The sequence below is a fragment of the Mesorhizobium sp. P2_C5_2 genome (assembly GCF_056404535.1).
This window is the reverse complement of sequence record NZ_JBFUDV010000005.1, coordinates 959701-1014121: the sequence shown is the minus strand read 5'-3', so window position 1 is coordinate 1014121 and position 54421 is coordinate 959701. Positions and strand designations below refer to the sequence as shown.

57 protein-coding genes and 1 tRNA gene (1 of these 58 cut by a window edge) are annotated in these 54421 nt (G+C 62.1%); 29 read left to right on the top strand and 29 right to left on the bottom strand.

The genetic code is table 11. From position 1 onward, the window contains the following. The 4 genes from AC1D1B_RS23405 to AC1D1B_RS23390 all read right to left on the bottom strand — a co-directional run. On the bottom strand, nt 1–129 hold the 5' portion of the coding sequence (locus AC1D1B_RS23405; RefSeq protein ID WP_477334736.1) for a GNAT family N-acetyltransferase. It extends 369 nt beyond the left edge of the window; the window shows 129 of its 498 coding nt (coding positions 1–129); it begins with the start codon at nt 127–129; its stop codon lies beyond the left edge, outside the window. A gap of 51 nt (nt 130–180) precedes the next feature. Then, complete coding sequence (locus AC1D1B_RS23400; protein WP_477334735.1) at nt 181–948, bottom strand: alpha/beta fold hydrolase; 768 nt, start codon at nt 946–948, stop codon at nt 181–183. A gap of 9 nt (nt 949–957) precedes the next feature. After that, nucleotides 958–1533 (bottom strand): DUF192 domain-containing protein, encoded by a 576-nt coding sequence (locus tag AC1D1B_RS23395; protein ID WP_477334734.1) that lies wholly within the window; start codon nt 1531–1533, stop codon nt 958–960. 123 nt (nt 1534–1656) lie between these two features. Beyond that, nucleotides 1657–2253: a cold-shock protein gene (locus AC1D1B_RS23390; RefSeq protein ID WP_477265118.1), complete on the bottom strand. Its 597-nt coding sequence runs from the start codon at nt 2251–2253 to the stop codon at nt 1657–1659. Nucleotides 2254–2610: 357 nt separating this feature from the next. Here AC1D1B_RS23390 and AC1D1B_RS23385 point away from each other — a divergent pair, with 357 nt between their 5' ends. Together AC1D1B_RS23385 and AC1D1B_RS23380 are read left to right on the top strand one after the other, a co-directional pair. After that, on the top strand, nt 2611–3051 hold the full coding sequence (locus AC1D1B_RS23385; protein WP_477334733.1) for a VOC family protein: 441 nt from the start codon (nt 2611–2613) through the stop codon (nt 3049–3051). 131 nt (nt 3052–3182) lie between these two features. Further along, complete coding sequence (locus AC1D1B_RS23380; protein ID WP_477334732.1) at nt 3183–3476, top strand: DUF2218 domain-containing protein; 294 nt, start codon at nt 3183–3185, stop codon at nt 3474–3476. 2 nt (nt 3477–3478) lie between these two features. On the opposite strand, the gene AC1D1B_RS23375 is transcribed toward AC1D1B_RS23380, so the two are convergent. The 3 genes from AC1D1B_RS23375 to AC1D1B_RS23365 are packed head-to-tail and all read right to left on the bottom strand — an operon-like array spanning nt 3479 to nt 6139. Further along, entirely contained in the window at nt 3479–4033 is a 555-nt protein-coding gene (locus tag AC1D1B_RS23375) for a DUF1697 domain-containing protein (protein ID WP_477334731.1), read from the bottom strand. After that, entirely contained in the window at nt 4030–5286 is a 1257-nt protein-coding gene (ilvA, locus tag AC1D1B_RS23370) for a threonine ammonia-lyase IlvA (RefSeq protein ID WP_477334730.1), read from the bottom strand. The genes AC1D1B_RS23375 and ilvA overlap by 4 nt, the downstream gene beginning before the upstream one ends. A gap of 4 nt (nt 5287–5290) precedes the next feature. Then, a complete protein-coding gene (locus AC1D1B_RS23365; protein ID WP_477334729.1) occupies nt 5291–6139 on the bottom strand; it encodes an O-fucosyltransferase family protein in 849 nt (282 codons plus the stop codon). A gap of 98 nt (nt 6140–6237) precedes the next feature. Here AC1D1B_RS23365 and AC1D1B_RS23360 point away from each other — a divergent pair, with 98 nt between their 5' ends. The 3 genes from AC1D1B_RS23360 to AC1D1B_RS23350 all read left to right on the top strand — a co-directional run bounded on the left by AC1D1B_RS23360 (nt 6238) and on the right by AC1D1B_RS23350 (nt 10115). Continuing rightward, nucleotides 6238–7641: an aminopeptidase P family N-terminal domain-containing protein gene (locus tag AC1D1B_RS23360; protein WP_477334728.1), complete on the top strand. Its 1404-nt coding sequence runs from the start codon at nt 6238–6240 to the stop codon at nt 7639–7641. Nucleotides 7642–7741: 100 nt separating this feature from the next. Continuing rightward, nucleotides 7742–8815: an alpha/beta hydrolase gene (locus tag AC1D1B_RS23355; protein WP_477334727.1), complete on the top strand. Its 1074-nt coding sequence runs from the start codon at nt 7742–7744 to the stop codon at nt 8813–8815. Nucleotides 8816–8951: 136 nt separating this feature from the next. After that, entirely contained in the window at nt 8952–10115 is a 1164-nt protein-coding gene (locus AC1D1B_RS23350) for an alpha/beta hydrolase (RefSeq protein WP_477334726.1), read from the top strand. A gap of 12 nt (nt 10116–10127) precedes the next feature. Here the strand turns inward: AC1D1B_RS23350 and ade are convergent, their stop codons facing one another. Further along, nucleotides 10128–11945, bottom strand: a complete 1818-nt coding sequence (ade, locus tag AC1D1B_RS23345; protein ID WP_477334725.1) for an adenine deaminase — start codon at nt 11943–11945, stop codon at nt 10128–10130. A gap of 160 nt (nt 11946–12105) precedes the next feature. Here ade and AC1D1B_RS23340 point away from each other — a divergent pair, with 160 nt between their 5' ends. From AC1D1B_RS23340 to AC1D1B_RS23330, 3 genes are all read left to right on the top strand, one after another. Further along, nucleotides 12106–12957 (top strand): alpha/beta fold hydrolase, encoded by an 852-nt coding sequence (locus tag AC1D1B_RS23340; RefSeq protein WP_477334724.1) that lies wholly within the window; start codon nt 12106–12108, stop codon nt 12955–12957. A 115-nt stretch (nt 12958–13072) separates the two neighbouring features. Next, nucleotides 13073–13732 (top strand): outer membrane protein, encoded by a 660-nt coding sequence (locus AC1D1B_RS23335; protein WP_477334723.1) that lies wholly within the window; start codon nt 13073–13075, stop codon nt 13730–13732. Nucleotides 13733–13987: 255 nt separating this feature from the next. Further along, nucleotides 13988–14278, top strand: coding sequence for a hypothetical protein (locus tag AC1D1B_RS23330; protein ID WP_477334722.1), 291 nt, complete (start codon nt 13988–13990; stop codon nt 14276–14278). Here AC1D1B_RS23330 and AC1D1B_RS23325 read toward each other — a convergent pair. Continuing rightward, nucleotides 14275–14934 (bottom strand): outer membrane protein, encoded by a 660-nt coding sequence (locus tag AC1D1B_RS23325; protein ID WP_477334721.1) that lies wholly within the window; start codon nt 14932–14934, stop codon nt 14275–14277. The two genes, AC1D1B_RS23330 and AC1D1B_RS23325, sit on opposite strands and share 4 nt — an antisense overlap. A 420-nt stretch (nt 14935–15354) precedes the next feature. Between AC1D1B_RS23325 and AC1D1B_RS23320 the strand changes: the two genes are divergently transcribed. Next, a tRNA-Leu gene (locus tag AC1D1B_RS23320) sits at nt 15355–15440 on the top strand. Nucleotides 15441–15577: 137 nt separating this feature from the next. Here the strand turns inward: AC1D1B_RS23320 and AC1D1B_RS23315 are convergent. Then, nucleotides 15578–15856, bottom strand: coding sequence for a hypothetical protein (locus AC1D1B_RS23315; protein ID WP_477334720.1), 279 nt, complete (start codon nt 15854–15856; stop codon nt 15578–15580). A gap of 461 nt (nt 15857–16317) precedes the next feature. On the opposite strand from AC1D1B_RS23315, the gene AC1D1B_RS23310 reads away from it, so the two are divergent. Both AC1D1B_RS23310 and AC1D1B_RS23305 read left to right on the top strand, forming a co-directional pair. Then, nucleotides 16318–16536: a hypothetical protein gene (locus AC1D1B_RS23310; protein WP_477334719.1), complete on the top strand. Its 219-nt coding sequence runs from the start codon at nt 16318–16320 to the stop codon at nt 16534–16536. Nucleotides 16537–18262: 1726 nt separating this feature from the next. Next, on the top strand, nt 18263–18469 hold the full coding sequence (locus tag AC1D1B_RS23305) for a hypothetical protein (protein WP_477334718.1): 207 nt from the start codon (nt 18263–18265) through the stop codon (nt 18467–18469). Between the two features lie 58 nt (nt 18470–18527). On the opposite strand, the gene AC1D1B_RS23300 is transcribed toward AC1D1B_RS23305, so the two are convergent. Next, a complete protein-coding gene (locus AC1D1B_RS23300; protein WP_477334717.1) occupies nt 18528–19442 on the bottom strand; it encodes an ATP-grasp fold amidoligase family protein in 915 nt (304 codons plus the stop codon). Between the two features lie 318 nt (nt 19443–19760). On the opposite strand from AC1D1B_RS23300, the gene AC1D1B_RS23295 reads away from it, so the two are divergent. Beyond that, complete coding sequence (locus AC1D1B_RS23295) at nt 19761–21266, top strand: HAL/PAL/TAL family ammonia-lyase (protein ID WP_477334716.1); 1506 nt, start codon at nt 19761–19763, stop codon at nt 21264–21266. A 27-nt stretch (nt 21267–21293) separates the two neighbouring features. Here AC1D1B_RS23295 and AC1D1B_RS23290 read toward each other — a convergent pair whose 3' ends face one another. Further along, nucleotides 21294–21872 carry an NUDIX domain-containing protein gene (locus AC1D1B_RS23290; RefSeq protein ID WP_477334715.1) on the bottom strand — a complete coding sequence of 193 codons (579 nt, stop codon included), beginning with the start codon at nt 21870–21872 and terminating at the stop codon, nt 21294–21296. Nucleotides 21873–22027: 155 nt separating this feature from the next. On the opposite strand from AC1D1B_RS23290, the gene AC1D1B_RS23285 reads away from it, so the two are divergent. From AC1D1B_RS23285 to AC1D1B_RS23270, 4 genes are all read left to right on the top strand, one after another. Beyond that, entirely contained in the window at nt 22028–23125 is a 1098-nt protein-coding gene (locus AC1D1B_RS23285; RefSeq protein WP_477334714.1) for an NADH:flavin oxidoreductase/NADH oxidase, read from the top strand. Nucleotides 23126–23247: 122 nt separating this feature from the next. Then, a complete protein-coding gene (locus tag AC1D1B_RS23280; protein WP_477334713.1) occupies nt 23248–23562 on the top strand; it encodes an SH3 domain-containing protein in 315 nt (104 codons plus the stop codon). 155 nt (nt 23563–23717) lie between these two features. Continuing rightward, nucleotides 23718–23996: a DUF982 domain-containing protein gene (locus AC1D1B_RS23275; RefSeq protein ID WP_352560999.1), complete on the top strand. Its 279-nt coding sequence runs from the start codon at nt 23718–23720 to the stop codon at nt 23994–23996. A gap of 39 nt (nt 23997–24035) precedes the next feature. Next, complete coding sequence (locus AC1D1B_RS23270; RefSeq protein WP_181061546.1) at nt 24036–24275, top strand: DUF2188 domain-containing protein; 240 nt, start codon at nt 24036–24038, stop codon at nt 24273–24275. An 81-nt stretch (nt 24276–24356) separates the two neighbouring features. Here the strand turns inward: AC1D1B_RS23270 and AC1D1B_RS23265 are convergent, their stop codons facing one another. Next, nucleotides 24357–24626 carry a hypothetical protein gene (locus tag AC1D1B_RS23265; protein ID WP_477334712.1) on the bottom strand — a complete coding sequence of 90 codons (270 nt, stop codon included), beginning with the start codon at nt 24624–24626 and terminating at the stop codon, nt 24357–24359. A gap of 157 nt (nt 24627–24783) precedes the next feature. After that, on the bottom strand, nt 24784–25770 hold the full coding sequence (locus tag AC1D1B_RS23260) for an alpha/beta fold hydrolase (RefSeq protein ID WP_477334711.1): 987 nt from the start codon (nt 25768–25770) through the stop codon (nt 24784–24786). Nucleotides 25771–25943: 173 nt separating this feature from the next. On the opposite strand from AC1D1B_RS23260, the gene AC1D1B_RS23255 reads away from it, so the two are divergent. From AC1D1B_RS23255 to AC1D1B_RS23225, 7 genes are all read left to right on the top strand, one after another. Further along, nucleotides 25944–26687 carry a competence/damage-inducible protein A gene (locus tag AC1D1B_RS23255; protein WP_477334710.1) on the top strand — a complete coding sequence of 248 codons (744 nt, stop codon included), beginning with the start codon at nt 25944–25946 and terminating at the stop codon, nt 26685–26687. 94 nt (nt 26688–26781) lie between these two features. Continuing rightward, nucleotides 26782–27615: a universal stress protein gene (locus tag AC1D1B_RS23250; protein WP_477265166.1), complete on the top strand. Its 834-nt coding sequence runs from the start codon at nt 26782–26784 to the stop codon at nt 27613–27615. Nucleotides 27616–27697: 82 nt separating this feature from the next. Next, nucleotides 27698–28198 carry a xanthine phosphoribosyltransferase gene (gene gpt / locus AC1D1B_RS23245; RefSeq protein WP_181061551.1) on the top strand — a complete coding sequence of 167 codons (501 nt, stop codon included), beginning with the start codon at nt 27698–27700 and terminating at the stop codon, nt 28196–28198. A 207-nt stretch (nt 28199–28405) separates the two neighbouring features. After that, complete coding sequence (locus AC1D1B_RS23240; RefSeq protein WP_477334709.1) at nt 28406–28903, top strand: NUDIX hydrolase; 498 nt, start codon at nt 28406–28408, stop codon at nt 28901–28903. A gap of 197 nt (nt 28904–29100) precedes the next feature. Continuing rightward, the gene (locus tag AC1D1B_RS23235; protein ID WP_477334708.1) at nt 29101–29421 is read left to right on the top strand and encodes an ArsR/SmtB family transcription factor; all 321 of its coding nucleotides are present in this window, start codon (nt 29101–29103) and stop codon (nt 29419–29421) included. After that, nucleotides 29418–29882 (top strand): SRPBCC family protein, encoded by a 465-nt coding sequence (locus AC1D1B_RS23230; RefSeq protein ID WP_477334707.1) that lies wholly within the window; start codon nt 29418–29420, stop codon nt 29880–29882. Before AC1D1B_RS23235 ends, AC1D1B_RS23230 begins: the two co-directional genes overlap by 4 nt. A 22-nt stretch (nt 29883–29904) precedes the next feature. Then, nucleotides 29905–30318: a GFA family protein gene (locus AC1D1B_RS23225; RefSeq protein WP_477334706.1), complete on the top strand. Its 414-nt coding sequence runs from the start codon at nt 29905–29907 to the stop codon at nt 30316–30318. A gap of 45 nt (nt 30319–30363) precedes the next feature. On the opposite strand, the gene AC1D1B_RS23220 is transcribed toward AC1D1B_RS23225, so the two are convergent. The 4 genes from AC1D1B_RS23220 to AC1D1B_RS23205 form a co-directional block, all read right to left on the bottom strand. Beyond that, entirely contained in the window at nt 30364–32169 is a 1806-nt protein-coding gene (locus AC1D1B_RS23220) for an ABC transporter ATP-binding protein (protein ID WP_477334705.1), read from the bottom strand. A 390-nt stretch (nt 32170–32559) separates the two neighbouring features. Continuing rightward, the gene (locus AC1D1B_RS23215; protein ID WP_477334898.1) at nt 32560–32970 is read right to left on the bottom strand and encodes a GNAT family N-acetyltransferase; all 411 of its coding nucleotides are present in this window, start codon (nt 32968–32970) and stop codon (nt 32560–32562) included. A 145-nt stretch (nt 32971–33115) separates the two neighbouring features. Next, nucleotides 33116–34798 carry an NAD+ synthase gene (locus tag AC1D1B_RS23210; RefSeq protein WP_477334704.1) on the bottom strand — a complete coding sequence of 561 codons (1683 nt, stop codon included), beginning with the start codon at nt 34796–34798 and terminating at the stop codon, nt 33116–33118. Between the two features lie 125 nt (nt 34799–34923). Beyond that, nucleotides 34924–35640, bottom strand: a complete 717-nt coding sequence (locus AC1D1B_RS23205) for a DNA-3-methyladenine glycosylase I (protein ID WP_477334703.1) — start codon at nt 35638–35640, stop codon at nt 34924–34926. 100 nt (nt 35641–35740) lie between these two features. Here AC1D1B_RS23205 and AC1D1B_RS23200 point away from each other — a divergent pair, with 100 nt between their 5' ends. Then, nucleotides 35741–36304, top strand: a complete 564-nt coding sequence (locus AC1D1B_RS23200; protein ID WP_477334702.1) for a DUF1003 domain-containing protein — start codon at nt 35741–35743, stop codon at nt 36302–36304. After that, the gene (locus AC1D1B_RS23195) at nt 36301–36906 is read left to right on the top strand and encodes a DedA family protein (RefSeq protein WP_477334701.1); all 606 of its coding nucleotides are present in this window, start codon (nt 36301–36303) and stop codon (nt 36904–36906) included. The genes AC1D1B_RS23200 and AC1D1B_RS23195 overlap by 4 nt, the downstream gene beginning before the upstream one ends. Before the next feature lie 68 nt (nt 36907–36974). Here AC1D1B_RS23195 and AC1D1B_RS23190 read toward each other — a convergent pair whose 3' ends face one another. The 3 genes from AC1D1B_RS23190 to AC1D1B_RS23180 form a co-directional block, all read right to left on the bottom strand. Continuing rightward, the gene (locus AC1D1B_RS23190) at nt 36975–37568 is read right to left on the bottom strand and encodes a hemerythrin domain-containing protein (RefSeq protein WP_477334700.1); all 594 of its coding nucleotides are present in this window, start codon (nt 37566–37568) and stop codon (nt 36975–36977) included. A 102-nt stretch (nt 37569–37670) separates the two neighbouring features. Then, entirely contained in the window at nt 37671–38030 is a 360-nt protein-coding gene (locus AC1D1B_RS23185; RefSeq protein WP_477334699.1) for a diacylglycerol kinase, read from the bottom strand. Nucleotides 38031–38108: 78 nt separating this feature from the next. Then, nucleotides 38109–38528 carry a GFA family protein gene (locus AC1D1B_RS23180; RefSeq protein ID WP_477334698.1) on the bottom strand — a complete coding sequence of 140 codons (420 nt, stop codon included), beginning with the start codon at nt 38526–38528 and terminating at the stop codon, nt 38109–38111. A gap of 343 nt (nt 38529–38871) precedes the next feature. Here AC1D1B_RS23180 and AC1D1B_RS23175 point away from each other — a divergent pair, with 343 nt between their 5' ends. The 3 genes from AC1D1B_RS23175 to AC1D1B_RS23165 all read left to right on the top strand — a co-directional run bounded on the left by AC1D1B_RS23175 (nt 38872) and on the right by AC1D1B_RS23165 (nt 41161). Beyond that, nucleotides 38872–39942: a GGDEF domain-containing protein gene (locus tag AC1D1B_RS23175; RefSeq protein WP_477334697.1), complete on the top strand. Its 1071-nt coding sequence runs from the start codon at nt 38872–38874 to the stop codon at nt 39940–39942. Nucleotides 39943–40047: 105 nt separating this feature from the next. Next, the gene (locus AC1D1B_RS23170) at nt 40048–40431 is read left to right on the top strand and encodes an antitoxin Xre/MbcA/ParS toxin-binding domain-containing protein (protein ID WP_477334696.1); all 384 of its coding nucleotides are present in this window, start codon (nt 40048–40050) and stop codon (nt 40429–40431) included. After that, nucleotides 40391–41161: an RES family NAD+ phosphorylase gene (locus tag AC1D1B_RS23165; RefSeq protein ID WP_477334695.1), complete on the top strand. Its 771-nt coding sequence runs from the start codon at nt 40391–40393 to the stop codon at nt 41159–41161. Before AC1D1B_RS23170 ends, AC1D1B_RS23165 begins: the two co-directional genes overlap by 41 nt. Before the next feature lie 60 nt (nt 41162–41221). On the opposite strand, the gene AC1D1B_RS23160 is transcribed toward AC1D1B_RS23165, so the two are convergent. From AC1D1B_RS23160 to AC1D1B_RS23140, 5 genes are all read right to left on the bottom strand, one after another. Then, nucleotides 41222–42595: a class II 3-deoxy-7-phosphoheptulonate synthase gene (locus AC1D1B_RS23160; RefSeq protein ID WP_477334694.1), complete on the bottom strand. Its 1374-nt coding sequence runs from the start codon at nt 42593–42595 to the stop codon at nt 41222–41224. Between the two features lie 136 nt (nt 42596–42731). Next, nucleotides 42732–43166 carry a DUF3995 domain-containing protein gene (locus AC1D1B_RS23155; RefSeq protein WP_477334693.1) on the bottom strand — a complete coding sequence of 145 codons (435 nt, stop codon included), beginning with the start codon at nt 43164–43166 and terminating at the stop codon, nt 42732–42734. Between the two features lie 2 nt (nt 43167–43168). Further along, complete coding sequence (locus AC1D1B_RS23150; RefSeq protein WP_477334692.1) at nt 43169–43501, bottom strand: Mpo1-like protein; 333 nt, start codon at nt 43499–43501, stop codon at nt 43169–43171. 113 nt (nt 43502–43614) lie between these two features. After that, nucleotides 43615–47112: a transcription-repair coupling factor gene (mfd, locus tag AC1D1B_RS23145; RefSeq protein WP_477334691.1), complete on the bottom strand. Its 3498-nt coding sequence runs from the start codon at nt 47110–47112 to the stop codon at nt 43615–43617. A 71-nt stretch (nt 47113–47183) separates the two neighbouring features. Further along, nucleotides 47184–47471: an FAD assembly factor SdhE gene (locus tag AC1D1B_RS23140; RefSeq protein WP_142864970.1), complete on the bottom strand. Its 288-nt coding sequence runs from the start codon at nt 47469–47471 to the stop codon at nt 47184–47186. A gap of 92 nt (nt 47472–47563) precedes the next feature. On the opposite strand from AC1D1B_RS23140, the gene recG reads away from it, so the two are divergent. Then, entirely contained in the window at nt 47564–49672 is a 2109-nt protein-coding gene (gene recG / locus AC1D1B_RS23135) for an ATP-dependent DNA helicase RecG (RefSeq protein WP_477334690.1), read from the top strand. Here the strand turns inward: recG and AC1D1B_RS23130 are convergent. The 3 genes from AC1D1B_RS23130 to glmU all read right to left on the bottom strand — a co-directional run bounded on the left by AC1D1B_RS23130 (nt 49624) and on the right by glmU (nt 53870). Beyond that, entirely contained in the window at nt 49624–50382 is a 759-nt protein-coding gene (locus AC1D1B_RS23130) for a DUF502 domain-containing protein (protein ID WP_477311026.1), read from the bottom strand. The genes recG and AC1D1B_RS23130 overlap by 49 nt on opposite strands. Before the next feature lie 93 nt (nt 50383–50475). After that, nucleotides 50476–52299, bottom strand: coding sequence for a glutamine--fructose-6-phosphate transaminase (isomerizing) (gene glmS / locus AC1D1B_RS23125; RefSeq protein ID WP_477334689.1), 1824 nt, complete (start codon nt 52297–52299; stop codon nt 50476–50478). Nucleotides 52300–52496: 197 nt separating this feature from the next. Next, complete coding sequence (gene glmU / locus AC1D1B_RS23120) at nt 52497–53870, bottom strand: bifunctional UDP-N-acetylglucosamine diphosphorylase/glucosamine-1-phosphate N-acetyltransferase GlmU (protein ID WP_477334688.1); 1374 nt, start codon at nt 53868–53870, stop codon at nt 52497–52499. Nucleotides 53871–54421 lie beyond the last annotated feature (551 nt).

Genomic DNA, 54421 nt, shown 5'->3' with positions numbered 1-54421 from the left:
GCGGTAGAGACTGATGTAACTGGCGCGGTCCAGCCTTTCCGGCGCAACCGTAACCGGCTCTGTCAGCACAAAAGCCCTACCTGACGGCGGCGCGGCCATCTCCATATAGGTGACGAGGAGCTCGACCATGGCGGTTCCGGTTTGAGGCAAGAGCGCCACCGATTCAGATCGCCATCCGCCTCAGAGCGGATTTTCGGCATAAAACTCCAGCACGCGCTGCTTGAAGGTCTTGTCGCCGACGGCCAGCATATGGTCGCGACCGTCGATGTGAAACGCCCTGGCATTCGGCATCAGCGCGGCAAGCTCGTCGGGCGAACCGCCGATATCGTCTGTCGTCCCAACCGCAATCAGCGTCGGTTGGGCGATGCGCGTCATGTCGTCCTCGCTGAGCAATTCGCGCGACTTTGCGATGCAGGCGGCCAGCGCCCGGCGGTCGCTGCGTGTCTGATCGGCAAAGGCGCGGAACGAGCGCCCGCGTGGATGGCTGGTGGCGGCCGGATCATCGGCCAGCAGCGCTTCGGCGATCGGGTCCCAATCGCCGACGCCGTCAACCATGCCGATGCCGAGGCCGCCGAAGACCAGCGTCGCCACCTTGTCCGGATCGGACAGCGCCAGGAACGCCGAGATTCGCGCGCCCATCGAATAGCCCATGACATGCGCGCGGCCAATGCCGAGATGGTCGAGTAGCGCTGCCGCATCCGAGGCCATTTTGGCCGGCGTGTAGTCGGCCTCGTCATAGCTCTTCGACGAAGAGCCGTGGCCGCGATTGTCGAAGGCGATGGCGCGATAACCGGCATCGTTCAGCGTCTTGAACCAGCCCGGCGATACCCAGTTGACATAGTGGCTGGAGGCAAAGCCGTGGATCATCAGCACCGGATCGCCATTACCCGACGCCGGCTGGCGGTCGAGGAAGGCTAGATCGAACCCGTCATGCGAAAAGAACTGCATCGACGCCGCTCAGCCGGCGCCGGGCGTCGGCGAATCGCCCTTGTCCGCCGGCGGCATGCCAGGCCCGGACACGGTGCCAACGGCCGGATGGCGCAGCAGATCGCCATATCCGATGCCGTTCTTGGCGGCGATGCCGGCCTTGAGCTCGAGCACGAAGCGCACCGGCACACCTGGCGAGATGACCGCCTCGGACAGCGGCTCGCCATGCTTGACTGCCCGGATCTTGCCGTCCTGGCCGACAAAGATCAGGTCGAGCGGCATCGGCGTGTTGCGCATCCAGAAGCCGACCTGCTTCTGCATCTCGAACACGAACAGCATGCCATGATCGTCCGCCATGTCCTGACGGAACATCAGACCGGCCTCGCGCTCTGCTTCGGTGTTCGCGATTTCGATGGTGAAGGATTTGTCTCCGCCTTTCGTCGCCACTACCAGCGGCCTCGGATCGACGGGAAGGATCATCGCCTGGCTGTCGCCGGCAGGAGCCTGCTGGGACGCGGTCGGCTGCCCCGAATAGAAGTAGGCGCCGGCGGCTACGGCAACGATGACGCAGAGTGCGCCTGCTGTCAGCCAGTTCCTATGCGCCATCTGAAATCCTCGACCGAAGACCATGATCCCGAAACGTGGTCTCAGGTATTCGGATAAGATCGTGGTGAAACCAAGAAAACAAGGAAAGAGAGCCGTCCCGAATCCTTTGGGATGGCTCGTATCCTAATGCGCTACCGGCAAGGTGCCCATATCGGGGTGAATCTCGGCAGCCATAAGGCCTTTGTCGCCGCGCCCGAAGCGCACCAGCACGACCTGTCCGGGCCTGAGCTCGGTGATGCCATAGCGGCGCAGCGTCTCCATATGGACGAAGATATCCTCGGTGCCCTCGCCCCTGGTCAGGAAGCCGAAGCCCTTGGTGCGGTTGAACCACTTCACCAGCGCCCGTTCGAGGCCGCTTTCCGGCGTCACGGACACATGGGTGCGCTGTTCCTGCATCTCGGCCGGATGGATCGCCGTGGTGGTGTCCATGGACAGCACCCGGAACGCCTGCAAGCCGCGGTCGCCATGCTTGACGAGGCACACGACGCGCGCGCCCTCCAATGCAGTCTGGAAACCGTCTTTTCGGAGACAGGTCACATGGAGGAGGATGTCACCCGAAAAACCGTCATCGGGAAGTATGAAGCCGTAGCCCTTGGCCACGTCGAACCATTTGATGGCGCCGGCGATTTCGACCAGGTCGGCGGTGTCGCCGCCACTGTCGCGCTGCAGGGCGTCGTCAAGGTTCTCATCCCGCCTCGTGAAAGAGGCCCTATCCCCCATAAGAACGCCCCCTTTTTTTCAAGAAAACTGCAAGTGATTCTTGACATCAGATTAACACCGCCGCTTCCGGGGTGTGCAAGACCTGACGTGCCTTTTTTCGCGGTTGGATACAGGAATAGCTGATTTGTTGTTTGCCGGCGTTGCTGCCGGCCGCAATGACCATCTGTCCAGGCCGTCAACCGGTCGGCAATTTGCCCCGGATTCTGCCGAAATCGGCAACCAGTTGCGCCCAACGCTTTTGTCAGAGCAATCTGACTTTTCCAAAACCGGCGACCACTTTTTCAATCCGATGCTCGTTGCCCTTCAGCGGGGTGGACCCTATGTTGCCTCGCAACCCAAACATCCCCGAGGAATCCTATGCGCTACCTCCACACCATGGTCCGTGTCGCCGACGTCGATGTCTCGCTCGATTTCTATGTCAACAAGCTCGGCCTGAAGGAAGTGCGCCGCTACGAAAACGAGCAGGGCCGCTTCACGCTGATCTTCCTCGCCGCCTCCGAGGACGTAGAGAGCGGCATCGCCGACAAGGCGCCGCTGATCGAGCTGACCTACAATTGGGATCCGGAAGACTATAAGGGCGGCCGCAATTTCGGCCACCTCGCCTATGAGGTCGACGACATCTACGCCACCTGCCAGCATCTGATGGACAGTGGCGTCGTCATCAACCGGCCGCCGCGCGACGGCAACATGGCCTTCGTCAAGTCGCCGGACGGCATTTCGTTCGAGCTGTTGCAGAAGGGACCGGCCAAGCCGAAGGCCGAGCCCTGGGCCTCGATGCCGAATACCGGCACCTGGTAGCGATCACGCCATCTTGAAGCGAGGCGGCCGAGGTAAAAGCCGGCCGCCTTTGCGATTTTGGGCCACGCCACCTATGTAGGCGGTCATCGCGCCCAGCCGACAGCCAGCGCCCGGAACAAGAGAGTTCGTTCATGCCGTCCAGTCATGCCGATGTCACCACCGCCTGTGCCAGCCGTTATCTGCAGCAGCTGTGCAAGCACTGGGCACACAAGTTTCCCGTCGAGTTCGATCCGAACCATGGCACCATCGATCTCTCGCTGGGCCGCACGGTTCTCGATGCCGACGCGGCAGCGCTGCATATCACGGTGTCGACAGATGAAGGCGGATCGCTGGAGCGCCTGGAGAGCGTCGTTGCCGATCACATCAAGCGTTTTGCCTTCCGCGAAGAGCTGATCTTCGATTGGAAGCCCGCCCCGGCGGCGTAACGCTATTTTGCGCCGGCCTGAACGGCCATCTCCAGCAGCGCCAGCACCGAGCGCCAGTTGCGCGCGGTGCCCGGCACTTTCAGCGTGCGCGGAAGAATGTTGGCAAACGCCGATTTGCCGAGCCCGTCCGGCGCCTTGAGGTAGAGCACGTCGCCTTTGACCTCGAAGCTTTCGGGGCCGGTGCACTTTTCGGCAAGCCTGGAAATTTCGTCCGCTGTCGGCTGGCGCTCCAGCGTATAGGCGTGAAGCTTGGTCGGATCGCCGGCCACTTCCGGATAGGGATTTTCACTCACCAACCGCTCGAACCAGCCGAGATCGCGCACCATGATGCGCGAATGAAAGCCCCATTTTTTCTCGAAGGCGGTTTCGATCTGTTTCGTCAGCGTGGCCGCATCGCCCTTCTTCGCCCGGAACACGACATTGCCGCTCTGCACATAGCTCGCGACGTCGATGAAGCCGAGCGTTTCGAAAAACGCCCGCAACTCCGCCATTTTGACGATGCGGTTGCCGCCGACATTGATGCCGGAAAACAACGCAACAAAGACCGCGCCGCTCATATGATGAAGCCCGCCAGGGTCTCGTTATCGGTGATGTCCTGATAGTGCACGCCCTCGGCTTCGAAATTCGCCTTCAGCAGGTCGAAATTGCGCCGGTCCTTTGTTTCGATGCCGATCAGCACCGAACCAAAATTGCGCGCCGATTTCTTCAGATATTCGAAGCGGGCGATATCGTCGTCGGGACCGAGCATTTCGAGGAAGTCACGCAGCGCGCCCGGCCGCTGCGGGAAACGGATGATGAAGTATTTCTTCAGTCCCTCGAAGCGCAGCGCCCGCTCCTTCACGTCTGGCAGCCGCTCGAAATCGAAATTGCCGCCCGACACCACAGCAACAATGGTCTTGCCGCGGATTTCCTTCCGCGAAAAATCCTTCAGCGCATCGATCGCCAGCGCCCCGGCCGGCTCCAGCACCACGCCCTCGATGTTGAGCATCTCGATCATGGTGGCGCAGAGCCGGTTCTCGGGGATCAGACGGACCGCATCGGCGGCGAACTCCTTGAGGTGGCGCAACGGCTCGCGGCCGATCTCGGCCACCGCCGCGCCGTCGACGAAATTGTCGACATTGGCGAGCTTGATGCGCTTACCGCTGGCCAGGCTTTCATGCAGGCTCGGCGCGCCGGCCGGCTCGCAGAAGACGTAGCGGGCCTCGCGCTGCTGGTCGGCGAAATAGTGCGTCACGCCGGCGGCGAGACCGCCGCCGCCGACCGGCAGCATGATGATGTCGGGCATGCGCGCGCCGGGCATCTGGTCCGCAATCTCATAGGCGACCGTCGCCTGCCCCTCGATAATATCCTTGTGGTCGAAGGGCGGCACCATATGCGCGCCGGAACTTTCGGTGAATTCGAAGGCGGCGCGGTAGCAGTCGTCGAAGAAATCGCCGACCAGCCTGATCTCGACGAAGTCGCCACCGAACAGCCGCGTCTTGTCGATCTTCTGCTGCGGTGTCGTCACCGGCATGAAGACCACACCCTTCTTGCCAAAATGGCGGCACACGAAGGCAAAGCCCTGCGCATGGTTGCCGGCCGAAGCACAGACGAACAGCTCGGCCTCATTGCCGGCAGCAAGCGCCTTGCGGAAGAAGTTGAAGGCGCCCCGGATCTTGTAGGAGCGCACCGGCGAAAGATCCTCGCGCTTCAACAGCACCCGCGCCCCGGTCTTCTTCGACAGATAGTCGTTTTCCTGCAGCGGCGTTTCGGGAAAGATTTCGCGGATCGCGGCAGCGGCGATGCCAACACGGGCAGAAAAGCTGTTCATCAAATCATCCCCAGATCGCTTGGCGCAGCGCGCCCGGCGGCTTCGGCAAAACCCGCCAAGACGACAGCGGCCCATGCCAGAACGGTTCGTAGTACACGCTACCCTTGGACAGCAAGCCGGCGACATAACTCAGCGAGCTTTTCGCCATGATCAGGCAGTCGGCCGCGATCAATGCCGAGATCGTGGAAAACACATCCGAATTCAGCTCGAACGCGCAGATGTCGGCCAACGGTCCGAAGTCGGATTCGACGCCTTGCGAAAAGATGACGACGCGGTGCCGCGGGTGGTCGCGCTGCACGTGGCTGATGTTTCGCAGGATGGTGGCGTTGTCGGTCAGGCGCGATGCGTGAGCCGCATTGCTGGCGACATCGCCGCGCCTGACGTGAACGGCGATGGTGGGAACCTCAAACCTTCGCGGCGGCAAAGTGAGCCGCGCGCGAAATTCATCGACCAGTTGGCAGTAAAGGTCAGGGTTGCGCTCGGCAAAGCCATGGAAATGCCGTTGCGCGACAACGGCCGGAGCACCGCGATAGCCCTGGCTGAACGTCTCGCCGGAAATGATCGGGACGCCATCGGGAATGCCGGGAGCGCCCTGCCCCAGATTGAAGGCGGTTTCCCATCTGGTGGCAAAGGCCTCCGGCTGGTCACCATGATCAACCCATTGGAATGGTAAATGGAAATAGGGCACCCCGGCCACCCGTGAAAACAGGATCGCCGACATCACAGCATGGACCTGGGCGCCACCGCCGTCCTGCTTGCCAACACAGGTGATGCCGAGCAGCGAGCCCGCTCCGATCCTCGAATGGCCGAGAAAATCAGTCTTCACGAAGCGGCGGCGTTTGAACCCGAACATGGCCAACGCCTATTGCATAATTCGCGGTTTGCAGCCACCGATGCGATCGCTCGATCCTTCATCGATGCGCCATCAGATAAGACTGGAGCGCCTTTCCCATGCCTGTTTCGGCTGTCGCCCTGAAGACCGTCGCGCCTCCTGAATTCGGCGAGCCGACCACCATGCCGCTGCTTGCGCGCCAAACCTACGAGGCGCGCATCGAAGCCTTGCTGGCGCGCGGCGCAAGCGCCGGGCTCGATGCCTTCGCCGTCTATGGCGACCGCGAGCACACGGCCAATGTCGCCTATCTCAGTGGTTATGATCCGCGTTTCGAGGAGACGCTGCTGGTCATCGTCCCCGGCCAAACACCAAAACTTCTCGTCGGCAATGAGGGCTGGGGCTATGCCGAGATCTGCGATGGGCCGTATGAGCGCGTCCTCTACCAGACCTTCTCGCTGCCGGCGCAGCCGCGCGACCGCTCCGCCTCCCTGTCCGACACGCTTGCCGCCTGCGGCCTGAAGACCGGCCAGAAGATCGGCGCCATCGGCTGGAAGCCGTTCGGCCCCGGCGATGGCGGCTTTGGCGAGGCAACGCTCGACATGCCGTCCTTCATTGCCGATACGCTGCGCACACTGGCCGGCGACAAGGGTGCGGTGGTGAACGCCGCCAACCTTCTGATGAACCCTACGGACGGCCTGCGCGCCATCAACGAGGCCGACCAGCTGGCGGCCTTCGAATTCGCCGCGACCTTTTCCTCGCAAGGCCTGCGCAACGTGCTAGCAGCCATCGAGCCCGGCATGACCGAATTGCAGGCCGCGAAACTGATGGGGATGAACGGCCTGCCCCTCTGCTGCCACCCGATGCTATCCGCCGGCAAGCGCGCGCCATACGGCTTGCCCAGCCCGAGCCTGGACATCATCAGGCGCGGTGACCCCATCACCATGGCCTATGGTATCCAGGGCTCGCTCAACGCCCGTGCCGGCTTCCTGGTCGAGAGCGCCGCGGAACTGCCGCGCGAGATAAGCGATTATGTCGACAAACTGGTCGCGCCCTATTTCGCCGCCGTCGTCGATTGGTATGAGACCATCGGCATTGGCGTTGCCGGCGGCGCGCTTTGGAAGGCCGTGCACGACCGCATAGGCGACCCGTTCTTCGGCGTCTCGCTCAATCCCGGCCATCTCGTCCATATCGACGAATGGATGCATTCGCCGGTGTTTTCGGGCTCGGAGATCAAGTTAAGGTCGGGCATGGCACTGCAGGTCGACATCATCCCGGCGACTGGAACCAGCTATTTCACCACCAACATCGAGGACGGAATCGCCCTCGCCGATGAGGCCTTGCGCGACGAGATCGCAGCCCGCTATCCCGAAACCTGGCGCCGGATCGAGGCGCGCCGCGCCTTCATGGCGGACGTGCTCGGCATAAGGTTGAAGCCCGAAGTGCTGCCCTTCTCCAACATCCCGGCGTTCCTGCCGCCATTTTGGCTTTCGCGCAACAGTGCGATGGCCGTGGCTCGGCGCTGAACGCGTTTAGGCTGGACACGACTTACTTCTGCCGCACTCTCACTGTCCGGGAGGTGTCGCGGGGGTAGATGGGCCTTTTGGCCGGAGTGGAATTTTTGACGTGCGTTTGAAGACGATTTGCATTCTTGCACTTGCCCTGTTGATCGCCGGCTGCGGCAGCCGCAAAACCGAGGAACTGCTCGGCAGCGCCGTCATGTCCACGCCGGTGACCGAAATCTCGGGCAATCACTCGATCTTCATCGCCACGACACGCAAGAAATCCGATGATCCCAACAAGGTTTTCGACGGTGAGCGTTCGGCGACGCTGAACTATGCCCGAGTCAACGTCACCGTTCCCGGCATCCACCAGACCGGCCAGATCGAACGCCGCTCGCGCGGCAACTCCAACGACCCGGCCAAGTATTTCATGGCTTCCGAGGTTGTCGGCTATGACGCGCAGCCGAAATTTTCGAGCGCGCTGAACGCCGACATCGCAGCGCGCGGTGGCCGCGTCATGGTCTTCGTGCATGGCTACAACACCGGCTTCGACGACGCCGTCTACCGCTTGACCCAGATCGTCCACGATTCCGGCTACCCCGGCACCCCGGTGCTGTTTTCCTGGGCTTCAGGCGCCAAGACCACCGACTATGTCTATGACAAGGAAAGTGCCAGCGCCGCCCGCGACCAGTTGGAAGTGACACTCAGAATGCTGCAGCAGTCCGGCGCGCGGCGCATCGACATCGTCGCCCATTCGCTGGGAACCTGGGTCACCATGGAAACGCTGCGCCAAATGGCCATCACCGGCGACCGCGATCTCGGCGGCAAGCTCGGCGATGTGGTGCTGGCCTCGCCCGACATCGATGTCGACGTGTTCAAGAGCCAGATGCGCCGCTACGGCAAGCCGGACAAGCCGTTCATCCTGCTGCTGTCCGACGACGACCGTGCGCTCAGGCTCTCCGGCCTGATCGCCGGCTCGCGGCCGCGCGTCGGCGACTACAAGGACGCCGCAGACCTCGCCGCCTATGGCGTCACCGTGGTGGATCTCTCCAAGGTCAAGGGATCCGACAGCTTCAACCATACCAAATTCGCCGATAACCCCGAATTGGTGAAGATGATTGGCCAGCGGCTGCGTGAGGATGACGGCTTTGCCAGCGATCAGTCTGTGACCGACCGCATCACCCAGTTCGCGCAATAGGGTGGTTGTTGCCCTGCGGCTACTGTCGCTGCGTGAGTTCGCGAATGCCGTGCGGCCAGATCACTTTCAACTGGACCGGGCCTGTCTCTGCCTCTATCGACATTGAAATCGGCGCCATGCGCCAGCGGGAGCCCGCGTGAACGTGCGTTGGAAGACTGTCCTAGTCCTTGCGTTCGCGCTCGCTGTCGCCGGCTGCGCCAACCAGAACACGCATGACCTGTTGAACAAGACGACGGTGTCGGTGCCCGCCTCCGACATCGCGGCCACCCACGAAATCTTCGTTGCCACCACCCGTCAACCGGCGACCAAGGATCCGCGCCAAGTGTTCGACGGCGATCGCTCGCTGACCACCAATTACGCCCGCGTCGACGTCACCGTGCCGAAGGTTCACCAGGTCGGCGCCATCGAGCGTGCCAAGGGCTCGGCCAATTCCAACCCGGCCAAGCAGTTCACCGCCACCGACGTCGTCCACTATGGCGACGCCTCGCAATTCGCCAAGGCTGTCGGCGCCAACATCGCCGTGAATGGCGACCGCGCACTGGTCTTCGTGCACGGCTTCAACAACGGTTTCGACGACGGCGTCTACCGGCTGACGCAGATCGCTCACGACACCAAATATCCGGGCACGCCGGTGCTGTTTTCCTGGGCTTCGAGCGGCAAGACCACCGGCTACATCTACGACAAGGAAAGCGCCAACGCCGCGCGCGACGACCTCGAGGCGACGCTCAGGATGCTCGCCAAAACAAAGGTCAAGAGCATCGACATCATCGCGCATTCGATGGGAACCTGGGTGACGATGGAGGCGCTGCGCCAGCTCGCCATCACCGGTGACCGCGATCTCGGCGGCAAGCTCGGCTATGTCGTCCTCGCCTCGCCGGACATCGATGTCGACGTCTTCAAGAAGCAGATGATCCGCTACGGCAAACCCGACAAGCCGTTCGCCATCCTGCTTTCGGCCGACGACCGGGCGCTGAAACTGTCTTCGATCATCTCGGGCGACAAGCCGCGCGTCGGCGACTATGGCAATGCCGCCGATCTCGCCAGCTATGGTGTATCGGTCGTCGATCTCAGCCAGACCAAGGGCGGCGACCGCCTGAACCACGCCAAATTCGCCGACAATCCGATCCTGGTGCAGTTGCTCGGCGACCGGCTGCGCACGCCGGCAGGCCTGGCATCCGACGAACCCGATCCGGCGCAGCTCAACAATCTCGGTCAGGGTCTCGGCAAGGCGGTCGGCTCCATGGCCGAAGTCGTCATCACCACCCCGTTCAAGGTGCTGACCATCGCCACCGGCGGATGACAGCCGGGTCTCTCAGATAAACAGATCGACCTTCTGGAACGTCGTCACGTCGATCAGGCCGACATCGGAAATCCTGAGCTCCGGAATGACGACCAGCGCCAAGAGCGAGTGCTGCATGTAGGCGTTGTTGAGCGAACAGCCCATCTTGCGCATCGCCTCGGTCAGCTTCTCCGCCTTGGCCGCAACGATCTCGGCGCGTTCGTCCGACATCAGGCCCGCGATCGGCATTTCGACCAGCGCCAGTTCCTTGCCCTTTGAAAACAGCACCACGCCGCCGCCAACCTCACCCAGCCTGTTGACGGCCAGCGCCATGTCTTCCTTGTTGGTGCCGACGCAAATGATGTGGTGTGAGTCATGCGCCACGCTCGACGCCATGGCGCAGTCGCCCATATAGCCGAAGCCGGAAACAAAGGCGTTGGTGACGCCGCCTGTGCCCCTATGGCGCTCGACCAGCGCGATCTGGCAGATGTCGTTGCGGCGGTCCATGGCGACCAGCCCGTCTTCGACCGGCAGGTCGGCCTCCAGCGCCCGCGTCGGCGCCTGGTTCTCGATGACGCCGATGACACGCACCCGCACCTCATTGGCACCCTTGGGCGCCGCGATGTCGAAATCGCCTGCCCTCAGCTTCTTGCCAAGCTTGACGGTGTTCTTCGCCGTCTTCGGGTAATCATAGGCCGGAATGTCGATTTCGAGCTTACCGCCCTTGGCCAGCCTGACGCCGCGACCATAGACCTCGTCGATGGTCATGGCGGTAAGATCGGAGACGATCAGCAGGTCGGCCAGCCGTCCCGGCGCGATCGAGCCGATCTCGCGCTCCAGCTTGAAATGCTGGGCGGTGTTGAGCGTCGCCATCTGGATCGCCGTCACCGGCTTCAATCCCTGTTGGATGGCGTGGCGCACCACCCGGTCCATATGGCCTTCATGCACCAGCGTGCCGGAATGGCTGTCGTCGGTGCACAGTATGAAATTGCGCGGATCGAGCCCGCTCTCGGTCACCGCCTTGATCTGCGAGGCGACGTCGTACCATGCCGAACCCAGCCGCAACATCGCCTTCATGCCCTGGCGCACGCGGGCGATCGCGTCCTCGGCGCGTGTGCCCTCATGGTCATCCTCCGGGCCGCCGGCGACGTAGCCATGGAACGGCAGGCCGAGATCACGCGAGGCATAGTGGCCGCCGACCGTCTTGCCTGCTCTCACCGTCGCGGCGATCTCGCCCGACATCACCGGATCATTGGCGGCGACGCCGGGGAAATTCATCACTTCGCCGAGGCCGATGATGTTTTCCCAGGTCATCGCTTCAGTAACATCGGCAACCGTCAGTTCGGCGCCGGCATGTTCCAGCCCGGGCGCCGACGGCACGCAGGATGGCATCTGCACATGCACGTTGATCGGCATGGCGACAGCTTCGTCATGCATCAGCCGCACGCCGGGCAGCCCCAGCACATTGGCGATCTCATGCGGGTCGATGAACATCGAGGTGGTGCCGTGCGGGATGACAGCCCGGCAGAACTCGGTCACCGTCACCATGCCGCTCTCGACATGCATATGCGCGTCACAAAGACCGGGCACGAGATAGCGGCCGCCGGCATCGACCACCTTGGTGCCCTGGCCGATGGCATGGCTGGCGTTGGGTCCGCAATAGGCAAAGCGGCCGCCGGCAATGGCAATGTCGGTGCCGGCGATGATCTCGCCCGAATGCACGTTCACCCAGCGCCCGTTGCGAATGACGAGATCGGCGGGCTTGCGTCCGGTCGCCACATCGACCAGATGCGTCGCCATCTCGGTCCACGGTCTCGGTTTGGCGGCGCTTGCGGCTTTGGTTTTCGTCATTGGCGATTCCTCGGGGTTACAGCCACTCTCGCAAAAGTCGCCTTGCACCGCCAGAGCCGTCGGTCCGACATTCCTGCCGGCCAGCGGCTTTCAATCAAGCCAGGCTTGTTGACTAGTCCCGCCAAAAGGCGATGCTGGACACAACCCTAAGGAGATAAGCATGATCCGTCTCTGGAAAGCCTTCGCCATTGTCATCCTGCTCATGGCGTCGACCGCCTTTGCCGCTGCCGAGGAGCGTTGGCAGACCTTGCCGGAGCCGGCGGCCATGCCCAAACCGGATCAGAGTGGCTATGCGCCGGTCAACGGTATCCAGATGTACTACGCCGTCTTCGGCGCCGGTGATCCGATCCTCTTGATCCATGGCGGCCTTGGCCACGCCGACATCTGGGCGAGCCAGGTGGCGACGATGTCCAAGACCCACAAGGTGATCGTCGCCGACAGCCGCGGCCACGGCCGATCCACGCGCACCGAGCAGCCTTACGGCTACGACCTCATGGCGTCCGACTATCTGGCACTTCTCGACTACCTCAAGATCGACAAGACCGCTCTTGTCGGCTGGAGCGACGGCGGCATTATCGGCATCGACATCGCGCTGCATCATCCGGAGCGGCTGACCAGGCTCTTTGCGCAAGCCGCCAATGTCACCACCGATGGCGTCGATCCCGGCGTGATGACCAACAAGACCTTTGCCGCTTACATCGACCGCTCGGGCCGCGACTACAAGAAGATGTCGAAGACGCCGGACCAGTACGATGCCTTCGTTTCGCAAATCAGCCACATGTGGGAGTCGGAGCCGGCCTGGACCAAGGAACAGCTCGGCAAGATCACCACGCCGACGGCGATCGTTGCCGGCGACCATGACGAGGCGATCAAGCGCGAACACACCGAGTACATGGCCTCCGTCATTCCGGGCGCCAAGCTTATCATCCTGCCCAATGCTAGTCATTTCGCCATGCTTCAGGCGCCGGATGAATATAGCCAGGCGGCGCTGGATTTCATTGACGGCAAATAGAGCATAGCGCGCAGCAACAGGCACATTTCGATTGTTGAACAATGGGTTCCGTTTTGCGGCGAATAGAGCTACCTTGCTGCTAGGAGTCTTCTGAACCGCCATTTCGGAGTGCTCGATGCGTCGTCTGACGCTCGCAAGTGCCGGATTTTTGACCGCTCTGGCCGCCCCGGCATTCGCCGCCGACCCGATGGCGGTGCCGATGACCGAACCGGGCTTCGACTGGACCGGCTATTATGCCGGTCTGCAGGCCGGCTACGGCTGGGGCCAGTCTGACATCACGGGAACAGAGGGCGAGCCGTTTTCCACCTCGCCCGACCTCGATGGTGGTTTCGTCGGCGGCCACGTCGCCGGCCTGTGGCAGTTCGACCAAGCGGTGATCGGCGCCGAGGCCGAGCTCAACTATTCCCGTATCAACGGCACGACGGAACTAGGCCCCCCGGGAAACATTTTCGGCACCGACATCAAATGGTTCGGGTCGGTCAACGCCAAGGCCGGCTACGCCATGGACCGGCTGCTGGTCTATGGCATTGGCGGCGTCGCTTTCGCCGGCATCGAGACCTCGCAAGCCCCGGACTTCGCCAGCACACGCACGCATGTCGGCTGGACGCTCGGCGCCGGCGTCGACTACGCGCTGACTGACAAGTTCGTCGTCGGCGCCCAATATCGCTACTACGATTTCGGCTCCGAACACCATGACGGGTCCGCCGAATTCGTCGCCCGCGATCAGGACGTGAAGCAGAACACCGTCGGCATCAATCTCAGCTACAAGTTCTGAGCGTCCTCGGCGACTGAGATTTTCGCCACAACCAATTGTTTTGAAATCACGAACCACCTTTCATGAGTTCGAGTGGCGACACTCGGCAAAAGATGCCTTGACGGGTTTTCGCTAGCGTCTGAAAAGGGCTGGCCTGCGGACGTGGCGGAATCGGTAGACGCAAGGGACTTAAAATCCGCGATAATCCATCCCGACGCGTCCTTCTAACAGCTTTCACAAGCCCAAATCGAACGCTTCCTGGTCGCAGCAGAAGCGATGCACAAGAGCATCGTCGGTCCGCTCCTGGATTACCACAGCGAGCACTACCGCGCGCTTCGCGAGGTCCATGAGCCGCTTTTGAAATCGATCGAGAAGATCACCGGCAAGAGGGCCGAGTTCATCCAGTGGAATTTGACAGGGCCGGCAAAGCCGCGCGGGAGACGCGGTCAGATTAAGTCCGGGCTGCTGTCCTGCGACGACGCATCGCCGGGATATTTTTCTGATTCCTGCGCAAAGAAAGCCCGTCGCGGTTTGCGACAGGCTCTCTATAGGACTTCAGAAGACTAGAATTTGTAGGCGATGCCGAGGCGAACCTCGTTGGTCTTCAGATCAACATCGGCATCGATCAGACCTCCAAAGGACTCTGAGCCGAAGTCAGTATAGCGATACTCGCCTCGCAGCAGCAGATTGTCGGTCATGGCATAATCCAAGCCGACGCCTATCGTCCATCCTGTGAATGTATCTCCGAACGAAGGTCCGCCGGCACTACTGCTATTGTCGACATCGCCAAACGCAACGCCACCCGCAATATAAGGAAGGAAGCGATCAACGGCATATCCTAGACGAAGTCTTGCCGCCCCACTCCAGTTGAGTTCTTCGGTTGCGTCGAAGCCCGATGGGACACCAGGAGCGAGGAATATTGGGCCGCTGCCATCAACATTCGCATACACGACGTCCAGTTCCGCACCAATCACGATGTTGTTCGACATCTGATAGTTGTAACCGGCGTAGACGCCACCAAGGAACCCGTTAGGATCTGTGTCGACAAAGCCCGGCCCGCTGATCTGGTCTATGTTGCCATTACCCCACGCATAGCCTGCCTGAAGCCCGATATACCCGCCCGTCCAGCTAAAAACCGGCGCGGCTTCTGGGATGATGGCATCGGCAGCAAAGGCCGATGACGCCAGCAGAGACAACGACAAAGCAAGAAGCAGCTTCTTCATAGGTGATCTCCCGCAACCTACCCTTTGGTAGCAGAGAGCGCTGACAGGTGTAGTTGTATATCTGCCACAGTAAACCAAGATTCAAACTGCGGTAACGCAGCGCATCGCCTTGGGGTGGGGAAGCCAGGGAAAGATGCTCTCGTGTTCTGCGGGCCCGGGGGCACACAGGCGTCCCTCGGAGGAAACTATGAACAGCAAACACAACAATGCAGGGTGAAGTGTGTCCAGACGACAGGCAAGCCATACCCAATGTGTGTGAATGAGTGCAATCACGACTCGGAAGCCTACGACTGATCAACTGAGATTGTCGCCACAACCAATTGTTTTAAAATCACGAACCACCTTTCATGAGGTCGTGTGGCGACACTCGGCAAAAGATGGCTTGACGGGTTTTCGCTGGCGTCTGAAAAGGGCTGGCCTGCGGACGTGGCGGAATTGGTAGACGCAAGGGACTTAAAATCCCTCGATCTCTGATCGTACGGGTTCGATTCCCGTCGTCCGCACCATTTTTGGCTGCCGCGCCTCCAGGCAAAGGAGGCTTCCTCGGAAAAACCAAAGACGTAAGCGAACGGCGACCAGCGCGCTGTGTCACGCCGGCGGCTTGGCGAAAAGGCCGTTTCACGGCACCCGTGAGACCATCACCTTACTTGATGTAAACCAGCACGTAGCGGTTCTTGTAAGGCTGGTAATACTTGGTCCCGCATTTCCAGACCACGGCGCCACCGCTGTAGGTGGTCTTCACGCACCCCTTGGGCAGGGTCGTGATGTAGATGGTCGTCCTCTGGATCACGACCGTCTTTGCTTCCACCGGACTGACGAGGCGAAACCCCAAAATACCGTCAAAGCCGTTGACGGCCACCAAAGAGATCGCGAGCACCCCACAAGTGGCGAGCGCACGACAGAACAAGCTGCGACTGATCATAGACTTTCCCCTCCGCTCCAGGCCGCTCTGGCAGCCTACCAGCAACGGGCAAAGCCTCAAAGGACTTAAAATTCCTGACCGAAAGGTGTGTGGGTTCGAGTCCCACCGTCCGCACCAACCCTCCGCAAATCCTTCTAATCGTTGAGCAATTCAGAGCGCCAAGGCTACGGCTTGGCTTCCCGTTTCCTACGACCAATTAAATCGAGGGTACGCCGCTGATCCGGGTACGCTTCGCAAGGGTACGCCTGCGCCGCTTCGCTGATTGCCGTTCCTGCGGCCAGCAGCCTGCCGCTGGTGCCACGTTGGCCTTCCGGCGCTGGTTCGCATAACGCATCATTCTTGACGGGATTTAGAGATCAGGAGCACATTAAGCGCGCCGACCGAGAGCTGGCAGGCCCGGCCGAGACCGCGTGTGCGATGAAAACCTCGAGCAGCATCACGGAGACTGACGGGAGGAAGAAATGAGCAGTGTTAAGGACGTTTGCGATCGAGCACGATCGCTATGGCTGCGGGTGGTGCGATCGACCCACCCTGTCGACGATGTCGAGAACGACGGGCTGTATCGGCTGATCGACGGCAAAAACAAGGCCATCACCGGCACCAACTTCGAGGCGTCCCGCTTCGACATCGAGACCGATCTATCGCGGTGGGAGAGCTACAAGCCACCGAACCGTAACTGAAAACCATTCCGGTTCGGAGAGAGCTACAAGCCACCGCGCGTCGAGCCTGCGTTTCACGGCAAGCCGGGCGGCTCCGCACCGATTCCGCATCGCAAGAATGCTGGGCGCGTCGAGTACCCAGATTAGACGGTATGCTACGGACTTAAAATCCCTGGATCTCTGATCGTACGGGTTCGATTCCCGTCGTCCGCACCACGTTGAATCAATTAACGATCTGTCCTTGGGGATTTGGCAGGCCGGCCGTCAGGACTTTTTATCGCCGTTTGGATTTGGTGCCGGCGCCTCGCGCACATCTCGCGGTGGCGGGTCGACATGTCGAGGCTCTGGCGATGCGTCCTGGTCTGGACGCAGAGGCGTCTTCCTTGGACTGGGTTTCGGCGGCGGATCTTTGATTTTGCCTCGCATACCCAAGAACCGACATAGCCACTCTCTTGTTCCCACACATGCTCTGATATTTTAGCAACGGCGAAACAAAGTCCCGATTCCAGCGTTGAGATTTCGTCCACAATGGGGAGAAACTCGCAAATGGATCCGGCAATTGCAGCAATGATGGTTCTGTTGTCGTGCAGCCCAGGACAGGCTGTCTGCAAACCGCTCGATACGTCACCGGCCATGATGTTCGTATCCCTTGACCAATGCCAGGTTGCGTTGGCCAACAGGCTGGCTGGCGTCCCGAACGGGGAGATCGTGGGACGATGCAGTTCTGTCGACCCAACCGCTACAGGTTCCCTTCCCGCGGGATACAGGACGGTCGTCGTCACGCGGGGCATGGGAGCGAATGCGGTGAGCAGTCGCTACATCGTGCTGCACAAAGACTGAAGCCCGCCACCGAGAGGCAGCGGGCACGGCCGCCCGAGCTACTCCAAAGGCGGATCTTCGCTCGGCGGAGCCAAAACGGTAATATCCATTCTGGCGATTGTCGATGCGGCGCGCCCCTGCGCACCAGGAGCTGTGTCGCCACTTTCTGCCACCATAGCCTTGGCGCGATGTCCTACGCTGTCTGCGCTTTTGCCTGGCGCAAATCCTTCGCCCGGTTCAGTCTTTGCGGGTTTCGGTTGAGTTTCCGGAACCTGCCGATGTTGATTTCCAATCGCCGAGACCATTGATACCTCCGCTTGTTGAGGCCGTGACAGTACCTGTCAAGGCTGGAGCGAGCCTGACCTTTTTAAACAGCCGCCGGGTTGCTCCCGCTCGCGGCCCAAACGTCGCGCTCTTCTGGCGTGCCGATAGGTCGGCGCCCACAACGTCGATCTTGGGATATCTCGTCGGGTGGGGAGTTCAACCTTAGCCCCCCTTGATGCGGCACCGGTTTCGCCCGACAATAGGGAACGATTTCGCCCGCCATGTGTTAGACGCTCATGAATCCCTCGGACCCCGGACCCAGAATGGCAGCCGATCTTTTCACGATGCGACTCGCCGATGCTCAGCAGCGCATCAAACAGACCGAGCTCGCGCTTATACTCAGCGAGAAAATGGTGGCTGAGAACCTCGCTCTATCCAGCAGGATACGATCTGCGAGGCGGCGTATCGTGAAGCCGAGAGGGCGTCTGGCGACAATCGACCCAACCAACCCTGAAAGAATTCACCCAATAATCGCAACCCACTCCCGATAGGGTGGGAGGCTGTTGGTACCCTTTGGCGGCGATCGGCCAATACGTCGCAGGAACCAAAGCGTTTGGCATGGGTTGGTATTCCGAAGGGACCGCAACCCTAAGGAATCGGAACAATGGACCTGATGAACCTGGAACTGGCCAGAGCGCGACAGAGCGTTGGCCGGGCAAAGCTGGACCTCGAACGTGCTGAAAACCTGCTAGATGAAGACTGCGGCGTCGCCGTGAATCTCGCATTGTGTTGCCGAATTCGGTCTGCGCAAAGGCGCGTGGTCGAGGCCAGGCAGCGGCTCACGAAGATCGATCCCGGCAGGACAAACTGACCGATAATGAGCCCGACCCTGAACCCCGCAATGGCAGGCCCCACCCGAAACAGCCGTCTCAAGTGTCGAGATAGCCGGCGGCCACGAGCATTGCCTTGTATCGTCGGGCAAATCGGCTGGGCAAACGGCTGAGGTAACCCGAGCCGCCAATATCCCAATGCGCGCCCAGTTCGCCATCGAAGCTCGCCGGGTCGAATTGTAGCAGCCCGCTGCGCGGATAGACCGTGAATTCCCCGAAGATCGGCTCCCCTTCCTCCTCGTAGAAATCGACGCGCACCATGTCGAACTCGCTGCCAAGCGCCTCGGCTGCCTCGATCATCCGGGCGAGGCTGTTGGGAGGGGGAATTTCCAGGCTCGAGTCGATCGCACCCTGGACGATGTTGAGCGGGCGCCAGTCACGATCCAGGTGGCCCGTATTTTTGGCAGTGGAACGGAAAGCGACGACGACGATGTACTCGACGCGGCCAGCCAGCACACAGAGTTTGTAGTCGACCGGGTCATAATCCTGGTCCTTGCCGACCAGCGCTTCGACGAAAACCCGCCGCTTGATGTGCGCATAGCTGCGCTCCACCTTGCGGGTGCCATAGGTCTGGGCAAGGTGTCCCGTCATCTCGGCAATGATCGCCTCCCGGTCGGCGCTTGCCGGATCGCGAACGATCACATTCATGGCGCAACCGTGGTTGCATTTGACGGCGTAAGGAACGTCCAAGTCATCGAAGGGGATTTGACGCGGGTCATCGCCCTGCCACAGCACCTTTGGGATGGAGAGCCAGGGAAGCCGCTTCCGGACAATTTCCTTGGACTCGAGCTTGTCGAGAAGACCGGCAAATCGAGGATCGTCATCGAAAATCTTGCGCCAGTGGATCTTTTCCGTGAACGTCACCGGAGCTGCAAAATTCGGCAGATGCCGCATCCGCTCAAGGAAACGCTGGGTCAACTGGCGGTAGCGGACAAGCAGCGCGGCGTTCAGCAACAGGAGAGATGCTCGCGCGCTGTTTCGCTTCAGCCATGCCTTTGCACCACGCGCCATTCCGGTGTCCTTACAACTTGCGGACGACTAGGCGACCGGGATTCTCGGGTCAAGTCCGCGATGACGCATCCTCCGAAAGAGCTGCAGGTGCCGGATCAGAATTTATTACCCACGACGTCGCTACAGTCGCATCAATCGCCGATTCCATCGTCATTATGCATCGCGGTTGTGCGGTAGGGAGCCAAGAGCAAGGTTCTCACCCAGCCTTTCGAGCGAGCCAACAGCGCTTGCGCATCCGCAGCGCTATTTTCGGAACGACCAATGACAATCACCATAGATGGCAACGCCAGCTGGCGCGACATCGCGCAAGTGAGCGAGGGCGAATCCTTGGCGCTCAGTCCCGCAGCGTGGGAGAGGATCGCCTTTGCCAACCGGATCGTAGCTTCCATCGTCGAAAAGGGCATCCGCGCCTATGGCGTAAATACCGGGGTTGGCGCATTGGCAAGCAAGGTGGTGGCGCCTGCGCTGCAAAAGAAATTGTCGCGCAACATCATTCGCAGTCACGCCTGCGGCGTCGGTGACCTGGTGCCGAGACGCGGCGTGCGCGCCATCATTGCCGCTCAAGTGGCAAATTTTGCGCATGGCCATTCCGGTGTGAGCCCTCAGATCGTCCGCAATCTGCTCACCTTTATCGAGCGCGACTGTGTTCCCGACGTGCCATCCAGGGGATCGGCCGGGTATTTGACGCATAACGCGCATGTAGCACTGGTCTTGATCGGTGAAGGCAGCGCAACCGTGGCAGGCCGCTCGATGAGCGGACTGGAAGCGCTTGCAGAAATGGGTCTGGAGCCCCTGGAGCTTGGCGCGAAAGAAGGTTTGAGTCTCGTCAATGGCACGGCTTGCGCGACCGGCCTGACAAGCATTGCCGTGCAACGCGCGGAGCGTCTGTTGGGATGGGCTGACGCGGCGGCCGCTTTGACGCTTGAAGCCGCGGGGGCACAAATGCCGGCCTTCGGCGAAGCCATCCTGGCGATGCGGCCCTCACCCGGCATTCAGGATGTCGGCAAAGCGCTGCGTGGCTGGCTTCACGGCAGCGAGCTTATCGCGCTGTCCCACGGCAGCCGCACGCAAGACGCACTCAGTCTTCGCGCCGTGCCGCATGTTCACGGCGCCGCCCGCGAGGTGTTGGACCGGTCCGCTGAGCTGGTTGACCGCGAACTGGCTGCCGTCACCGACAATCCAGCGGTATTCGGATCGTTGAACGATCCTCAGGTTGTTTCAGAGGCGCATGCGGTGGCGCCGGCGCTCGGACAGGCCGCCGACGGCCTGACGATCGCTTTGGCGCAGGTGGCTGGAATGAGCGAGCGGCGGATCGACCGTCTCGTCAATCCTCTGGTCAACAATCTGCCAGCCTTCCTTGCCGATGAGGACGGCAGCAATTCCGGCTTCATGATTGCCCAATACACCGCCACGTCGCTCAGCAACGTCAACCGGCGCCTGGCCGCCCCGGCGGCGACCGACGGCGGCGTTACATCCGGGCTGCAAGAGGACTTTCTTGCGCATCCAACCGTCGCCGCCAACAAGCTGCTCGCGGTTATCGACAACGCGGAATACATTCTGGCAATCGAACTCATGGCCGCCGCGCAAGCCCATGATTTTCTGGCAGAGCGCGATGCACGTGCACCTGGTACCGACACCATCTACCGAATGGTCCGGGAAAATATCGCTCACTATTCCGACGATCGGCCTCTGTCCGGGGACATGGAGGAATTGCGCAACTTCATCCGCGAAGTGGACGTGCCACCCTGTCCGCAGCCTACCGAGTGAGGCACCTGCCCGCCGAGCTTCGAGCGGCTAGGCCTTCATCGGGTACAGCTTCAGGTGCTGGATCAGGATGATCGTCTTGGCGTCGATGATGCGGCCGTCAATGATGCTGGCCAGCGCCTCATCGAGCGGCATTTCAAGCACCTCGATGTCCTCGCCCTCTTCCGGCGCGCCGCCGCCGGCCGAGATGCGGTCGGCGGGTGAGTAGCGCGCCACGAAGAACCACAGCCGTTCGGTGACACTGCCCGGGCTCATATAGGGCGCAAACAGCCGCTCGATGTTCTCTAAGTGATAACCGAGTTCCTCCTCCGCCTCCTTGCGGATGGCGGTTTCAGGATCGTTTTCGTCGAGTAGGCCGGCGCAGGCCTCGATCAGCGGTTCGCGGTGGCCGGTGACATAGGCGGGGTATCGGAACTGCCGCACCAGCAGCACAGTCTGGCGCTCGGGATCGAACGGCAGGATCACCGCACCGTCGCCGCGATCGTAGGTCTGGCGGATCTGCGTCTCCCACTGGCCGTCGCGCCGGCGATAGTCCAGCACGGTCTTCTTCAGAACCGCCCAGTCGTCGGAAAGGACTTCCTCCGAGCGGATGCGGATGCGATCGTCCATGGTCAACTCCGTGCTGTCGGCGCCATGGCGTAGCCGCGAACCGGTGTCCGCGCAACCGAAACGATGATTGGTCCAGCACCGGCTTTCACCGCCTCGTGTCTGGTGCCGTCAGTTGACGTCACCTACATAGCTGCAGCCCCTCCCGGAGTTTTTCGATGACCGCAGCGCTTTTCCAGCCGATCACCCTCGACGGCCTGACCTTCCCGAACCGCGTCGCTGTTGCACCCATGTGCCAGTATTCCGCCGACGACGGCTCGGCCAGCGACTGGCATCTCTATCACTGGATGAACCTGGCAATGTCGGGCGCCGGCATGGTCACCGTCGAAATGACCGACGTCGAGCGGCGCGGCCGCATCACCCATGGCTGCCTCGGCCTCTATTCCGACGACAATGAAGCCGCCGCCCGGCGCACACTGGATGCGGCAAGGCGCGTCGCGCCTCCCGGCACGAAATTCGGTATCCAGCTTGCCCACGCCGGCCGCAAAGCGTCCAACAGAAAACCCTGGGAAGGCGGTGGTCCGCTGCAGCCGGGCGAGGATCCCTGGCAGACGGTCTCGGCCTCGGCCATCGCCTATGACAGCGGCTGGAACGTGCCGCATGCGCTGGAGGAGGATGAAATCCTGCAGTTGGTCGAGCGCTTCACTCAAGCCGCAAGGCGGGCCGAGCGCGCCGGTTTCGACTTCCTCGAACTGCACGCCGCGCATGGCTATCTGATCTTCCAGTTCCTGTCGCCGCTCTCCAACCAGCGCACCGATCGCTGGGGCGGCTCACTGGAAAACCGCATGCGTTTCTTGATCGAGATCGCCAAGTCGGTGAGGAAGGCCGTCCCCAAGCTGATGCTTGGCACGCGCCTGTCGGTGAAGGAATGGGTCGATGGCGGCTTCGAGGGCGAGGATGCGATCGAAGTGGCCAAGGCGCTGAAAGCACTGGACATTGCCTATCTCTGCTGCTCGAGCGGCGGCAATTCGCCGTTGCAAAAGCTGCCGATCGGCCCCGGCTACCAGGTGCATCTGGCGGAAGCGGTGCGCAAGGGCGCCGGCATCCCGACGCGGGCTGTCGGCCTGATCGACGATCCCGCCCAGGCCGAAGCGATCGTCGCCGACGGCCGCGCCGATATGGTAGCGCTGGCTCGCGCTTTCCTTGCCGACCCACGCTGGGGGTGGCGCGCCGCCGCCACCTTTGACGAGAAAATCCACCCGGCGCCGCAACTTGCGCGCTCCGTGACGACGATGCAGCACTGGATGAAAGGCTAAGGGCCTGCACCGACGGATGCGCAAAAACGCATTCGCTGGACAGACTGCCGCAGCTTCGCTTTAATCCCCCGCAATATTCCCTGGGGGTAGGGCCGCCTTGGCGGCCGGGTTGGGAGCAAGTCATGGCATCAAGGGCAATCTATCCCGCGGCCGCCGCTCTGGTCGTCGCGCTGTCGTTCGCCGCGGCGTCTCCGGTTGGCGCGCAATATTGCGAAGGCACGGTGCACGGCCTGTCCAGGCACTACGATCTGGATACGGGAAGCGGGTTTCTCGCCGTGCGCGCGCGGCCGAACTCGTCGTCGCGCATGATCGGGCAATTGTTCAACGGCGATCACACCGAAATCTTCGACCGCCGCGGCAACTGGTACCAGATCGACTTCAAGGGGCGGACCGGCTGGGCCAACGCACGCTGGCTGCGCAACGATTGCGGTTACTGAGACGCCAATGCATGTCGCCCAAAAGTGGAACCGGTTTTGGGCTAACGGCATGCATCAGGCAAAGACCTAAAGGCACGTCGCAAAGCGCGACGCGACTTTTGGGCGCAGGCTGACTGCCACTTTTGCAACCAAATTGGCTGCTTTGCGTTGCGGCCATCATGGATAACAAACCTTTTGAAACGCCCGTCGTGGTCGAACTCGGCCATGTCGGCAAATATCGCCAGATCCGCAGCGCCCAGGAAGCGGCGGAGTGTCTGATGACGGTCTGGCCGCTCAATCGCGGCCCGCGCCATCGCGATGCTCTCGACACTTGCCTCAAAGTGCTGGAAGGTTATCGTTCGACGGCCGATGCGCGCCGGGCATTGATCGAAGCGGCCAAGGAATCGGAAGTCCTGGTTCCCGAAGACCGGCTGCCCGACGCCAAATTGCATTGAACGGGCCGCACTGAACGAACGGACGAACCGGAGGATTTCATGGCGAAGCTGACTTACAAGATCGTCGAGCATGACGGGGGCTGGGCCTACAAGGTCGGTTCGACATTCTCGGAGACATTCCCCACCCACCAGGACGCGCTGCGCGCCGCCGAGATCGCCTCGGCCGAGCAGCAGGTCGCCGGAACCACGGACGGCATCCAGTATGAGGATTCCGAAGGCAAGTGGCACGACGAACTGGCCGATGGCCGCGATCGGCCACAGACCGAAGTTTCCGACTAATCTTTTGCGTGAGCTGTCTCGCTGCCGGCCGTGGATGCCCTGTCTCAGGCATCCTGCCGGTCAGTCGAGTCTACGGCCTGATTACTTGCCGCAGTAGTGATCGTTGACGTTCAGCCCGGCATTGGCGTCGGGTCCCGCCGTATTAGAAGCACAAGGCCCAACCGGGCCGGTATTGCTCAGGCTGTTCAGGCCTGAGGAATCGATGCTGCCGGTGGTGTTCGGATCGACGCTCATCGTCTGCTCGCTCGAGACGGGGCGATGGTGGGTGTGGGCGGTATAGGACGACTGCGCCATCGCCGAGGTGGCGAGGCCAACCGTAAAGATCGAGATTGCGAGGATCTTGCTAAGCATAGAAAGTACTCCATTCCATTTTCTCGTCGCTTATCGTGCGACAGCGGAAGAATCCTCCAGCGAGCTCGAAGTTCCGACAAGAAAACGTGAAGCCGCGTGAGCTTCGACACCTTCGCGTGACCGCTGCGTGAAGTCGTGGTCGGCCGATTTGGCCGGTTCAATCCGAATTGATGTTGCGGCCTGCGAATGCCCGCTCGGCGATGCGCTTGATGAAAGCGATGACGCGGTCCGGCTCGACGAATTGCGGCATGTGGCCAAGCCCCTCGACGGCCTCGAAATCGACGCCTTCGATCCTGTCCGTCATCGGCGCTCCGTGGGTGCGCACGGCGATGACGCGGTCGTCGGTCCCAAAGAAAATACCGGCCGGCATGGCGATCTCGCCATAACGCCGCTCGATGCGGCCAAGATCCTGTTCGACCGCCACGAAATCGGTGGAGGTCGCATGGAAATGGCTTGGCCTCAGCCCGAGCCATCCGCCTCCGTGGATCATGTAGTCGGCGGGAACAGGCTGCGGCGCGAAGATGAACTCCATTGTCGGCCGCGCATATCTGAGGCTTGTCGGTATGGCGACGGTGTAGGCCATGATCCAGCGCCACAGGCGCGACCGGATATAGAGCAGGCCCGCTTTCTCGCGCACGCCGGCTTCCAGATGCGTCAGCGGCGCCAGCAGGGCGATGCCGGAAATCGCGTCGGGATGTTCCACTGCCAGGGTCAGCGCGACGGCGCCGCCCAGTGAGTGCCCGACCACAAGCGGCCTCTTCAAGCTGAGCGTTTCGATGAAACGGCTGATGAGCTCGGCCTGCTCAGGCAAGCGGCCGGTGGTGCCTTTCGCCCGCACCGAATAGCCCGATCCCGGCCGGTCGAGTGCAATCAGCCGGTAGCCCGGGCCGAAGCGTCCGAACAAAGTGTGCCTGAATTGATGGAGCTGGGCGCCAAGCCCGTGCACGAATACGATCGGCCTGCCCTCGCCCTCATCCACATAGTGGATGCGGTTGCCGTCGATTTCGACGAACTGTCCGCTGGTCGGCACCAGCTTTTCGGCCTTGGCGGCGATCAAGAGGGTCGCCGCCACCAGGCTGACGACGATGACGAGAGCCAGCACGAACAGGCCGATTAAGAGCCACAGCAGAATCGATACCAGCATTTTTCACCCGGAGCGGCCTGGGCGCGCACCATCACCCACTGCCGAAGGCACGGCAAGGCAGGTGGCGGCTTCTGTCGGCATTGCCGCCCGTTCGATGTCGCGCTATCTCAGGCGACCTTGTCTGCCCAGGGCGACCCTGTCTGCCCTGAGGCGCCTTTCCGCCGGAGCTTTCCATGCCTGAAATCGTCACTGCCGCCATGCTTGTCATCGGCGACGAGATTCTGTCCGGCCGTACCAAGGACAAAAATATCGGCCACCTCGCCGACATCATGACGGCCATCGGCATCGACCTGAAGGAAGTGCGTATCGTTCCCGACGAAGAGGACGAGATTGTCGCGGCGGTGAATGCCGTGCGTGCCCGCTACACCTATGTCTTCACCACCGGCGGCATCGGCCCGACGCATGACGACATCACCGCGGATTCGATCTCCAAGGCCTTTGGCGTGCCCTGCGAATATGACGCCAAGGCCTATGCCATGCTGGGCGAGAGCTATGCCGCGCGCGGCATCGAATACACCGAGGCGCGCAAGCGCATGTCGCGTATGCCGCGCGGCGCCGACCATATCGACAACCCGGTCTCCGTCGCGCCCGGCTTTCGCATCGGCAACGTCCATGTCATGGCCGGCGTGCCGTCGATCTTCCAGGCTATGCTGGACAATGTCGTGCCGACGCTGAAGGCCGGCACCAAAATGCTGTCGGCTACCGTCCATTGCCCGTTCGGCGAAGGCCTGATCGGCGGTCCCTTGGGCGACATCCAGAAGGCGCATCCCGACACGATCATCGGCTCCTACCCGAAATATGGCGATGGCAAATTCTGGACGGAGCTGGTCGTCCGCGCCCGCAGCCAGGAGGCGCTGGATTCCGCGCGCAAGGACGTCGAGGCCATGGTGGCCGGCTTTACCGCCGCAGCGACCTGATCCCGGTCTGCGGCCGTCATCGGCCGGAACAAAGCGCCGCACTTCCACGTTTTCCCTCGGGCGCACCCGGCGCCGGCAGATTTGAGGGATTCCCATGCGCTTCAAGACCATCGTCGCCATATTGCAGAACGAACAGGATGCCGAGCGCGTCCTCGACTGCGCCATCCCGCTTGCCGACCGGTTCGAGAGCCATCTCATCGGCATCCATGCCGAAGCGCTGCCCGTTCCCTACACCTCGGCCACCGGTTTTCCCGACACCGAGTTCCTGCAGGTTTCCGCCGACATGAACCGCGAGCGCGCCGAAAAACTGCAGGCGCTTTTCCTCAAGCAGATCGAAAAATCCGGCCTTTCCTTCGAATGGCGCAGTTTTGAGAGCTTTTCCGGCGACAGCGCGCTGACCGGCATCTCCAATGTCCGCGCCGCCGATCTGATCATCGCCGCCCAGCGCGAGACCGGCGGCGATCCGAGCGCCGATGTCGACACGCTGGTCTACGATGCCGGCCGGCCGGTGCTGGTGGTGCCGCATGACGGCCCGCTCGTCACCACCTTCAAACACGTGCTGCTCGCCTGGAACGGTAGCAAGGAGGCCGCGCGGGCCGCTTTCGACGCCCTGCCTTTCATCATCGAGGCGGAGAAGACGGATATACTGGTCATCGATCCGCCTGATACGCTGGATGAGAACCCGGAGGCTGCCGGGGCCGAGATCGCGGCGGCGCTGTCCAGGCACGGCGCGACGGTCAGCGTGTCGGTGCAGAAGTCGGGCGGCGCCTCTGTCGACGACGTCATCCAGACCCGGATCGCCGAGACCGGGGCCGACCTTCTGGTGCTCGGCGCCTACAGCCATTCCTGGCTGCGTCAGCTTTTGTTCGGCGGTGTCACGCGCACCGTGTTGCGCACCGTGCCGGTGGCGGCTTTCCTGTCGCGCTAAGCGAGAATTGCAGCCCTTGCCAAGGCCAACGCTTTCCGGCTAATTCCGCGCGCATTCCCTCGGCGCGCGGAGTGCACCAGCAATGTCCCTTCCTGAAAAAGCCTTTCCGGTCTCCTGGGACCAGTTCCACCGCGACGCCAGGGCGCTGGCCTGGCGTCTTGCCGGTGCCAACAAGGGTCAATGGAAAGCCATCGTCTGCATCACCCGTGGCGGACTGGTTCCCGCCGCCATCATCTCGCGCGAACTCGGCATTCGCGTCATCGAGACGGTCTGCGTGGCCTCCTATCACGACTACACCAGCCAGGGGCAGTTGCAGGTTCTGAAGGAGATCACGCCGGCGCTGCTCACCGATGACGGCGCCGGCGTGCTGATCATCGACGACCTCACCGACACCGGCAAGACGGCAGGCATCGTCCGCGCCATGATGCCCAAGGCGCATTTCGCCACCGTCTATGCCAAGCCGAAAGGCCGGCCGCTGGTCGACACCTTCGTCACCGAAGTCAGCCAGGACACCTGGATCTACTTCCCCTGGGACATGGGTTTTACCTACCAGAAACCGATCGCCGACGATCACGCCGGCTGATTCGCAGCACCCCTTTATCCGCCCAAATGGCCGGGCCCGCGCAGTTTGCTGTGGAAACTCGCGCGGCAAGACACAATATTCTGTGAAATCGACACTTGTTGGCGAAATTCGACGGGTTGGTGTGACGTTTTTTACTTTTATGACTTACACTTCCTCGTAAGATTCGTGTGACGGCAAACGATTCTGAGGGCTGGGGTAGCTTCTCTGATGCTGACGAGACCGACGACGCACAACCACCTGGCTGAAAGGGTCCAACGACTCTTCGGCACCGCGCCGTGCCGTCTGCAGGTTGCAGCGCTGCCGTGGCGCATGGGCGAACGCGGCGTCGAGATCATGCTGATCACCAGCCGTGACACCGGCCGCTGGGTGCTGCCCAAGGGCTGGCCCGAAGCCAGGGAGCCGCTCTGCGAGGCTGCAGCGCGCGAGGCCGGCGAGGAAGCCGGATTACGCGGCAAGATTTCGCATTTCGAGGCTGGCCGCTATTTCTACGCCAAGGCATTGGCCTCCGGAGAGGAAGTGCCTTGCGAAGTGCTGGTGTTCCCGATGCAGGTCGAGCGTGTTTCCGACCGCTGGAAGGAAAAGCGCGCACGCACCCGCAAATGGGTCAATTCGGCCGAAGCCGTGCGCATGGTCAACGAACCGGACCTTTGCCAGATCATCGCCCATTTCTGCGCTGATCCGCACAAATTCGCCGCTAGAACCTAGCTATAATTCCACTCAGCACATTCCCATGCGCCAGCGCAGGTGCTCGTCATCAATTCTGACCGTGTGCTTCGCCTCCGGCGCGGTCGATCCAGCTCCAGTCCGACATCGATAGATCCCTGCCCCTCAGGCCACACTTTGCCACGACTTGACATGCAGGTATTTACCTGCATATTATGTCTGCAAGATGAGTGAGACCGATGGACGCCGACAAGGTTTTCAAAGCGCTGGGCGACCCGACACGTAGAAAGCTGCTCGATCTTCTGTGTGAGAAGAACGGACAGACGCTCGGGCAGCTTTGCGAGAACCTCGACATGGCAAGGCAATCCGCGACCCAGCACATCGACCTTTTGGAGGCGGCCAATCTGATCAGCACGGTCAAGCGTGGCCGCGAAAAGCTGCATTTCATCAACCCCGTGCCGCTGCACGAAGTCTACGAGCGGTGGGTGCGCAAATTCGAACGGCAGCGGCTGAGCCTGCTGCACGACCTGAAGCACGAACTCGAAGGAGACGACCAATGACCCGGGAAACCACCAGTTTTGTCTACGTGACCTACATCAGATCGACGCCGCAAAAAGTGTTCGAGGCCATCACCAGGCCCGATATCGCCAAGCGCTACTGGGGCCACGAGAACGTCTCCGACTGGAAGCCCGGCTCGAAATGGGAACACATCCGCGCCAATGACGAGCGCACCGTCGAACTCGTCGGCAAGGTCGTCGAAATCTCGCCGCCGACCCGTCTGGTCATGACCTGGGCCAACGCCTCGCAGGCTGACGACCCGACCAAGCACAGCCGGGTGACGTTCGCCATCGAGGAATACGACACCATGGTCAAGCTGACCGTCAGCCATGACGAACTCGAAGCCGGCAGCGGCATGGCCAAGGGCATCAGCCAGGGCTGGCCGGCCGTGCTGTCCAGCATGAAATCCTTCCTCGAAACCGGCAGTGGCATTGATCTCTTCGCCAAGCCGAAATCGGCCTGAAGCAGCCAGCGGGAGAACGACGATGACCAAGCATTTTATCGGTGGCTGCGCCTGCGGCGCGATCCGCTATGAGGCGAGCGGCGAGCCGATCTTTCAGAACCACTGCCAATGCCTCGATTGCCAGAAGCGCAGCGGCACGGGCCATGGCTCCTATGTGACCTTCGGCCGGCGCGTTGATGTGAAAGTAACCGGCCAGCCAAGCACCTGGCGTATGATCGCCGACAGCGGCAATGAAAAGGTCCAGGCTTTTTGCCCGACCTGCGGCACGCCGCTCTACCTGACCTTCGTCGCCATGCCGGAGCTGACGGCGATCCACGCCACCAGCCTCGACGACCCCGGCCAGTTCAATCCGCACGCGGTCACCTACACCGTCCGCGGCCATACCTGGGACACGATTGATCCCGTGCTCCAGCCATTCGAGCGAATGCCCGGATGAACCAAAGCAGAGCCCTATCCCCTCGGATAGGGCTCTGCGTTCAGCTCAGATCACCAGGCCCTTGGTCAGTTCCAGCGCCTGGCGCTCGAACAGGCGGCGGTAGATGCCGCCCTTCAGCCGGATCAGCTCGTCATGCGAGCCTTCCTCGACGATCTTGCCGCGATCGAACACCAAGAGCCTGTCCAGCGCCCGCACCGTCGACAGCCGGTGGGCGATGACCAGCGTCGTGCGGCCGACCATCAGCCGCTCCATCGCCTGCTGGATCAGCACCTCCGATTCCGAATCGAGGCTCGATGTCGCCTCGTCCAGGATCAGGATGCGCGCATCCGCCAGAAAGGCGCGCGCGATCGCCACACGCTGGCGTTCGCCGCCCGACAGTTTCACGCCGCGCTCACCGACCAGCGTGCCGTAACCCTTCGGCAGGCTGGTGATGAAGTCGTGCGCGCTCGCCAACTTCGCGGCATGCTCGATCTCGGCCTGCGTGGCGTCGGGACGGGCATAGGCGATGTTCTCGGCCAGCGAGCGGTGGAACAGGATCGGCTCCTGCTGGACGATGGCGATCTGCGCGCGCAGCGACGCCTGCGCCACAGCAGAGATGTCCTGGCCGTCGATCAGGATCTTACCGTCACTGACATCGTAGAGACGCTGGATAAGCTTGACGAAGGTCGTCTTGCCCGAGCCGGAATGACCGACCAGTCCGACCCGCTCGCCCGCCGCGATCTCCACCGAAAAGTCGCGGTAGAGCGGCAGGCGATGGCTGCCATAATGGAAGGTGACGCTGTCGAAGCGGATAGCGCCCTGCGTGATCCGGATCGGCTGAGCGCCGGGCCGGTCCTCGATGCCAAGCGGTTGCGACTGGAAATCGACCAGCTCCTCCATGTCGTTGATCGAACGCTGCAGATTGCGGATATGCGTGCCGATATCCCTGAGATAGCCCTGCAGCACGAAGAACGAGGTCAGCACGAAGGCGACGTCGCCGGCGCTCGCCTGACCCCAGGCCCACAGCATCAGCGACAGCCCGATCACCGCCGTCCGCAGCACCAGCAGCATGGCGCCTTGCGTGGTGCCGTTGATGGTGCCGCGCACCCAGGTGCGGCGCGTGCGGGCACGCCATTTGGCGACGACCTTGGCGAGGCGCGTTTCCTCTCGCATCTCGGCGCCAAAGCCCTTGACCACGGCGTTGCAGCTCACCGCATCGGCAAGCGATCCGCCAAGCCGCGTATCCCAGCTGTTCGCGAGCCGTGCAGCGGGCGCGACATAGCCAAGCGACAGCATCGCCGTCACCATAATGAACAGCACCGAGCCGACTGCTACGACCAGCCCCATCAGCGGCCAGAACCAGCCGAGCAGCAGCGTCGAGCCGACCAGCATGGCGACCGACGGCAAAAGCGCGATCAGGATCGTGTCGTTGAGCAGGTCGAGCGCCCACATGCCGCGCGTGACTTTGCGCACCGTCGAGCCGGCAAAGCTGTTGGCGTGCCAGTCGGTGGAGAAGCGCTGGACGCGGTGGAACGCATCGGCGGCGATGTCGGCCATCATCTTCAGCGTCAGCTCGACAATACCCATGAAAGCGAGGTTGCGCAGCACCACGCCGGTAAGCGCCAAGGCAATGAGCGCGAAGAACGCCGCCATCGCCGCGTTCCACGCGACAGCGTCGGCGGAAGCACTGCTGGCGACGGCGTCGACCAGCCGGCCGGAATAGAGCGGCGTCAACACGTCGGCCAGGGTCGACAGCAGGAAGCCGCCCATGATCAGCGACAGCCGCCACGGCTGGCGCCGCCAGTGGCTGAGCGTGAAGCCAAGAACGCTGCGAAAGGCGCTTGCGCGCAGATCGATTCGAAAACGAGCCATGATGTCATCCGGGCGCAAAAAATGCCCGGTCCCGGTAAGGTCGAAAATTGAAAACCGCGCCGGGCAATTCGCCCGGGGCTGCGGAGGTTCGGCATAGGTGGCGGCGCGCCCTAGACATCGGGTGGCGACCGGCATCGGCAGAAGCCTGTACTCGACCCGGCATCGGCGCGAAGGAAGAACCTTCGCCGGACACCAGGTGAGACCTAAGCTTCGCGGCCTCGCATTACCATGTGAAATACTGCCATTCGGACCTCCCGCAACACAATTGCGGAGGGGTCCTTATAGAGACGCCTCAGCGGATCGCCAAGACCGGGCGCGCCGCAAAAGTGTAACTGGTCCAACCAGTGAGGTTATTTTGCAACAACGGCGGGCAAGCCTCGCCTGTGTGCCTCATTCCGGGTTGCGATCGAGGCGCATGTAGCGGCCATCGGTGGATGCCTTGAAGCCCAGCTTCTCATAGACGCCGTGCGCGTCGCTGGTCGACAGGCTCCAATGCGAGACGGTGCTGAGTTCAGGGTGATCGACGAGCGCTCGCACCAGTTGCAAGCCAATGCCCTGGCCGCGATACTGCGGCGAGATGATGATGTCGGCGAGATAGGCAAACACCGTACGGTCGGTGATGGCCCGGCCAAAGCCGACTTGGTTCCCATCGATATAGGCCGCGGTGCAATGCGAATTGGCAAAGGCGCGGCGATGAAACTCGTCGCTGCGTCCGGCGCCCCAGTAGCTCGCCATCAACAGGTCGGAGGTCGCCCGGAAATCGATCCGTGACATGTCGAAGCTGATTTCACAGTCGGGCATGGTGCCTCGCAAAGAATAAGGGGCGGCCGAACGTCCTGTCCGGCGATGACTGCCCAGCGTGCCGTACCAGAAGCAGATGCCGCGCCTGGAGCTTGCCGTTCTTGAAGCATGCAAGCCCCAAAGGTTCATCAATGGAATCAGATATTTAGCTGCGATCCCTGAAACGGTTGGTGATGGGATAGCGGCGGTCGCGGCCAAAATTCTTCCTGGTGATCTTCACACCCGGCGCCGCTTGCCGGCGTTTGTACTCGGCGATGTAGAGCAGATGCTCGATGCGCGTCACCGTCGCCCGATCGTGACCACGTGCGACGATGTCGTCCACGCCCATCTCGTTCTCGACCAGGCACTCCAGAATGTCGTCCAGCACCGGATATGGCGGCAGCGAATCCTGGTCGGTCTGGTTCTCGCGCAGTTCCGCCGACGGCGCCTTGTCGATGATGTTCTTCGGGATCACCTCGCCGGAAGGCCCGAGCGCGCCCGGCGGCACATGGTCGTTGCGCCAGCGCGACAGCGCATAGACCTGCATCTTGTAGAGGTCTTTGATCGGATTGAAGCCGCCGTTCATGTCGCCGTAGAGCGTGGCGTAGCCGACCGACATCTCGCTCTTGTTGCCTGTGGTGACGACCATCGAGCCGAACTTGTTGGAGATCGCCATCAGGATGGTGCCACGCGCGCGGCTTTGCAGATTTTCCTCGGTGATGCCTTCCTTGGTGCCTTCGAAAAGCTGCGTCAGCGCATGCAGAAACCCTTCAACCGGCTCGAAGATAGGCACGATGTCATAGCGGCAACCGAGCGCGCGGGCGCAATCCTCGGCATCCTTCAGCGAGTCCTTCGAGGTGTAGCGGTAGGGCATCATCACCGCCCGCAGCCGCTCTTCGCCAAGGGCGTCGACGGCAAGCGCAGCACAGATCGCCGAATCGATGCCGCCGGACAGGCCGAGCACGACGTTCTTGAAACCGTTCTTGTTGACGTAGTCGCGCAGGCCCAGCATGCAGGCGCGGTAGTCCGCTTCCTCGCGCTCGGGGATTTTCGACATCGGCCCTTCCGAGCAGACCCAACCGGCATCGGTGCGTTTCCAGGTGGTGACGTCGACCGTCTCCTCGAACTGGCTCATCTGGAAAGCCAGCGTCTTGTCGGCGCCGATCGCAAACGAGGCGCCGTCGAAGATCAACTCATCCTGGCCGCCGATCTGGTTGGCATAGATCATCGGCAAACCGGTTTCGATGACCTGGCGGATAACGACCTGATGGCGCACGTCCATCTTGGCGCGGTAGTAGGGCGAGCCGTTCGGCACCAAGAGGATTTCGGCGCCGCTTTCGGCCAGGGTTTCACAAATGCCGACGTCGCCCCAGATGTCCTCGCAGATTGGAATTCCGATGCGCACACCACGGAAGTTGACAGGTCCCTGAGCCTCGGGTCCGGCCTGGAAAACCCGCTTCTCATCGAACTCGCCATAGTTTGGCAAATCGAGCTTGTAACGCTCGGCCAGGATCTTGCCGCCATCGGCGAAGATGATCGAATTGTGGCTGCCGCTCTTGCGCTTCAACGGCGTGCCGATAATGACGCCCGGCCCGCCATCGGCGGTATCCCCGGCGAAGTCTTGCGCGGCCTTTTCGCAAATCTTGAGGAAGGCCGGCTTCAGCACCAGATCCTCCGGCGGATAACCGGCAAGGAAAAGCTCCGTGTAGAGCACGATGTCGGCGCCCTGGCGGGCGGCATCCGCCCTCGCCTCGCGCGCCTTGGCAAGATTGCCGGCGACATCGCCGACTGTCGGGTTGAGCTGAGCAACGGCGATGCGCAGAATATCGGGAGCGGTCTTCTTGGTCATGCCTGCGGTTTAGCGCGGCCGAATTGCTCCGGCAATGGCGTTCGTTTGGACCAATCCAGACCGATCGGCATTAGCCGATCGTGTCTTATCGCTCGACATGCGGATCGTAGCGAGGCAGCCCGTGATCAGTCGTCGCCCATATACTCGCGCAGCGATTGCGGCGAATGGTTCTCTCCGATCGACATCGCCAGGATGCGCGAGATGTGCCGACGCGGCAGCCTCGTGTCCGCCACCCATTGATTGATCTGCGCCTGGATCTTGTCGAGGTCTCGCTTCGAGGTCGGGCTTTCGGCGATATCGAGGCCTGCGTCGCGCAACGCTGCCGCCATATCGGCCGAGATGACGAAAGCGTCCCATTCCAGCCAGCGCAGGAAATACTGGCCGGTGTTGCCGCCGAGCCGGCTGCCGTGCTTGCCGAGATACGCCATCAGCCCGACTTGGTCGTCCGCCGGCCACTCAGCCAGGAATTTGCCGAAGCTGCCATGCTCCTTCGACACGCGCTCGACGAAGGCGGCGTTGTCGCGCACCGATTTGATCTTCTGCGGATTGCGCACGATGCGCTTGTCGGCCGTCAGATCGTGCCAGAAATCATCAGGCTGGAACAACAGCCGCTTCGGCTCGAAATGCAGGAACGCTTCTTCGAAACCCGGCCATTTCTGCTCGATGACGCGCCACACAAAGCCGGCGGCAAACACCCGCTCGGCCATCGTCGACAGGATGCGGTCGTCGGTGATCTTGGCCACGGCAGCGTTATCGGGCAAAGGCCCGAGCAACTCCGTCAGCACGGCGTCGCCGCCTTTGCGTTTTGCCGCACGGGCACGAATCCTGTGGAAGTCAGCCATTGGCGCCCTGATTTAGTATGGGTGGACGCGGCAATCTACCACTTCCCGTTCGCGCCGGTAGTCTCTAGGTCTAGGCCAGACGCTGACCATGGAGGCGACCATGCACAAGACCGTACCAGAACTGGCCAGCCGCTGGCTGAGGCGAACGCCTGAGACCCTCAGCGAGCTCGAGCGGCGGGTGTTGCAGAGTACCGTCGACCGCAAGCCGATATCGCAGGACATCAACGACAGTCTCGCCGGCCTTCAGGGGGCTGGCGACCGTATCGCCGATGCCATCGCCCGCATCGGCGGCTCGTGGACGTTCATCCTGTCCTTCATCGCTTTCCTGATTCTCTGGATCGGCGCCAATTGGTGGCTGCTAGGAAGGGACTCGTTCGATCCCTACCCCTTCATCTTCCTCAATCTAGTGCTGTCGATGATCGCCGCCTTGCAAGCGCCGGTGATCATGATGTCGCAGAACCGCCAGGCAGCGCGCGACCGCATCGATGCCGCGCACGACTACGAGGTCAACCTCAAGGCCGAGATCGAAATCATGGCGCTGCACGAAAAGCTGGACGAACTCCGCCACAGCCAGATTATCGGCGTGCGCGAGGACATTGCGCGCCTGGCCGAACAGATGACCCGCATCGACGAAAGACTGTCGGGCCGGCAAACGTCTCAATGACCGGGATCGTCCATCACCTCATCGAACAATATGGGCTGATCGCGGTTTTCCTGGGCTGTGTCGCCGAAGGCGAAAGTGCGGCCATCCTCGGCGGCTTCTTCGCCCACCAGCATGTCTTCGTCCCTTGGAAAGCTTTCCTCGCGGCCGCCATTGGCGCCTTCGTCGGCGACACGTTTTTCTTCGTCCTCGGCCGCAGCTTTGCTGACCATCCCAGGGTGCTGAAACTGAAGGCGAGGCCCGGCTTCAATCACGCCTACCGCCTCGTCTCGTCGCACCCCAACATCTTTGTTCTGTCCAACCGCTACATCTATGGCCTGCGCCTGGTCGGCGGCATCGCGGCCGGCTTTGCCAGCATTTCAGTAACGCGCTTCGTCATTTTGAACGCGGTGTCGTCGCTGGTCTGGGCGGCTTTGTTCTGCGGCATCGGCTATGTCTTCGGCCTGGGTGCCGAGCAGATGATCGGCAAGGCACTGCTCCATCACCAACGCCTGCTGATCGCGCTTGCCATCGGGCTGGCCGTCGCCATCCTTGCCTGGCTCATCGCCCGCACCGTCGCCGGCAAGGAGCGCGCCAAGGACGCCCGCGACAGCGAAGCCACCTAAGGCAATTCCAGGAAAAGTGTAAGCGGTTTTCCGTCCGGAATTGCCTCAAAAACAAAGAGATAGAAAGCTCAGTCGTCGTCCTCGACCAAAGCGCGGTCGCCGCGATCGAGGATCAGCGGGATGATGAGATCCTCCTCGTCGGCAAGATGCCGTTTCAGCATGGCGATCAGCCGGCTGTTCTCGTCAGCATAGGCATCGGCGGCAAAGCGCTGCCTGTCCTCGCTCTCCTCGAGCGTGCGGATGAAGGCATTCGCCGCTTCGGCGTTGCGCTCCAACCCTTCATGAATGGCGTGGTGATCGGCATCGAGAATCTCGAAGCCGCGTTTCAGGCGCGGCTCCGCCTTGGCGAAAGCCGGGAAATATTGATAGTCCTCGACATTGTGGTGGCCGTCGAGATTGCCGAGGAAATGGTTCAGCCGTGGCGCGAACCAGCGGGCGAAATCCGGCGCCGTCAGCCTACCTTCGCGATAGTCGCCAATGCCGTTGGTGAGCATGCCGCCAAGCTCGCGGAACATGTCGTGCCGCTGCAGCCACATATTGGCAAGGCCATGGATGTTGCCGTGACCCTGCCAGTTTTCGCGCGGATATTTTTGCGCCAGCCAACGCAGATCGTCCGGCAAGCCGGCTCGGTCGAGCAGCAGAAAATTGGCGGGGGCGGTCATGTCGGTCTCCTCAGACCATGATCCCGAAAAGTGGACACCGGTTTTCGGGACAGATCATGGTCAGGATCAGGTCGGCGTAACCGACAGATAGGAACGCAGGGTCTAGATCGGTAGCCCCGTGATGCGCTCGATGATGGCTATGCCCCAGACGCCGGCGACGATCACCACCGAAATCAGTACCGCCAGCGAGCCACAATCCTTGGCTAGCTGGATATCGACGTTGAACTCGCGGCTGAAGGCATCGCAGGCCGCCTCGATGCCGGTGTTCAGCACCTCGACCATGATCAAGAGCAGCACGGCGCCGATCAGCAGCGCATAGCCACGCCAAGATACCGAGACGAACCAGCCGAGCGGCAGCGCCAGCAGCAGCAGCATCAATTCCTGCTGGAACGCCTTTTCGCTGGCCGCGAGCTTGCGGAAAGCCCGTACCGAATTGAAGAAAGCATCGATCAGCCGCTGCATGGCCCGCATCCCCTTCGAATCACCGGCAGGGGATAACGCAATGGCTGGATCAAGGGAATAAGGCAGCAGCGGCAAAAATCACTCGTCCGCAACCTTGATCGCCGGCGTCGACTTCTCGAACTGCGGCAACTCATCGTCGATCGTGTAGTAGTCGCCCTTGTCGCTGACGAAGATATGGCATTCGCCCTCGAGCCCGGTCGGCGCATCGAACGACCCGGCCAGAACCGAGACATAGGCGTCCTGGCCCGGCTTCCAGAACAGCACCGAGCCGCATGTCTTGCAAAAGCCGCGCTTGGCAAAGGACGACGCTTCGTACCAGGTGATGTTGTCCGTGCCGATGATTGTGATGTCGCCGTCGGCGACATTGGTTGCGGCATAGTAGTGCCCGCTCTGCTTGCGGCATTGCGAACAGTGGCAATAGATCACGCCGCGCAACGGCCCTTGCGTCTGGAAACGCACCGCCCCGCACAGGCACGATCCGCTGTGGCTATTGCTCATTCCCGCCCTCCGCCGGCCATCGTTCACGGCTTCGCCGCCACCGGAGAGGATTTCAGTTTTGCCGCAACCGGGCACCAGCAAATGCGACACGGAACGGGCACGTTCGGACTTCACCTCAGGATGGTTGCAACACGCTGCTGCAGCCTGAGGTGGAAAAGTCGCATTACCTTGCGGCACATTAAGGAAACTTTAGCGCCAGCGCATCTATGGTCGTTGCCAAGCGAAGGTCGCGATTGGGGACGCGTCTTTCGTAAGATGATCCGAAATACGGCTGGTTCTCCCCCGGTCGGCGACATCTCGCACGCGCAAGTCTGCGATGGTTCCCAGGGGTAGTGAAGAGAACATGCAGCCGGCAGCCGCCCAGACCGACCGAAACAGCGACGTTGCAACAGCTGTTGTGACGACCATGCGCCAGCTCGGCGTGCTTGGTCTGCCGCGCAATTACGAGATCTTCTACGAAGCGCTGAAAGGCACCAATCGCGAACTCAGCCTTGCCGTCGTCGCGCTCGGCAACCGACCGACGCAGGACGATCTCGACCGCATCGGCCGCGCCTTCTTTGCCCAGCATCATGGTCCCGGCATTGTCGAGCACGCGCGCGACGTGCTGGCCAGGGAGCTCGAGGACATCGCTTTGCTGCTGCGAAGCGAACGCAGCCATATCGAGAAATACGGCAAGATCCTCGACGAGACATCGAGTGGGCTGGCCAATCGCAGCCTGCTTTCACAGGACCTCTTGCAGAAGGTCGCCAGCGCCATGGCGATCGCCACCAATTCGACCCTGGACCATGGCAAGCAGGTTGCCAGCACGCTCAGCGACAAGACGGCGGAACTGGAGAGCGTCAAGTCGAAGCTCGAGGAGTATAAGCGGCTCGCCGACACCGATCCCTTGACGCATATCTGGAACCGCCGCGCCTTCGACAAGCAGATCACGGCGATCTACACCTCCAACAAGGGCATCCTGTTCAACGCGCTGATCCTCGCCGACATCGATCGTTTCAAGGACATCAACGACCGCTACGGCCACCCGGTCGGTGACAAGATCATCCAGATCATCGCCGAAATCTTCCAGACCAGCATTCGTGAAGACATGTTCGTCGCCCGCACCGGCGGCGAGGAATTCGCGCTGATCATCGAGGGTGCCAGCGAGGATACGACCTACGAGATCGCCGAACGCATCCGTGTGCTGATTGAACAGACGCCGTTCACCAGCAGCCAGACCGGCACCAATTATGGCACAGTGACCGTTTCCATGGGCATCTGCATGGCTTCCGAGGCGGAAAGCCCGGAGGATCTCTACACCAAGGCGGATCGGGCTCTCTATCGCTCCAAGGTCGGCGGGCGCAACCGCGTCACCCGGCATTCGACGATGGCCGGCCGTACCGGCAAGAACTGGCTGCTCTACAAGAAAGACTGACGCGTCAGTGCACAGCCAATTCGCTGGCCCAGCCAAATTTATCGGATACCACCTCTTTCCATATGAATTTTCGTGGACTATATTTTCCATGGAAAGAGAGAGGCCATGTCTGTTACACAACCCAATGCTGCCGCCAGGGCGGCCGAAAACGCGGTTCTGACCAAGGCCACGCTGCGCGCCGCCGAGCTCCTGGATATAACCTCCAGGATGCTGGCGTCGATCATCGGCGTCTCGGAAGCAACGGTTTCGCGCATGCGCAGGCAGGAATTCCTGCTGGAGCGCGGCACCAAGCCGTTCGAGCTCGCGGTGCTGTTCGTGCGGCTGTTCCGTTCGCTCGACGCCATTGTCGGCGGTGACGAGACGATCGCCCGGGCATGGCTGAAGAACGCCAACACGGCATTCGACGGCAGCCCGCTTGAAACGATCCTCACCATTACCGGGCTTGTCGATGTCATTGCCTATCTGGACTCCCGACGCGCTCTCGTCTGAAGCCGTACGACTCGACGGCAAATACTGGCGCATGGTCGAGGCGCAGCACCGCGTCTCGACGCTGAAGGTTGTCGACACGCTGGACGAACAGGCGCTGATCGAGGATTTGATCGAGGAAACCAAGCCGCAAATCCCCATGGAGTGCCGGCATCTCCACTACCTCCTGGCGACGCCGTTCCGCTACGGGTCGATCTATCCCTACGGCTCGCGCTTCCGCCGCGCCGGCCGCACCCTTGGTGTCTACTACGCGGCGGAGACGATCATGACCGCCGTCGCCGAAATGGCCTTCTACCGCTTGCTGTTCTTTGCCGATTCGCCCGACACGCCGTGGCCGCACGATGCCGCCGAATACACCGCCTTCGCCGCCGCGATCCGCACCGACAAGGCAGTCGACCTGACGCGGCCGCCGCTCGACCGCGATGAGGCTCAGTGGACACACACGACCGACTATGCCGCCTGCCAGGGGATTGCCGATGTTACGCGCGAAGCCGGGCTGGAGGCGATCCGCTATCGTTCGGCGCGTGACCCGAAAGGCGCCAATATTGCGCTACTGACATGCCGCGGCTTTACCAAGGCCAAGCCGCTGGAGCCGCACACCTGGCGAATCCGGCTCGGCTCGTTCGGCGTCCAGGCCATCTGCGAATTTCCGGAGAAACGCCTCGAGTTTTCCAGGACCGCCTTCGCCAATGATCCGCGGCTCGGCGGATTGCGCTGGGAACGCGCCCGCTGACCTCAAAATGAAAAAGCGCCGGAAAACCGGCGCTCTTTTCAATTCAATCTGCAAACAGGTTCAACCGTTCACGGCCTGCTTGTGCTGCACCGGATGGCTCTTCTTGAGCAGGTCGGAGACCAGGAACGCCAGCTCGATTGCCTGATCGGCGTTGAGGCGCGGGTCGCAATGCGTGTGGTAGCGGTCCTGCAGCTCTTCCGCGGTGATGGCGCGGGCGCCGCCGGTGCATTCGGTGACGTTCTTGCCGGTCATCTCGACATGGATGCCGCCCGGATGCGTGCCTTCGGCGCGATGCACCTCGAAGAAGGTCTGCACTTCCTTGAGGATGCGGTCGAACGGCCGCGTCTTGTAGCCGGCGGCCTCGATGGTGTTGCCGTGCATCGGGTCGGATGACCACACGACGCTGCGGCCTTCCTTCTGCACAGCGCGCACCAGTTTCGGCAGATGGTCGGCGACCTTGTCGGAGCCGAAGCGCGCGATCAGCGTCAGCCGGCCCGGCTCGTTCTCGGGGTTGAGCAGATCGATCAGCTCCAGCAAGCCGTCCGGCGTCAGCGACGGACCGCATTTGAGGCCGAGCGGGTTCTTGATGCCGCGGCAGTATTCGACATGGGCATGGTCGGGCTGACGCGTGCGGTCGCCTATCCAGATCATGTGGCCTGACGTGGCGTACCAATCGCCCGAAGTCGAATCGACGCGGGTCAGCGCCTCTTCATAGCCGAGCAGCAGCGCCTCGTGGCTGGTGTAGAAGTCGGTCTCGCGCAGTGCGTAATTGGTTTCCGAAGTGATGCCGACGGCCTTCATGAAGTCCATCGTCTCGGTGATGCGGTTGGCGAGCGCGCCATACTTCTCGCCCTGCGGGCTGTCGGAGACGAAGCCGAGCATCCAGCGATGCACGTTCTCCAGGCTGGCATAGCCGCCCTGGGCGAAGGCGCGCAAAAGGTTGAGCGTCGCCGCCGACTGGCGATAGGCCATTTCCTGGCGGGCGGGATCCGGAATGCGCGATTTGGGATCGAACTCTATGCCGTTGATGATGTCGCCGCGATAGCTCGGCAGCGTCACCTCGCCCTTGGTCTCGTTGTCGGACGAGCGCGGCTTGGCGAACTGACCGGCAACGCGGCCGACCTTCACCACCGGCTGCGCGCCGGCAAAGGTCAGCACCACCGACATTTGCAGGAAGACGCGGAAGAAGTCGCGGATATTGTCCGCGCCATGCTCGGCGAAACTCTCGGCGCAATCGCCGCCCTGAAGAAGGAATGCGTCACCGGCAGCGACAGCTGCAAGCTGCTTCTTCAGCTTGCGCGCCTCACCTGCAAAAACCAGCGGTGGAAAGGTAGCGAGCTGGGCTTCCGTGTTCTTCAGCGCGGCAAGGTCCGGATAGGCAGGAACCTGCTTGATCGGCTTTGCTCTCCAAGAATTCGGCGACCATTTCGTCATCGCTGCACCCAAACGCTCTTTCCAGCGGTGCTTTTGCCCGCCATTCCCGCCCCATATGGGGTTCGCGGCTCCATACACGAAGCCGATTTCCTATTCTAGACCGGAATTCAAGCGCTGGCGAATGATGGCCGGCGGCTCACTCTGCAGTCTGCGACAAAGCGAGATAGAAAAGGCCCAGCCCCAGCAGCAGGCATGACGGGCTGTAGAACCAGCTGTCATAGCTGGCAAAACGTGTCGTCCTGACCCGCTTGAACAGTCCGAAATACCGCGACCAGCTCAAAGCCCTCGCGGTGAAGGTGAACGCCCACAAGATGATGCCTACCTTCAACAAGAATTGGGGCACGGGCAGGCGAAGGGCACCGGCGAAGCCAAGAACCAGCAGCAGCACCAGCGCCAGGATCAACCCCACCGCCATCGCCCCAAAGGCCGTCTCCTTGATGGCGGGAGTGCCGTCCTCGCGTTGCGGCAACGCGACGCCGGCGCCGATACGTCCACCCAAACCCCAATAAAGATGGAAGCCGGCTCCAAGCAGCAGAATGGCCGAGCAGAGAGAGACGACCAGCGTCGTCATGCCTATCGGGCGACGTCGTTCAATCGACTGAGCTGGCGGCCGAGCCCACCCGTCAGATCGAGTGCAAGCATGCGCAGCAAGGCGATGGCGCTCCACAGCGGCCGATCCGCGAACGGCTTGTTGCTGTTGTGCTCGAGGAAAGGGTGGGTGAGAAAAGCCGCGATATAGAAGAACGGAATGATGACCAGGAAAGCCCACCAGACGACCATGAGAGATGCCGCAATCCCGGCGATCGGCGCGAAAAACAGGCCGAGATAGTGGATAAACCGGGTCGAAGGTTTTGAATGGCCAGCGAGGTAACCGAGCCAGTATTCATCGAAGGTCTGCGGGTTCATGGATTTCCCGTTCAGCGATGAGTTGCGGCATCATCTGATCCCTTCGGCCAAAGTATCTCAATGGCTCCAATCGTCGCAGACCCAGAAGCGATCTTTGCCAAGCGGAATCCGCTCTAGGCGGCCTTCTCCACCAGTCGCGCCAGCTGCGTCATGACGACGGCCGAGCCCGCCAGACGCTTCTCCGCCGTTGGCCAATCGCGAATGAAGACCACGCTATGGTCGGCCCTGATCTTGGCCAGCGAGCCCTGTTCGCCGATGTATTTGACCAGCCCGACCGGGTTGGAGAACTCGCGCTTGCGGAAGTGGATGACGACGCCCTTGGGACCGGCATCGAGCTTCTCGACATTGGCTCTGCGGCAGAGCGCCTTGATGAAGACGATCTTGAGCAGATGCTTCACCTCCTCCGGCAGCGGACCGAAGCGGTCGACGAGCTCGGCGCCGAAGGCGTCGATCTCCTCGGTATTTTCAAGGTCGCCGAGGCGGCGATAGAGCGCCAGTCTGAGTTGCAGGTCCGGCACATAGCTTTCCGGGATCATGACAGCCGTACCGACAGCAATCTGCGGCGACCAGCCGCCATCCTGCACCTCGCCGGAATCCTTCACCTCGGCCACCGCCTCCTCCAGCATCTGCTGGTAGAGTTCGAAGCCGACCTCCTTGATGTGGCCGGATTGTTCTTCGCCGAGAAGATTACCGGCGCCCCTGATGTCGAGATCGTGGCTGGCGAGCTGGAAGCCGGCGCCGAGTGTATCCAGCGACTGCAGCACCTTCAGCCGGCGCTCGGCCGTATCGGTCAGCTTGCGGTTGGCCGGCAGCGTGAACAGCGCATAGGCGCGCACCTTGGAGCGGCCGACACGGCCGCGCAACTGATAGAGCTGCGACAGGCCGAACATGTCGGCGCGATGGATGATCAGCGTGTTGGCGGTCGGGATGTCGAGCCCGGATTCGACGATGGTGGTCGACAACAGCACGTCGTACTGGCCGTCATAGAAGGCATTCATGATGTCGTCGAGTTCGCCGGGCGGCATCTGGCCATGGGCCACCGCGACTTTCAGCTCGGGCACGGATTCTCGCAGGAAATCATGGATTTCGGCGAGATCGCTGATGCGCGGAACGACATAGAAAGAATGGCCGCCACGGTAGCGCTCGCGCAGCAGCGTCTCGCGGATGACCAGCGGATCGAAGGGCGAGATGAAGGTGCGCACCGCCATGCGGTCGACCGGCGGTGTGGCGATCAGCGACAGTTCGCGCACGCCGGTCAAGGCAAGCTGCAGCGTGCGCGGGATCGGCGTTGCCGACAGCGTCAGCACATGGACATCGGTCTTCAGATCCTTCAGCCGTTCCTTGTGCTTGACGCCAAAGTGCTGCTCTTCGTCGATGATCAGCAGGCCGAGATTCTTGAACGAGATCGCCGAACCGAGCAGCGCATGGGTGCCGATGACGATATCGACCTGGCCCTCGGCGATGCCTTTCTTGGTTTCCGCCAGTTCCTTGGCGCCAACCAGCCGCGAGGCCTGGCCAACGCGGATCGGCAGGCCGGAGAAGCGCTGCGAAAAGGTCTTGAAGTGCTGGCGCGACAACAGCGTCGTCGGCACCACGACCGCGACCTGAAACCCTTCCATCGCCGCGATGAAGGCGGCGCGCAGCGCCACTTCGGTCTTGCCGAAACCGACATCGCCGCAGATCAGCCGGTCCATCGGCTTGCCGGCGCCGAGATCGTCCATGACGGCATCGATCGCGCCCTGCTGGTCATCGGTCTCTTCATAGGGGAAGCGCGCCGAGAACTCGCCATAAAGCCCTTCCGCCGGCACCATGGGCGGGGCGGAACGCATCTGCCGCTCGGCGGCGATGCGGATCAGCTGCCCGGCCATGTCGAGCAGGCGTTTCTTCAGCCGCGCCTTGCGCGACTGCCAGGCGCCACCGCCAAGTTTGTCGAGTGAGGCTTCGGCCGAATCCGAACCATAACGCGACAGAAGCTCGATGTTTTCCACCGGCAGAAACAGCCGGTCATCGCCGGCATAATGGATTTCAAGGCAGTCATGCGGCGCGCCGACCGCCTCGATGGTGCGCAGGCCGATGAAGCGGCCAATGCCGTGATCGGCATGGACGACGATGTCGCCGGCCGACAGAGATGACGCCTCGGCGATGAAGTCGGACGCGCGCTTCTTGCGCTTGGAACGGCGGATCAGCCGGTCGCCGAGAATGTCCTGCTCGGCGACGACGACCAGTCCTTCGGTCTCGAAGCCGGATTCCAGCGGCAGCACGGCAAGGGCCGCCTGCCCCGGCTCGAGCTTTTCCGCCTCGGCCAGCGTCGCCACCGGCACGAGATTGCCGAGATGATGCTCGGCCAGGATCTGGCCGAGCCGATCGAGCGAGCCTTCGGTCCAACCGGCGACAATGACGCGGCGGCGCGCCGCGCGCTCGTCGGCGATGTGTTTTACCACGACATCGAAGACGTTGGCGTTGGGGTCGGCGCGCTCCTCGGCAAAGCTGCGGCCATGGCGCGAACCGCCATGGAAGACTTTCCTGGCCCCGACATCGGGCGCATCGAAGGCGGTGAAGTCGATGGCTTCGCGCGGTCCGAGCGACGCCACAAGATTTTCCGGCGAGAGATAAAGCAGGTCCGGCGCCACCGGCTTGTAAGGCACGGCGTCCTTCAAGGCAGCGTCGGCCTGTTTGCGGCGCGCTTCATAGTGGTCGAGGATCAGCGTGTGGCGCTCGGCCAGCGCCTCATGCGCCAGATGGTCGAAGATGACAGGCGCGTCCGGCAGATAGTCGAACACGGTCTCCAGCCGCTCGTAGAACAACGGCAACCAATGCTCCATACCGGCGAAGCGCCGCCCCTCGCTCACCGCCGCATAAAGCCCGTCGTCGCGCTGCGGCGCGCCAAAGGCCTCGATATAGGAGCGGCGGAAACGGCTGATGGTTTCCGGCGTCAGCGCCACTTCGCTCATCGCCTGCAGCGCCATCGACTTGCGCTGGCCGGTGGTGCGCTGGGTGGCGGCGTCGAAGACACGGATCGATTCCAGCGTGTCGCCAAAGAAGTCGAGCCGCAGCGCCTCGGCCCAGCCGGGCGCGTAAAGGTCGAGAATGCCGCCGCGCACCGCGAATTCGCCGACGCCGCGCACCGTCGGCACCCGCTCGAAACCGGAAATCTCCAGACGCGACACCAACGCGTTCATGTCGATCTGGTTGCCGGGCTTTGCGTGGAAAGTCTGCGCCTCGACAAGGTCCGCCGGCGGAATGCGCTGCAGCAACGCATTGGCGGTGGTCAGAATGACGGCGCGATGTGGCTTTTTCGCCAGCGCGATCATCGCCGTCAGCGCATCGAGCCGCTTGGCGGCGGCATCGGAGCCAGGCGAAACGCGGTCATAGGGCAGACAGTCCCAGGCCGGCAATTCCAGCACCGGCAGGCCGGGCGCGGCAAAGGTCAGCGCTTCCGTGATCGCCGGCAGGCGCTGGCCGTCGCGCGCCACGAAAAGCACAGGCTTGTCGGGCGCGATCTCATGGATCGCCTGCACCAGTGCGAAGGCTTCGTAGCCGTCGGCGATGCCATCGACGATGAACTGGCCGGCGCGGCCCTTCGGCAGACCGATTTTGGGAATGACGCTCATGATTGCACGGTCTTGGTTGTCGCAATTCCGGACGGAAAACCGCTTCACACTTTTCCTGGAATTGCTTGTGTTTAAAATGTCATGGTCCGGCGCGACGCCAGGATCTTTTGCAGGACGGCACAGTCGATATCCCCGGGAACCGGGCGTTCGCCGGTGACCATAGGCAGGAATTCGGTGTCGGGAATGTCGAGGAGCCTTTCATATTGGTCGATTTCGTCGCCGGTCAAGGCGCCGATCTCGTTGTCGGCAAAGGTGCCGAGGATAAGGTCCATCTCGCGCATGCCGCGATGCCAGGAGCGGAACAACAGCTTGCGACGCCTGATATCCAGCCCCTCGCTTGATCGTTTCGTCCCGGTCATCGTGCCGCATCCTCGCTTGGTGCGGCGCATATAGCGTGGATAGAGGGCGGTGTCAGCCTTGCGCAATGGCCGTCGCGACATAAGCTGATATCATGCGTCCTTCCCTGCTCGATCCATTGTTTGTCCCGATCACTTCGCTTGCCGGCGTCGGGCCGAAGGTTGGCGCGCTGATCGAGAAGGTGGTGGCGGCCGATCTCGGCGAGCGGCCGGCGCGCGCCGGCGACCTGTTGTTCGTGCTGCCGCACACCGTCATCGACCGCCGCAATCGCCCGGGTATTGCGCTCGCGCCGGCCGGCGCCATCGTCACACTCGACGTGCGCATCGACCGCCACCAGCCGCCGCCGCGCGGCAACCGCTCGGTGCCCTACCGCGTCTATGCCCACGACGACACCGGCGAGATCGGACTGACCTTCTTCCATGCCCATGCCGCCTATCTCGAAAAGGCGATGCCGGTGGGTGAGCATGTCATCGTCTCCGGCCGCATGGAATGGTTCAACGGCCGCCCGACCATGGTCCATCCCGACCATATCGCCCTGGTCAGCGAGGCGGAAACTTTGCCTCTGGTCGAACCGGTCTATCCGCTCACCGCGGGCCTGTCGGGAAAAGTGCTGCGGCGCGCCATCGGCCAGGCGCTCGGCCGTCTGCCGGAATTGCCGGAATGGCAGGACGGCGCCTTCATGCGCAAGCAGACTTTTCCCGCCTTTGGCGATGCGCTCGCCCGCATCCACTATCCCGCCGACCCGATCGATGTCGCCATCGAGGGATCGGCATGGCGCCGGCTTGCCTATGACGAATTGCTCGCCGGTCAGGTGTCGCTGGCGCTGGTGCGGGCAAAGGTGCGCCGCCTGTCGGGTCGGCCGCTGATCGGCGACGGCCACGTCGTCGAGAAATTGCGCGCGGCCCTGCCCTATTCATTGACCGGCAGCCAGGAATTCGCGCTCGCCGAAATCAATGCCGATCTCGCCGACCCCGAACGCATGCTGCGCCTGCTGCAGGGCGATGTCGGCTCCGGCAAGACGGTGGTGGCGCTGCTCGCCATGGCGCGCGCCGTCGAGGCCGGCGGCCAGGCGGCACTCATGGCGCCGACGGAAATCCTGGCGCGTCAGCATCTGGCGACGATCACGCCGCTGGCCGAACAGGCCGGCCTGCACGTCGCTATCCTCACCGGCCGCGAAAAGGGTCGCGAGCGCACGGAAACCCTTGCGGGGCTGGCCAGCGGCGAGATCGACATCATCGTCGGCACCCATGCGCTGTTTCAGGAAACGGTGACCTACCATGACCTCGTCTTCGCCGTCGTCGACGAGCAACACCGCTTCGGCGTTCACCAGCGGCTTGCCATCACCGCCAAGGGCGACGCCCCCGACATGCTGGTGATGACGGCAACGCCGATCCCGCGCACTCTGGTGCTGACCGCTTTCGGCGACATGGACGTCTCCAAGCTGACGGAAAAGCCGGTCGGCCGCCAGCCGATCCGCACCGTCACGCTGCCGCTGGAGCGGCTCGACGAGTTGGTCGGCCGTATGGTCGACGCCGTGGCCGACGGCCAGAAAATCTACTGGATCTGCCCGCTGGTCGAGGAATCCGAAGAGATCAAGCTGATGTCGGCGGAAGACCGCTTTGCCTCGCTGCAACCTCTGTTCGGCGACCGCATCGGCCTCGTCCATGGCCGCATGAAGGGCGCCGAAAAGGACGAAGCGATGCGCGCCTTCAAGGCCGGCGAAACCCGCATCCTGATCGCCACCACGGTCATCGAGGTTGGCGTCGATGTGCCCGATGCCACGATCATGGTCATCGAGCACGCCGAACGCTTTGGCCTGGCGCAACTGCACCAGCTGCGCGGCCGCGTCGGGCGTGGCGACAAGCCGTCCTCCTGCGTGCTGCTCTACAAGGACCCGCTCGGCGAGACGGCAAAACGCCGGCTGTCGGTGATGCGCGAGACCGAGGACGGTTTCCTGATCGCCGAGGAGGATCTGAAGCTGCGCGGCGAAGGCGAGCTGCTCGGCACCCGCCAATCCGGCACGCCGGGCTTTCAGGTGGCGCGCATCGAGGCGCATGCCGATCTTCTGGAGGCCGCCCGCGACGATGCGCGGCTCATCCTGTCGCGCGACCCGGAATTGCAATCCGAGCGCGGCGAAGCGTTGCGGCTGTTGCTCTATTTGTTCGGCCGCGACGAGGCGGTGCGGCTCTTGCGCGCCGGCTGAGCCAAGGCGCCAAGCGGCGGGTTGGCGAGATCTCCGTCGATCGGCTCACCGTTCACCGTCACCATTTTCGGCTTGACCTCGGGCGCTACCAGCCCGGCCGAAACGATCAGCCTGGCGCCGTCCTCGATCGTCATGTCGAGCAGCACGATGTCGGATTTCAGCACATACATCAGGAAACCGGTGGTCGGGTTCGGCGTGCATGGCATGAAGACGGCGATCATCGGGTCGCCCTCCTGGTCGAGCTTCTGGTTGATCTCGGTTTCCTTCTCGCTGGCGACGAAGACCAGCGACCAGACGCCCTTGCGCGGATATTCGACCAGCCCGACCTGGCGGAACATGTCGCCTTTGTTCGACAGCACCGTTTGGAAAATCTGCTTCAGCGAACCATAGATGCCGCGCACCAGCGGCATGCGGCCAAGCAGTCGCTCGCCGAAATTGACGATGGCGCGGCCGACGATGTTGGCGGTCATGAAGCCGATCAGCGTGATCAGGATGAGCGCCACGATCAGGCCGAAACCGGGAACCGGAAACGGCAGATAGGTGTCGGGGCTATAGCGCGCCGGAATGTACGGCTTTACCCAGGAATCCACCCAGCCGATGAACGACCAGGCGATATAGGCGGTGATCGCCAGCGGTGCGCAGACAATGAAGCCCGTGAGGAAATAGTTCCTCAGCCGGGTCATGCCGGAAGTTCTGGGAGCATCGGACATGATTCACCGGGGCGCGGGGTTGCACCGCAACATTAGTGAACCCAACGACGCTTTGGAACTGCGAAGTTTTTAAAGACCGCCGATGAGCGCTGACTACTCCACCGTCACCGATTTCGCCAGATTGCGCGGCTGGTCAACGTCGGTGCCCATGAACACGGCTGCATAGTAGGCCAGCATCTGGATCGGCAGCGCGTAGATGATCGGCGAGATGATTTCCGGCACGTCGGGCAGGATGATCGTCTCCATCGTCTTGACGCTGACCTGCGCCGCGCCCTTGGCGTCGGTGATCAGGATGATCTTGCCGCCGCGCGCCGCCACTTCCTGCATGTTCGACACGGTTTTTTCGAAAATACGGTCATGCGGCGCGATGACGATGACCGGCATGTTCTCGTCGATCAGCGCGATCGGCCCATGTTTCAGCTCGCCGGCGGCGTAGCCCTCGGCATGGATGTAGGAGATTTCCTTGAGTTTTAGGGCGCCTTCCATGGCCAGCGGGAAATTGGTGTCGCGGCCGAGATAGAGCACGTCCTTGTAGCGCGAGATTTCGCGCGCGATCCGCTCGATCTGCTCTTCGAGCTTGAGCACCTGGTTGGCGTAGCGCGGCGCTTCCGAAAGCCCGCGCACCAGCGTCTTTTCCTCTTCCTTCGAGATCGTGCCGCGCGCCACGCCGGCGCGCACCGCAAGCGACGCCAGCACCGAGAGCTGGCAGGTGAAAGCCTTGGTCGAGGCGACGCCGATCTCGGGTCCGGCCAACGTCGGCAGCACGACGTCGGATTCGCGCGCCATGGTCGATTCGCGCACATTGACGATGGCGCCGATCTTCATGCCGGCCTTGCGGCAATAGCGCAGCGAGGCCAGCGTGTCAGCGGTTTCGCCCGACTGCGAGATGAAGAAGGCGGCGTCATCGGCCGACAGCGGCATTTCGCGGTAGCGGAATTCCGACGCGACATCGATGTCGACCGGCAGCCGCGCATAGCGCTCGAACCAGTACTTGCTGATCAACCCGGCGAGATAGGCGGTACCGCAAGCCGAGATCGCCAACCGGCCGATCTTGGCGAAATCGAACGGCAGGTCGAGCGGCTTCGATACGCCTGAAACGAAATCGACGTAATGCGCCAGCGTGTGCGAGATCACTTCGGGCTGCTCGTGGATTTCTTTTTCCATGAAGTGGCGGCGGTTGCCCTTGTCGACCATGAAGCTGGTCGACAGCGACTGCTGGCGCTTGCGGGCGACCTTCTTGCCGTCAATGTCGAAAATGGTGACGCCATCGCGGCGCACCACCGCCCAGTCACCGTCTTCGAGATAGGTGATGGAATTGGTGAAGGGTGCGAGCGCAATGGCGTCGGAGCCCAGAAACATCTCACCCTCGCCATGGCCGACGGCCAGAGGCGGGCCGTTGCGGGCGCCGACGATGAGGTCTTCATCGCCCGTGAACATGATGGCCAGCGCAAAGGCGCCTTCCAGCCGCTTCAGCGCCTGGTGCGCAGCCTCGACCGGCTTCAGCCCTTTGGCCAGCTCTCGCGCCACCAGATGCGCGACAACCTCGGTGTCGGTCTGCGACGAGAAGACGTAGCCGTCGCGGATCAGCTCGTCGCGCAGTTCGGCGAAATTTTCGATGATGCCATTATGGACGATGGCGACGCCGTCGGAGAAATGCGGATGCGCGTTGGTCTCATTGGGCACGCCATGGGTTGCCCAGCGCGTGTGACCGATGCCGATCGTGCCGTCGAGTGGCTCGTCCTTCAACCGGCGTTCGAGGTTGACCAGCTTGCCTTCGGCGCGGCGGCGGCCGAGCGCGCCTTTCTCGACGGTGGCAACACCAGCCGAGTCATAGCCGCGATATTCCAACCGCTTCAGCGCATCGACAATGAGCGGCGCGACCTGTTGCTGGCCGACAATTCCGACGATACCGCACATGGCGCCTGCCCCCGATTCCCGATGGAAAACCAGCGCTATCTAGGGATTGCCGGCCTGCCGCGAAAGTCACTTTGCGTTTCGTCTGGTGTAACGGAACGCTTTTCAACCCGATGCACCATGACACACCGCTCTTGCAATCCGGTTACTGCAATTGCTCGGTTTTTCAATTGCTTCGGCAAGGAAGCCGCCGACACACCCTAGTGATCCGCGCCAGCCTTCTTTTTGGCCGCCGCGGCTGAGGCAAAGCGCTCGCGCAATTCCTTGCCCTTTCCGGGGATCGTCTTCTGGCGGGCGCGGCCGAAGGCCAGCGCGTCGTCCGGCACGCTTTCGGTGATCACGCTGCCCGAGGCGATGTAGCCGCCCTTGCCGATCGTGACCGGCGCCACCAGTGAAGAGTTCGAGCCGATAAAGGCGCCCTCGCCGATATCGGTAAAGAACTTCGAGTAGCCGTCATAATTGCAGGTGATGGTTCCGGCACCGATGTTGGCCCCTGCGCCGACGCGGGCATCGCCGATATAGGTCAGGTGGTTGACCTTGGCGCCTTCCTCGATAACAGCCTGTTTGACCTCGCAGAAATTGCCAACCTTGGCCTTGTTGCGGAGATCGGCACCCGGCCGCAGCCGCGCGAACGGCCCGACATCGCAATTGGCAGCGACGGTGGCACCCTCGATGTGGCTGAAGGCGTGGATCTTGGCGGCGGTAGCAATCTTCACGCCTGGTCCGAACCAGACATTGGGCTCGACGATGGTGTCGGCACCGATTTCGGTGTCGTGCGAGAAGTACACGGTTTCAGGCGCAATCAGCGTTATGCCGGACAGCATTGCCTCGTGTCTCCGGCGCTGTTGCCAGATGCCCTCAGCCTGCGCCAACTCGGCGCGGTTGTTGATGCCGAGCGCGCTCTCGAAGCTGGCTTCGGTGGCGACGACATCGAGGCCTTTCGCGCTGGCGATCTCGACGATGTCGGTCAGATAATACTCGCCCTTGGCATTCTTGTTGCCGACAGCGTCGAGCAGCTTCAGCACGTGAGCGCCGGCCACTGCCATCATGCCGGCATTGCAGAAGCCGATCTTTTTCTCCTCCGCGGAGCAGTCCTTCTCTTCGCGGATGGCAGTGAGCTTGCCACCTTTTTCGATCAGCCGGCCATAACCGGTCGGGTTGGGTGGGCGAAAGCCGATCACCACCACGGCAGCACCTTCCGCCAGCTTCAGCCGCGCCACCGTCAGCGCATCGGCGTCGATCAGCGGCGTGTCGCCGAACATGACGAGAATGTCGTCATAACCCTTTGATATCGCACCACGAGCAGCCAGCACGGCATGTGCGGTGCCTAGCCGCTTCTCCTGCACGAAAGTCTCGGCCTTGGGCGCGAATTTCGCCGCCGCCTTGCGCATTTCGTCGGCGCCATGGCCGATCACCAGCGCCTGGCTGCCGGCGCCGGCAGCCTCTGCCGCCTTCACCACATGCGCAACCATCGGCAGCCCGGCGATCTGGTGCAGCACCTTCGGCAGCGCGCTCTTCATGCGCGTGCCTTCGCCGGCGGCGAGGATGACAGACAGGCAGGATCTCTGGCTCATGGACGGACAACCATATGAAAAAGGGTTGGGAATCAAGACAGGATAGCAGTGGCGCCATGCTGCACCAATGCGGTTAAATTCCGGTGAGATAGGAAGAGCAACTGACTTTTAATCAGTAGGTCATGGGTTCGAATCCCATCGCGCTCATCATCGTCCCGACACCGGCCGGATCAAGATACCGGCACTCGACAAGCTCTTGTGACGGCGAGAGCGGCTAGTGCCGGACACGGTCTCCATAGCACGGCGGCGCGGGGCTTGCCTCGCCGCGTGGTGAGACCCGCTTGTAGATCAGGCGCAATACCAGACCGATGTATCCGACCTGTAGGATAATCAGGGCGAGCAAAGCCCAGCCGAACGCACTCCAGATGGAACCGGTCACTATGTAAGCCCATATCGCCACGCCGAGCGACGTCGCAAACATGCCCACCAGAAATTGCGGAAAGTACATAGCCTGCTCAGCACCCGACGTTCTGGCGACGTAGAAGGCTTTCACACCAGCCCTAATAATGGCTCGCCGCGTTAATTTGAATCAAATCCGACTGAAGATCTTT

Excerpts from the sequence above, each read along its gene's own strand:
- AC1D1B_RS23400 (WP_477334735.1), bottom strand. The coding sequence starts at position 948 with ATGCAGTTCTTTTCGCATGACGGGTTCGATCTAGCCTTCCTCGACCGC.
- AC1D1B_RS23395 (WP_477334734.1), bottom strand. The coding sequence starts at position 1,533 with ATGGCGCATAGGAACTGGCTGACAGCAGGCGCACTCTGCGTCATCGTT.
- AC1D1B_RS23390 (WP_477265118.1), bottom strand. The coding sequence starts at position 2,253 with ATGGGGGATAGGGCCTCTTTCACGAGGCGGGATGAGAACCTTGACGAC.
- AC1D1B_RS23385 (WP_477334733.1), top strand. The coding sequence starts at position 2,611 with ATGCGCTACCTCCACACCATGGTCCGTGTCGCCGACGTCGATGTCTCG.
- AC1D1B_RS23380 (WP_477334732.1), top strand. The coding sequence starts at position 3,183 with ATGCCGTCCAGTCATGCCGATGTCACCACCGCCTGTGCCAGCCGTTAT.
- AC1D1B_RS23375 (WP_477334731.1), bottom strand. The coding sequence starts at position 4,033 with ATGAGCGGCGCGGTCTTTGTTGCGTTGTTTTCCGGCATCAATGTCGGC.
- ilvA (WP_477334730.1), bottom strand. The coding sequence starts at position 5,286 with ATGAACAGCTTTTCTGCCCGTGTTGGCATCGCCGCTGCCGCGATCCGC.
- AC1D1B_RS23365 (WP_477334729.1), bottom strand. The coding sequence starts at position 6,139 with ATGTTCGGGTTCAAACGCCGCCGCTTCGTGAAGACTGATTTTCTCGGC.
- AC1D1B_RS23360 (WP_477334728.1), top strand. The coding sequence starts at position 6,238 with ATGCCTGTTTCGGCTGTCGCCCTGAAGACCGTCGCGCCTCCTGAATTC.
- ade (WP_477334725.1), bottom strand. The coding sequence starts at position 11,945 with ATGACGAAAACCAAAGCCGCAAGCGCCGCCAAACCGAGACCGTGGACC.
- AC1D1B_RS23340 (WP_477334724.1), top strand. The coding sequence starts at position 12,106 with ATGATCCGTCTCTGGAAAGCCTTCGCCATTGTCATCCTGCTCATGGCG.
- AC1D1B_RS23335 (WP_477334723.1), top strand. The coding sequence starts at position 13,073 with ATGCGTCGTCTGACGCTCGCAAGTGCCGGATTTTTGACCGCTCTGGCC.
- AC1D1B_RS23330 (WP_477334722.1), top strand. The coding sequence starts at position 13,988 with ATGCACAAGAGCATCGTCGGTCCGCTCCTGGATTACCACAGCGAGCAC.
- AC1D1B_RS23325 (WP_477334721.1), bottom strand. The coding sequence starts at position 14,934 with ATGAAGAAGCTGCTTCTTGCTTTGTCGTTGTCTCTGCTGGCGTCATCG.
- AC1D1B_RS23315 (WP_477334720.1), bottom strand. The coding sequence starts at position 15,856 with ATGATCAGTCGCAGCTTGTTCTGTCGTGCGCTCGCCACTTGTGGGGTG.
- AC1D1B_RS23310 (WP_477334719.1), top strand. The coding sequence starts at position 16,318 with ATGAGCAGTGTTAAGGACGTTTGCGATCGAGCACGATCGCTATGGCTG.
- AC1D1B_RS23305 (WP_477334718.1), top strand. The coding sequence starts at position 18,263 with ATGGACCTGATGAACCTGGAACTGGCCAGAGCGCGACAGAGCGTTGGC.
- AC1D1B_RS23295 (WP_477334716.1), top strand. The coding sequence starts at position 19,761 with ATGACAATCACCATAGATGGCAACGCCAGCTGGCGCGACATCGCGCAA.
- AC1D1B_RS23290 (WP_477334715.1), bottom strand. The coding sequence starts at position 21,872 with ATGGACGATCGCATCCGCATCCGCTCGGAGGAAGTCCTTTCCGACGAC.
- AC1D1B_RS23285 (WP_477334714.1), top strand. The coding sequence starts at position 22,028 with ATGACCGCAGCGCTTTTCCAGCCGATCACCCTCGACGGCCTGACCTTC.
- AC1D1B_RS23280 (WP_477334713.1), top strand. The coding sequence starts at position 23,248 with ATGGCATCAAGGGCAATCTATCCCGCGGCCGCCGCTCTGGTCGTCGCG.
- AC1D1B_RS23270 (WP_181061546.1), top strand. The coding sequence starts at position 24,036 with ATGGCGAAGCTGACTTACAAGATCGTCGAGCATGACGGGGGCTGGGCC.
- AC1D1B_RS23265 (WP_477334712.1), bottom strand. The coding sequence starts at position 24,626 with ATGCTTAGCAAGATCCTCGCAATCTCGATCTTTACGGTTGGCCTCGCC.
- AC1D1B_RS23260 (WP_477334711.1), bottom strand. The coding sequence starts at position 25,770 with ATGCTGGTATCGATTCTGCTGTGGCTCTTAATCGGCCTGTTCGTGCTG.
- AC1D1B_RS23255 (WP_477334710.1), top strand. The coding sequence starts at position 25,944 with ATGCCTGAAATCGTCACTGCCGCCATGCTTGTCATCGGCGACGAGATT.
- AC1D1B_RS23250 (WP_477265166.1), top strand. The coding sequence starts at position 26,782 with ATGCGCTTCAAGACCATCGTCGCCATATTGCAGAACGAACAGGATGCC.
- gpt (WP_181061551.1), top strand. The coding sequence starts at position 27,698 with ATGTCCCTTCCTGAAAAAGCCTTTCCGGTCTCCTGGGACCAGTTCCAC.
- AC1D1B_RS23240 (WP_477334709.1), top strand. The coding sequence starts at position 28,406 with ATGCTGACGAGACCGACGACGCACAACCACCTGGCTGAAAGGGTCCAA.
- AC1D1B_RS23235 (WP_477334708.1), top strand. The coding sequence starts at position 29,101 with ATGGACGCCGACAAGGTTTTCAAAGCGCTGGGCGACCCGACACGTAGA.
- AC1D1B_RS23230 (WP_477334707.1), top strand. The coding sequence starts at position 29,418 with ATGACCCGGGAAACCACCAGTTTTGTCTACGTGACCTACATCAGATCG.
- AC1D1B_RS23225 (WP_477334706.1), top strand. The coding sequence starts at position 29,905 with ATGACCAAGCATTTTATCGGTGGCTGCGCCTGCGGCGCGATCCGCTAT.
- AC1D1B_RS23220 (WP_477334705.1), bottom strand. The coding sequence starts at position 32,169 with ATGGCTCGTTTTCGAATCGATCTGCGCGCAAGCGCCTTTCGCAGCGTT.
- AC1D1B_RS23215 (WP_477334898.1), bottom strand. The coding sequence starts at position 32,970 with ATGCCCGACTGTGAAATCAGCTTCGACATGTCACGGATCGATTTCCGG.
- AC1D1B_RS23210 (WP_477334704.1), bottom strand. The coding sequence starts at position 34,798 with ATGACCAAGAAGACCGCTCCCGATATTCTGCGCATCGCCGTTGCTCAG.
- AC1D1B_RS23205 (WP_477334703.1), bottom strand. The coding sequence starts at position 35,640 with ATGGCTGACTTCCACAGGATTCGTGCCCGTGCGGCAAAACGCAAAGGC.
- AC1D1B_RS23200 (WP_477334702.1), top strand. The coding sequence starts at position 35,741 with ATGCACAAGACCGTACCAGAACTGGCCAGCCGCTGGCTGAGGCGAACG.
- AC1D1B_RS23195 (WP_477334701.1), top strand. The coding sequence starts at position 36,301 with ATGACCGGGATCGTCCATCACCTCATCGAACAATATGGGCTGATCGCG.
- AC1D1B_RS23190 (WP_477334700.1), bottom strand. The coding sequence starts at position 37,568 with ATGACCGCCCCCGCCAATTTTCTGCTGCTCGACCGAGCCGGCTTGCCG.
- AC1D1B_RS23185 (WP_477334699.1), bottom strand. The coding sequence starts at position 38,030 with ATGCAGCGGCTGATCGATGCTTTCTTCAATTCGGTACGGGCTTTCCGC.
- AC1D1B_RS23180 (WP_477334698.1), bottom strand. The coding sequence starts at position 38,528 with ATGAGCAATAGCCACAGCGGATCGTGCCTGTGCGGGGCGGTGCGTTTC.
- AC1D1B_RS23175 (WP_477334697.1), top strand. The coding sequence starts at position 38,872 with ATGCAGCCGGCAGCCGCCCAGACCGACCGAAACAGCGACGTTGCAACA.
- AC1D1B_RS23170 (WP_477334696.1), top strand. The coding sequence starts at position 40,048 with ATGTCTGTTACACAACCCAATGCTGCCGCCAGGGCGGCCGAAAACGCG.
- AC1D1B_RS23165 (WP_477334695.1), top strand. The coding sequence starts at position 40,391 with ATGTCATTGCCTATCTGGACTCCCGACGCGCTCTCGTCTGAAGCCGTA.
- AC1D1B_RS23160 (WP_477334694.1), bottom strand. The coding sequence starts at position 42,595 with ATGACGAAATGGTCGCCGAATTCTTGGAGAGCAAAGCCGATCAAGCAG.
- AC1D1B_RS23155 (WP_477334693.1), bottom strand. The coding sequence starts at position 43,166 with ATGACGACGCTGGTCGTCTCTCTCTGCTCGGCCATTCTGCTGCTTGGA.
- AC1D1B_RS23150 (WP_477334692.1), bottom strand. The coding sequence starts at position 43,501 with ATGAACCCGCAGACCTTCGATGAATACTGGCTCGGTTACCTCGCTGGC.
- mfd (WP_477334691.1), bottom strand. The coding sequence starts at position 47,112 with ATGAGCGTCATTCCCAAAATCGGTCTGCCGAAGGGCCGCGCCGGCCAG.
- AC1D1B_RS23140 (WP_142864970.1), bottom strand. The coding sequence starts at position 47,471 with ATGACCGGGACGAAACGATCAAGCGAGGGGCTGGATATCAGGCGTCGC.
- recG (WP_477334690.1), top strand. The coding sequence starts at position 47,564 with ATGCGTCCTTCCCTGCTCGATCCATTGTTTGTCCCGATCACTTCGCTT.
- AC1D1B_RS23130 (WP_477311026.1), bottom strand. The coding sequence starts at position 50,382 with ATGTCCGATGCTCCCAGAACTTCCGGCATGACCCGGCTGAGGAACTAT.
- glmS (WP_477334689.1), bottom strand. The coding sequence starts at position 52,299 with ATGTGCGGTATCGTCGGAATTGTCGGCCAGCAACAGGTCGCGCCGCTC.
- glmU (WP_477334688.1), bottom strand. The coding sequence starts at position 53,870 with ATGAGCCAGAGATCCTGCCTGTCTGTCATCCTCGCCGCCGGCGAAGGC.